Below are 55948 nucleotides of genomic sequence, written 5' to 3' on the forward strand. Positions count from 1 at the left end.
GCCTGCGGCTCTCCGTTGTTCTCTGTCTGGTCGGGGGTCAGCGCCTTGTTTTGGCTGTTCAAGGGGTCGCGCCTGCGGCTCTCCGTTGTTCTCTGTCTGGTCGGGGGTCAGTGTCTTGTCTTGGCTGTTTGGTGGGGTCGCGCCTGCGGCTCTCCGTTGTGGGGTGGTCTTCGTTGGTTCCTTGGGTTTGGGGACTGGCTTCGTTCTTTGTCCTGGCCCCTGGGCTTGGGTTGGTCACGGGGTGGGGCTCTTTTGGCGCCAGAGGATCGTGGTTAGGCCGCCGCCCGCGTCGAGCGCCGACCCAGGGCGAACTCCCGCTTCGACTTCGCGCTCGACGCCATGCTGGCCGGGTTCGAGGCCGTTCGGACCGCGTAGTTCGGGACATCCGGTGTGTCCGGAGCCGGTCATGGGAACGGCTCCGCTCGTCTACTGGGGGCGGTGGTCGTCGTTCGCCAGTTCTGGGGTGCCGAAGCGGGCTGTGCAGTGCCAGACGCGCTTCAGGGCTTGTTCGTCGTAGCTTCCCGTTCGGGACGCATCTCCGATGACCTTCGGGGTCAGTCCCTCCTGGCCCATCAGTGACAGGCCGAGCTCCACGTACTGGCGTCCTCGGTACTCCGGATTGCGGCGCAACTCCGCTGCCCGCAGGCGGAATCCGGGGTGGAATTCGAGTCGGCACCCCAGCCGGTTCGCCGCGCGCTCGACGTTCGTGCCGCGATAGCAGGGATCGAGGACCAGGGCTTCGACGTCTTCGGCCAGGGTCACCGGGCCGTGGATCTGGGCCTCGACGTAGTCATCCAGCGCGTCCTTGGCGTCGCCGGTCGCCATGGCGATCAACGACGACGCCTTGGCCGCCACCCCGAAGTCGGTCGGTTCGAAAACGCTGTCCGGGTAGCAGAACGTCACCCGCTCCATGGTCTCCGGCCGCAGTCGAAGGTGTGCGGAGCCGAAGCGGGGGGAGCCGCCCACCAGCCGGCGGCGGTAGTTCAACGATCCGTACTTGGGTCGTTCCTGCGGAGGCGAGTGGTCGTACGCGCCTGCGAAGATGCGGCTCTCCCACTCCCACCGATCGCCGCCCGGATGCGCCGTCAACCCGCCGTTGCTGGTGCCTGTCTCGAACTGGCTCCGGTAGATGCCATCCCGTGCCATCGCTTCCAGGATCGGCACCCCGGCCAGCAGTCGATCCGGGTGGAAGTGCAGTGTCACCCGCAGCGACGGGTCGACGGCGTCACCGCCGCTGCGCGAGGCCACCCGCTCGATCGCACGCTGCTGGGCGCGGGACAGCCGCGGTGACCGGTTCATGGTGGTCAGTTTCTCGTGAGGGGCTCCGCTGCCGCCAGGGTGTTCGGCTCAGTTCGAGGTGCTCATCGCCGAGATGGATCGCAGCGCCGATATGGCCGCCGTCAGGCGACCTCGCCGCCGACTCCCGAGCGTCCCTGGGGGACGCCGACCAGGTGGACGGTCACGTCTTCCTGGATCTGGTCGCCGAAGACCTCCGTCGCCGCCTTGGTCATCGACGTGATCAGTACCGCCGGGTCGAGGCGGGTCAGGCCCGCTTCGCGCATGTTCAGGGTGACCTGCACCGCCTCCCGCGTCGCCGGCGCTCCGCCGGAACCCCAGCGGTGGCGGGGGATTCCGAACAGTTCCACGACCACCAGCGGCCGGAAGTTCTCCCCGTAGACCTCGGTCGCCGCATTGGTCAGGGCTTCGATGAGCTTGCGCTCGGTGCTCTCGTCGAGCATCTCTTCGTGCAGTTTCACGGTGAAGTGCGGCATGGTCGGTCTCTTCGGTCGTCGTAGCATCGATGGAGGAGAAGGTTTGCTTTGAAAGCAAAGCTTCTTTGTAAGCAAAGATATTGGTTGGACGTGGTTGATGTCAACGAAGGACCGTGATCCGGGCGTCGACGATGCGATCCGGGCGCTGCTGCTGCTCATGCCGCGGCTGGTCGGGCGCGCCAAGAGGCTGCGGATCCCCGACGAGCTCCAGTCGCTCGCGCTTGCGCCGCGGCACCTCTCGCTGCTGTCCTACCTGCTCTTCGACGGGCCGATGACGGTGAACGAGCTGGCCACCAGGCTGGAAGTGGCACCGACGACGGTGAGCCTGATGGTCGGCGAGCTGAGCCGCAAAGGCGTCCTGGAGCGGCGGGAGGACGAGGCGGACCGGCGACGCCGGATCGTCAGCATCACCGACGAGATGCTGCCGGCGATCGACGGCTGGCTGGCCCGCGGCGCCGACGCGTGGCGCAACGCGCTCGCGCCGCTGACGCCCGAGCAGCGGCGGATGTTCATCGACACCCTGCACGCCTACGAACTCGGCGTCGCGGACGAGTCCTGACCCCCGCCTGGTCGAGGGTCTGTCCAGGCGGAAGCCATTGGCGGGGAGGAAGATCTGCCGGAAGGCTGACGACCGGCCGCGGCTCGGGCGACCAGGCTGAGCGGCATGAAGACGAAGATCGCGAGTTTGCTCGGTGCTGTCGCCGTGCTCGGCGGGGTGGTGGTGGGTTCGGCGTCGGCGCAGCCGCCACGTGCGAGCGGGGATTCCGTCGCCTGGCGGGACTGCTTCGACGGTCTGCGGTGCGGCGAGATCGCTGTTCCCGCGGATTGGTCGCAGCCCGGGGGAGCGCAGATCGAGATCGGGTTGGGGAAGCTTCCCGCCCGCGATCAGGCGACCAAGCTCGGCACGCTGGTGGTCAACCCCGGCGGGCCGACCCCGGTGCTCTTCGCCTTGCCTGCCGTGCAACGCCAGCTCGACGAGTTGACCAACTGGTTCGATGTGGTGCTCTTCGATCCCCGGGGCATGGGGGAGAGCAGCGGTGTGACGTGCCCGGAGCCGATGCCGTTCGCGGCGGAGTTGCCGCCCCCGGACCGCGAGGCTTACGAGGAGTACGCGCTGGCCGATCGCCGCTTCGCCGAGGCCTGCGAACCCGCGATGGGCCCGCTGCGCGACAACCTCAACTCCTGGCAGGTGGCCCACGATCTGGACGCCATCCGCGTGGCGTTGGGCGAGCCCGAGCTCGACTACTTCGGCAACTCCTACGGCACCATGTACGGCCAGGCGTATGCGGAGCTGTTCGGCGGGCACGTCGGGCGGATGTACCTGGACAGCGTGGGCGAGCACATCAGCCGCGAGCTGTACGACTGGGTCGCGCCCAAGGCTGCGACGCTGGAGAACAACCTGCAGCGGTTCGCCGATTGGTGCCAGGCGGAATCCAGCTGCGCGTTGGCGGGCCGGGATGTTCTGTCCACATGGGACAAGCTGCTCGCCGAGGCCGAGCGGGAACCGATCCCCGCTCCCGGGGCCGGCCCGGACGTCGTCGTCGGTGCCGAGCGGATCGTCGCGTCGACCGGGGAGAAGGTGCGTCGGGAGGACGACTGGTCCGCGTTGGCGACCGCCCTGGCCGCTGCGGACTCCGGCGATGCGACCGCGTTCGCTCCGCCATCGGCGCCGCCTCCGCAACCGGACGTGCCCGGAGCGGCGTTGATGGGGATCACGACGTGCGCGGATCTCGCCTACCGCACCGGCTACGACGAGATGAAGCTCGCCGAGGCCAGGCTTCGCGCCGAGGTGGCACCGCGGTTGGGCTGGGGCATGCTCTGGACAACTGTCGGCAGGTGCGCCGGGCTGCCGCGCACCGGGAGCTTCCCGCCGCACCCGCTTCAGCCGGCACCGGGCTTGCCACCGGTCCTGATCGCCAACGGCAGCAACGATGGTGGCGCCCCGCCAGAACACGGCCGGCTCGTGGCATCGCAGCTGCCTGGTGCCCGGTACCTCCCTGCGGAAGGGAACCACGCGCTCTACCTGAGCGGGAACCGGTGCGTACGGGACCACGTGCACCGCTACCTGACCGCTGGTGAGCTGCCGCCTCCAGACGCGCACTGCCCGGCCGCTTGATCGGCTACAAACGTCCGATGAGCGTGCGCATGTCGGGGGCGGGGCTGCCGGCCTCGCCCCCAGGGCGTTTGTGGCGTCGCCTCGGCCCGACGACGCGGGACACCGTGCTGGCCGGCGTAGCTGCCGTGGTCGTGGCCGCTGCGGCGATGTGGCAGGGCACGGCCCCGGTGTTCGCGGTTGCTGGTTTCAGCCTCGCTGCGGCGGCACCGCTGGCATTGCGCCGCAGGCTGCCGCTGTCCGTCGCCGTCGTCGCAGCTGTAGTCGTGCTGGCCGGATCGTCGTTGCCGGGTTGGTCCGGGAAGCCCGTGGCGATGATCGCGTTCTGCTCGGCCGCCTACAACCGTCCGCAGCGCGTTGCGCCGGTGTTCGCGGCGTCCGTGGGCTGGCTGTTGATGTACGCGTCGGTGCTGCCCGCCGGGCGGTTCGGCACTGAGCTGTTCGCCGAGGCAGTGATCACCGGGATCGCTCCGGTGGCGGCCGGCTACGCGATGCGGTTGCACGGGGAACGCGCCGAGCAGGCGGCCCGGCTGCATCGAGCGGAAGCGAGCCGGGCGTTGGCCGAGGAGCGCGGCCGGATCGCCCGCGAGGTGCACGACGCGGTGGGGCACCACCTGACGGCCATCCGGATGCAGGTCGGTTCCGCGGTCTACGCACTGCGCGACCTCCCGCCCGCTGCGGGGACCGCTTTCGACACGGTCGATTCCCTCGCCGCAGCGGCTTTGGGGGAGGTTCGCGAGCTGTTGGAGACGCTGCATGACGACAACAACCCCGGTGGCTCCGCCCTGGACGACGTCGAGGCGTTGGCCGATCGGTTGTCCACATCGGAGTGCCCGATCACCGTCGTCCGGCACGGCAAGGTCACCGCGCTGCCGCCGCTGGTCGAGCACGGTGGCTACCGGCTTGCCCAGGAAGCGCTGACCAACGCCGTCCGGCATGCCCGCGCCGACGGGATCAGGGTGGAGATCGGGTACGCGGCCGAGAAGGTCACGATCGCGGTCGAGGACGATGGCCCGTCGCGCGACCTCGCAGCCGAGGGACACGGCATTCGCGGCATGCGGGAACGCGCGCACCTGCTCGGTGGCAGCCTGCTGATCACGCTCCGGAAGCCGCACGGTTGGCTGGTTCGGGCGACCCTGCCGACGGAGAGGGCGACGCGGTGACGATTCGGGTGCTGATCGCCGATGACCAGGCGGCGGTGCGGTCCGCGCTGCGGCTCGTCCTCGACACAACGCCGGGTGTGCGGGTGGTCGCCGAGGCCGCCGATGGCGCCGAGGCGATCCGGCAGGCGCGATCCCGCCGACCTGACGTCGCCGTTGTCGACATCCGGATGCCCAGGCTGGACGGGATCGCCGTCACCCGGACGCTCACCGCGCCGGATGCCGCGCACGTTCCGGCGGTCATCGCGCTGACGACCTTCGACCTGGACGAGTACCTCTTCGAGGCGTTGCGGGTCGGCGCCACCGGATTCCTGCTCAAGGACAACAACCCGCAGCTACTCGTCGACGCCGTGCGCGCTGCCGCCCGCGGCCAGGGCCTGATCGATCCGCAGGTCACCGGGCGGCTGGTGCGCCGCTTCGCGCGGCTTTCACCGCAGCCCGCCGGCTCGGATCTCGCCCGGCTGACCGCACGGGAACGCGAAGTCCTGCTGCAGGTCGCGCGCGGGTTGAGCAACGGCGAGATCGCCCGAGCGTTGTGGATCGAGGAGGGCACGGTCAAAACGCACGTCGCGCGGATCCTCGCCAAGCTCGGTCTGCGGACCCGGGTGCACGCGGTCATCTACGCGCATGAGCACGGGTTGACGCTGTCGGTCGACCCGTGAGTCTTTCGGGTCGGCATCGAGCTTGTTCCAAACTCGAGTCATCGGGCGTCGGTGGGCGTTGGCTGGTGTGGGGTGAACGGCCTGTTCGTCTCGGTAGGTGGGGTGAATGGTCCGTTCGCTGCATTCATCGGGCGTCGGCGGGTATCGGCTGGTGTGGAGTGAACGGTCCGTTCGTGCCGATAGGTGAGGTGGACAGGCCGTTCGCTTCACCGGCCTCGAAGCCATCAGCCGACCTGGCACGACCCCGCGGCACCGCATCCCAAACAGCGTCTCTAGCAGCCCAAAGGACACCGCTACGTCGGGAGGGCCGCCCAGGGGTCCACCGGGACGACCCTGGTGCTCCGGCCCTCGTCGTCGAGGATCCGGCCGTGGACCTTGGTCGTGCGCAGGACCAGCTTCCGGTCCACCACCTTGGCGTCGGGGTGCTCGTGGGCGATCCGGATCAGCAGGTCGTCCAGGTGGTTCAGCGAGCGCAGGCCCACGATCAGGCCCAGGTTCGCCGGGCTCGCGACCGCCGCGCAGTGCCGGGTTTCCGGCCAGCCGCCGAGGGATTTGCCGATCCGCTGCACTTCCGTGTCCGGAACCGCCAGCCACAGCAGCGCCATCGCGTGCCAGCCCGCCAGCGGCCGGGCCACGTCGCAGCGGAACGCGATGTCGCCGTGGCGGCGGAGCCGGTCGAGGCGGCGCTTCACCGCCTGCGGCGAGGTGTTCAGCTCTGCCGCCAGGCTCGCGTAGCTGCGCCTGCCGTCGTGGCCGAGCGCCAGGAACAGGGCCCGGTCGGCGGCGCCGAACGGCCGGATCTCGCGCGGCCTCGGCCCGACCGCTTCGCGGACCTGCTCGGCCTGGCTCCGGTTCATCACGCCGAGCCGCCAGATGATGCCGCCGAAGGTGCTGCCGAAGACGTGGCTGCGGATCTTGGTGACCTCCGCCGGCACCGGCAGGGTCCGCAGCAGCACGTTGGAGATCGCGCCCAGCGTCGGCGCCATGACGAGTGCGAAGACCTGGTACTCGCCGGTGGTCACGCCGACGGTGATCGCGTGCGGCAGTTCGGCGAGCTGCTCGGCGACCCGCAGCTCGGTGCCGGGCGCGCAGGCGAACTCGATGGTCGCGCCCTTCGCCGAGCTGTTGCCCAGCGCCACGGTGATCCAGGCGGCGCCGGCGTCGGTGAGCCGCTGCCAGCGGCGCGCCAGCGTGATCGGCGCCAGCTCCAGCACCTCCGCCAGCGCGGTCCAGCTCGCTCGCGGGTTGATCTGCAGGGCGTCCACCAGCGCGAGATCCACTTCGTCCAGCACCGGGCGACCTCCTCGCGTGTGACGGCCGGATGACGGCTGCGTCGTTTTCCGACATTCAAACCGCACCTCGCGGAGATATCCATCGTTCTGCGGTTGTTGTGACGAGGTTTCCCCACGCTGCATCGCATGGTGAGCGGCGAGCAGCGGTTCGAACTGGTCCTGGCGGGTGCGCGGGTGATCGACCCGGAGACCGGCCTGGACGAGGTGCGCGACGTCGGCATCAGCGGCGGCCGGATCGCGGCCGTCTCGGCGTCCCGGCTGACCGGCGAAGCGGTCGTCGACGTCTCCGACCGCGTGCTCGCGCCGGGCTTCATCGACATGCACAGCCACGCGCAGACGGTGACCGGGCTGCGGTTGCAGGCCCTCGACGGCGTGACCACGGCGCTGGAGCTGGAAGCCGGTGCGCTGCCGGTCCGGACCGCCTACGCCGAGGCGACCGCCGAAGGGCGGCCGATCAACTTCGGCTACTCCGCGGGCTGGGCGCTGGCCCGGATGCGACTGCTCGACGACGCTGCGCTGGGCACGTCGTTCGGCATGTTCTCGAAGCACCAGGGCGCGCCGAACTGGCGTCGGCCCGCCGGTGCCCGCGATGTGGCGCGGGTGCTGGACCTGCTGGAGGAGCAGATCCACGACGGCGCCCTCGGCATCGGGGTGCTCGTCGGTTACGCGCCCGACTCGGGCCGCGACGAGTACTTCGCGGTGGCTTCGCTGGCCGCGCGGCTCGGCGTGCCGACGTTCACCCACACCCGGTTCATCTCCACCGAGGAGCCCGGGACCTCGCTGGAAGGGGCGCTGGAGGTGATCGCGGCGGCGGCCGGGACCGGCGCGCACATGCACATGTGCCACATCAACAGCACGTCGAACCGGATGATCGACGACATCGCGGGCGCGGTGGACCGCGCCAGGCGGTACGGCCTGCAGGTCACCACCGAGGCATATCCGTACGGCTCGGCGTCGACGGTGATCGGTGCGGCGTTCCTGGCGCCCGAGCTGCTGCACCGGCTCGGGATGGTGCCCAAGAACATCCTCTGCCTGGCCACGGGGGAGCGCGTCGCGGACGCCGCGCGGCTGGCGGAGCTGCGGGAATCCGATCCCGGCGCGCTGATCCTCTTCGACTGGCTCGACGAAACCGATCCGGCGGACCTGGCGACGCTGCAGCGCTCGTTGCTGTTCGCCGACACCGCGATCGCTTCGGACGCGGTGCCGCTGGCGGGGCAGGCCGGTGACACCTGGCCGGTCGCCGACGACGTCCTCACGCATCCGCGCAGCGTCGGCTGCTACGCGCGGACCTTCGGCTGGCTGGTCCGCGAGCTCGGCGTGCTGTCGCTGGTCGAAGCCGTCCGGCGCTGCACCCTGCTGCCGGCGCAGATCCTCGAAAGCGCGGCGCCCTCGATGAGGCGCAAGGGCCGGATCCAGGTCGGCGCCGACGCCGACATCGTGGTGTTCGACCCCGGCGCGATCGCCAGCGGCGCCACCGCAACCCAGGTCCGGCCCTCCACCGGGATCGACCACGTGCTCGTGGGCGGCACCTTCGTGGTCCGCGACGAGCAGATCCAACTCGACCGCCTGCCCGGCGAACCGGTTTTCGGTCGCCACCGCAACCGCACGGAGCAACCATGACCAACACCGCAGTGGCACCCGACGCCCTGTACCGGCGGGTGAGCTGGCGGATCCTGCCGCTGCTCATCCTCTGCTACACCTTCGCGTACCTGGACCGCGTCAACATCGGGTTCGCCAAGCTGCAGATGCAGGAGGACGTCGGGATCAGCGAGTCGGTCTACGGGCTGGCCGCCGGGATCTTCTTCCTCGGCTACGTGATCTTCGAGGTGCCCAGCAACCTGCTGCTGGCGAAGATCGGCACCCGCAAGACGATCTTCCGCATCATGGTCCTCTGGGGGCTCACCTCGGCGGCGATGATGTTCGTCAGCGACGCGACGTCGTTCTACGTCCTGCGCTTCCTGCTCGGCGTGTTCGAGGCCGGCTTCGCGCCCGGCATCATCTTCTACCTCACCTACTGGTACCCGCCGGCGCGGATGGCGGCGGCGATGGGGCTGCTGATGCTGCCCGGCCCGATCGGCTCGATGCTCGGCGGTCCGGTCTCCTCGTGGCTGATCACCCACTTCGAGGGCGTCGCCGGATTGCACGGCTGGCAGTGGATGTTCCTGCTGGAAGGCCTGCCGTGCGTGGTGCTCGCGGTGATCGTCTGGCTGACGCTGGTCGACACCCCGGACCAGGCGAAGTGGCTCAGCGCCGAGGAGAAGGAACTGCTGCGCCGCGACCTCGCGGTGGACCGGGACAAGGGGACGCACAGCTTCCGGCAGGTGCTGCGCGACCCGCGCGTCTACGCCCTGGCGATCGGCTACTTCTGCCTGATCAGCGGCCTGTACGCGGTGAGCTTCTGGCTGCCGACGATCCTCAAGGAGAACGGGCTCACCGACACCGTCACGATCGGCCTCTACTCGGCGCTGCCGTACGCGTTCGCGATCGTGCTGATGATCGTGCTGGGGCGGCGTTCGGATCGCACCGGCGAGCGCCGGCTGCACAGCTCGATCACCGCGCTGATCAGCGCGATCGCGCTCGCTGTCGCAGCCTTCACGGCCAGCAGCTTCGCCGTCTCGCTGATCGCCATCATCGTCGCCACCGCGTGCATGTGGGCGTCGTACACGGTGTTCTGGGCGATGCCGTCGACCTACCTGAAGGGCACGGCGGCGGCAGGCGGGATCGCGCTGATCAACAGCATCGGCCTGCTCGGCGGGTTCATCAGCCCGACGCTGATCGGCTTCGTCAAGGACGCCACCGGGAGCACGGTGGTGGGCCTGCTCTCGATGGTCGCCCTGCTGCTGATCGGCAGCGTCGCGATCTACGCCAACCGGCTCCCGGCGAGCTGAGGCCGGAGCTGCCGGCGCCGGGCGACCAGGCGGGCGGCCAGGACGACGAGCTGGCACAGCGGGGAGGGGAAGCCGAGGGCCAGGCCGATCGCGATGTCGATCAGCGGCGCGGCCACCGTCGCGGCGAAGACGCGGTTCGAGGCGGTCGGCGGCTTCTCCTTCGCCGCCCAACCGGTGCGGCGCCAGGGCTTGGCGACGGACAGCCAGGCCTGGAAGGCGATCGCCGAGGCCATCAGTGCGGTGCCGACCAGTAGAGCCGGCGGCGGGGTCAGGCCCGCCCGGGCGGCTTCGACCGAGCCTTCCAGCGCGTCGGAGAGGAGGAAGATCCCGGCGTAGAGCTGGACGATGGTGATCGCGAACTTCGCCAGGACCCACCAGTTCCGGAAGAAGCCCCAGGGCGTGGACGCCGCAAGCATGAAGCCGGTGAACGCCGCGGCGTTGGCGAACGGCGCGAGCAGCTGCGTGTCCACGACGTGCGCCATCGAGGTCGCGCCGATCCGGACCGCGGGGTCGTCGCTGGTGGCGCTCGTCGCCAGCAGGGTGAAGAGGACCAGCGCCTGGGCCATCCAGCCAACGGAGGTGATCACGTGCAGCCAGACGACGGCCTGCCGCCACCGCTGCGAGTTTCGCTTCGACACCGCACCAGACTGCGGATCGCCTCACCCGCGGACATCCGGCGGCGCCCCGGGAATCTCCCGGATCCGGCCCCTAGGGCTCGCTACTTGGTGGCCCAGGCGCCGTAGAGGCACGGGCCCACGACGGTCGCGTTGTGCTGTTCGGCGTCCGGGAGCAGGCGTTTCTCCTCGAATTCGCGGTCGTCCACGACGTACTCGAGAGGCTCCGGCATGGCTGCATCCCCGGTGAGCGGCACGGTCGGCTGAGCACTATCCGCTCCGGTCGCCGGGCATCGAGCCTCAGCCCGGAAGATCCTCCGGTCAGTGCTCGGCCCGCAGCGCGGCGAGCAGGCCGATGGCGGCCACCACCGCGACGGCGATCGCGTAGGCGTTGGCGGTCACGCCCAGGCCGACCCACGTCACGGCGATGCCCGCCGCCACCGCCGGGAGGCTGAAGGCCGAGTAGTTGACCGTGTACACCGTCGCGAACAGGGCCGCGCGGCTGTCCGGCGCAGCCAGCCGGGACACGCTGCCGAACGCGCCGAGGAACGCGGCCCCGAAGCCGAATCCGGTGATCACCGTGCTGCCGAAGAACAACGGCGCCGAGGTCGTGGCCAGCGCGGCGAGGGTGCCGGCCAGGCCCACCAGCAGCGTCGGCACGCCGGCGATGATCGCGGTGCGCGGCGCGACGCTGCGGAAGGCGACCGATCCGATCGCGCTCGTGCCCATCAGGCAGCAGACCACGAAGCCGCCCACCAGGTGGTTGGTGATGCCCAGCAGCTCGATGGCCAGGGACGGGCCCAGCGACATGTAGAAGCCGGTCATCGACCAGGTGGTGATCAGGATCGGCACCACGGTGAGGAACCGGCCGCGGGCGTCGGCGGGCACGCCGATCCTGGGCCGCAGCGAAGCCAGCGCACCGGGCCGTCGCGGCGACGTCTCGGGCATCAGCGCGATGCCGACGGCAGCCACCGCGCACGCCGCGAGGAGCAGCACGTAGACCAGCGTGGTCGGGGCGGGCGCGTACTCGACGAGCAGGCCCGAACCGATCGCGCCGGCGCCGAGGCCGATGCCCGGGGTGGCGGTGTTGATCAGCGGGGCCAGCTTCGGGCGGAGGTCGACCAGGCACGCGCTGGTCGCACCGGTCGCCAAACCCGTTGCGAGGCCCTGCAAGATGCGTGCCGCGAGCAGCCAGCCGCTGCTTTCGGCGGTGATGAACGCGAGCATGGCGACGGCCTGCGTGGCGAGCGCGGCGAGCAGCGCCGGGCGGCGACCGATGTGGTCGGACAGGGCGCCGACGGTGACGAGCGCAGCGAGGAGCGCGATCGCGTAGACCGCGAAGACCACCGTGAGCGTGATCGCGGAGAAGTGCCATTCGGCCTGGTAGACGGGGTAGAGCGGGGACGGGGCCGCGGCGGCGCACATGAAGGCGAGCAGCGTGGCGGCGAGGGTCCAGAACGCGGCGTTGCGTGACAGACGCCCGGGCTGGGGCTTGTCGGTCGCCTGGGCCTGCGGGGCCGGTGGGGCAGAGGTCACCAGTTCTCCTAAGCGAAGATCGACGTTCTGGGAGACGTCGCCCGGCGCCGGACAATTCCTGCTGCGGCCCGCGATCCCACCCAGTGGGCGCGAAAATGCCCAAATTTAGGCAAAATCGGACATCTCTGCCGGTCTGGGGCTGCTCGGTGGTTTCCGATTTCGCCTAGAACTGGGAGGAATCCGAGCGCGGCGGCTCAGCTGCCAGGGCAGTGAGGAAGGCCCGGACCGCCGGACGCGTGTCTTCGGCGCGCCAGGCGATGGCGAGCTCCGCCGGGGACAACCCGGCGACCGGCCGCGTGGTGATGCCGGGGCGGGCGTAGAGCTCAGCGTTGCCCTCCGCGAGGAGCACCACGCCCAGTCCCGCCGCGATGGCCTCGAACACCTCGTCCGCCGCCTCCGCGACCGCGCCGATCACCGGCGCGCGGCCCTGCCGGGCATCGGTGGCCAGCCAGAAGTCGCGGAGCCCGGCCGCTTCCGGCGGGAGCGCGATGAACGGTTCGTCGAGCAGGTCGGCGAACGGGATTTCCTCCTTGCCCGCCAGCGCATGGTCGTCCGGCAGGGCGATCACCCGCCGCTCGCTGAACAACGTCCGGGTGCTGATGTCGCGCGGTTGCACCGGCCGCCAGACGAACGCGACGTCGGAGCTGCCGTCCGTGAGTCCCGCGGTCGGGTCCGTCCAGTCCACGAGCCGCAGCACCACGCGGCAGTTCGGCATCTGCTCGCCGAACCGGCGCATCGCCCGGCGCTGCAGGCCGCGGCCGACGGCGGTCTGCATGCCGACGACCAGTTCGCGCTGCTCCGCAGCTTCTCGTGCGGCTTGCTGCGCGCGTTCCCACTCGGCGACCGTCGCGATGGCTCCGGGCAGCAGCGCTTCGCCTTGCGGGGTGAGCACCACGTCGCGCGATCGGCGCTCGAAGAGGTCGAAGCCGAGCTCGCGTTCGAGCACCCGGATCTGCTTCGACAGCGCGGGCTGCGAGACGAAGAGCCGTTGCGCGGCCCGGGTGAAGTGCAGCTCCTCGGCCACCGCGAGGAAGTACCGCAGGTGGCGCAGGTGGACGTCCATAACCATCGGTTATAGCAGCGGGTCTTCGACATCGTGCCGGATCGGCCGGAAGATCGTTGCCATGACTGGAGAACTTCCCGCCCGGTCCCTGGGCGGCCTCGACGTTTCGGCCATCGGATTCGGCGCGATGGTGCTGTCGCCCGGCATGTACGGCGAGATCGACGACGACCGGGCGGTCCGGGCGCTGCGCCACGCGCTCGACGCGGGCACGACGTTCATCGACACCAGCGACGGTTACGGCGCGGACGGGCACAACGAGCGCATCATCGGCGAGGCCGTGCGCGGCCGCCGCGACGACGTCGTGATCGCGACGAAGTTCGGCTTCCGGATCCCGGAGGGCGCGGAGTCGCACCAGTTCCCGGTGAACTACGCCTTCGGCGAGCTGGCGGTGAACGCCGAGCCGAAGCACGTTCGCGGCTACGCCGAGCAGAGCCTGGCCAACCTCGGCACCGACCGGATCGACCTGTACTACCCGCACTTCCCGGACCCGGTCGTGCCGATCGAGGACACCGTGGGCGCGGTCGCCGAGCTGATCCGGGACGGGCTGGTCCGGCACCTCGGTCTGTCCAATGTGGATGCGGATCAGCTGCGCCGGGCGCACGCCGTGCACCCGGTCGCCGCGGTGCAGACCCAGTGGTCGATGTGGCAGCCGATCGACGCGGACCTGCTCGCCGCCGCCCGCGAGCTGGGGGTGGGCGTGGTGGCGTGGAGCCCGTTGGGCGGCGGGTTCCTCACCGGCACGGTCCGGGAGGTCTCCGAGGGCGACTTCCGGCGCAACATCCCGCGCTTCGACGCGGCGCACCTGGCCGCGAACAACGACCGCTACGCGCCGATCCGGTCGCTGGCCGCGGAACTGGGAATCTCGCCCGGCCAGCTCGCGCTTTCCTGGCTGCTGCACCAGGATCCGGCCGTGGTGCCGATCCCCGGATCGCGGACGCCCGCGCACATCACCGAGAACCTCGAAGCGGCCCGGATCGGCCTGCACGCCGACACCCTGGCCCGGGTGGATCGGGCGCTGCGCGAGTTCTCCCCGATGGGCGCCGGAAACCTGCGCTGACGTCGTGAGCGACCACCACCGCTCACGACTGGACGGCTCAGAACGTGCCGCCGCCGGCGTTGATCACCTGGCCCGTGACCCAGCGGCTGTCGTCGGAGGCCAGGAACGCCGCGATGTCGGCGATGTCGCCGGGCTCGGCGATGCGGCCCAGCGGCGTTTCCGCCGCCATCCTCTCGATGACCGACTCGGGCTGGATCGCTGCCAGCGCATCCGTTCGGGTCGCGCCGGGGCACACGCTGTTCACGGTGATCCGGCGCGGCCCCAATTCCTTCGCCAGCACCCGGACCAGCTGGTCGCCGGCGGCCTTGGCGGCGCCGTAGAGGCCGGTGCCGGGCCGGTTCACCGCGGTGACGCCGCTGGAGATCACCACGATCCGGCCGCCGTCGCGCAGCCGGTTCGCCGCCTCCCGCAGGGCGATGAAGGTGGCGCGGGCGTTGGTGCCGAACAGCACGTCGAAGTCGTCGTCGGATGCCTCGGCGATGGGCGAGAAGCGGGCGGTGCCGACGTTGTTCACCAGGACGTCGAGGCCGCCGAAGTGCTGTTCCGCGGCGTCGAAGAGGGCGCGCAGCCGGGCCGGGTCGGTGACGTCGGCCTGCGCCGCCGTCGCCCGCCCGCCGGCGGCTTCGATCTTGGCGACGACCTCGTCGGCGGCCGTCCGGTCGGACCGGTAGTTGACGACCACGCTCATGCCGTCGGCGCCGAGCCGTTCGGCGATGGCCCGGCCGATGCCGCGCGAGCTCCCGGTGACCAGGGCGACTCCGTCCATATTCTCCTCCATCGGTAGAGGTAATCGTTAGTCGAGATCATTAACTAAATTTGTCGAGGTTGTCAACATTCGGGATAACCTGCGCGGATGGACCCGGACTTCTCGCGCGCCCTGATGGCCCTGCATCGCGAATTGCGCGGGCTCTACGCGGCCATCGCTCGCCGCTTCGGGCTGACACCGCAACAGGTGGAGCTGCTGTGCCTGCTCAAGGACCGCACGCCGTCCTTCGGTGAACTCGCGGCCCTGCTCGGCTGCGACAAGACCAACATCACCGGCATGGTCGACCGGCTGGAGCGGCGCAGCCTGCTGACGCGCGTGGCGGATCGCAGCGACCGCCGGATCAGCCGGCTGAGCCTGACCGACGAGGGCAAAGCCCTGGGCGACGAGCTCCGCGAGGCCTTCACCGTGCACGTCGCCGAGCGCTGGGGTGCCCTGCCGTCGTCGGCCGCCGCGGCGATCGTGCGCCTGGCGCAAGCCGATCGCGAGCGCTCCTGAGCGGTAATAGCCGCGCTCACGACGCGACGACGGTGCCGATCCACAGGAAGTCGCGGGCTCTCGTCAGGGCCACCAGTCGTTGCCGGTGCAGCGCCTCGCGCTCTTCCCGGTAGCCGCCGGAGAGCGACCGCTCGTCGGGCAGGAACACGCTGCGGAACTCGGTGCCCTTGGCGCGGTGCACGGTGCCGACGTGGATCGGCCCGGACTCCCTGCCGTCCCAGCGGTCCAGCGGCCGGACCGCGAAACCCGCCTTGCGCAGCACCCGTTCCCAGTGCTCGGCGGCGCCGTTGGTGCGGGTGAGCACGGCCGTGGCGGTGTCGTCGTCGAGCCGCCGGAGCGCGGCCACCAATGCCTCGTCCTGGTCGTCGCCCTGCCACTCGACGACCCGCCCGCCGCGCAGCACCGGCAGCGCCGAGCGCAGCGGGACGGTCGGGCCGCCGTCGAGGTCGTCGAACCGGTTGACCGCGTCGAGCTCCCCGGCCTGCTCGACGATCGCGGTGCGGTTGCGGTAGTTGCGCCGCAGGATCTCTCCGCGCCCCTGCAACGAGATCCCGGCCTCGGACAGCCGCCAGCCGCCGGCGTACACCTGCTGCTGGCCGTCGCCGACGAGCAGCAGCTGGTTCGGCTCGTCGCCGCTGATCGCGTGCACCAGCCGCAGCCCGATCAGGGTCAGGTCCTGGACCTCGTCGACGACCACCGCGGTGTACTGCCGGGGCAGCGGGCTGCGTTCGAGCTCCGCCAGCGCCCGCATCAGCACGTCGTTGTGGTCGGACACGCCCCGCTCGCCCAGCGCGCGCTCGTACTCGCAGTAGAACTGCCAGACGTGGGCCCGGAATTCGGCGGGCAGGTTCGCGCCGCGGCCCTTGCGCGGCACCGCCCGGTAGGCCTCCAGCGACCGGATGCCGCGGCCCTTGATCACCCGGTCGATCTCGTCCTTCCAGTAGCCGCGCGCGGCCCGGAAGTTCCGCAGCGGAGTGGACAGCTCGGCGCGCTGCCACACCGCTTCCAGGGCCTGCTCCACCTGCGGTTCGTCGACATCGGCGGCCCGGCCGCGTTCCTCCAGGAAAGCCCGCGCCCAGGCGTGCAGGTGGGTGAACTCGATGCGCGACGCGAGGTGCGGGGCCAGCGACCGGAACTGCGCCTCGGCGATCTTCGGCAGGTTGCTCAGGTGCGTGGTGAACAGCAGCGGCCCGGTGCTCCGCCGCGCCAGGTAGGCCAACCGGTGCAAGGCCAGCACGGACTTGCCGGTGCCCGCCGGGCCGGTGATCCGCGCCGGACCGGAGTAGTGCCTGCGCACCGCGCCGTGCTGGGCGTCGTCCAGGAAGATCCGCCAGTCCCGGAACGGCCGGTCCAGGGCGTGCTCGACGCGCTCGCGACGCAGGTCCCGCACGTCGAACAGGCCCGCGGAGCCCGTCTGGTCCGGCCCGCGCTGCTGCGGGATCCGCTTCGGGTTCCACATGATCGGCGTCAGGTCGAAGGTGCGGCTGTCCAGGTGCCGGGCGATCGCCAGCGCATCCGCGGCCGTGAACACCTCGTCGCCGCGCTTCAGGATCCGGTCCAGCTCGGCCTCGGTGATCGCGAGGTGCTCGCCGGTGTGCCCGCGGCGGCCCTGGTGGTCGACGGGATGCACGACCACCGTCCGGGCCGCGGACTCGGTCAGCACGCCCGGCCCGATCGACGCCCCGGCCAGCAGTTCCGCGATCCACAGGAACGCCGCCCGCGAGTCCTCCCAGCCGGGTTCGGCCTCGCGCAGCAGGATCACCAGCACCCCGGTCGGCCCGACCAGCACGGCGTCGGGGCGATTGGCCGGGGTGTGCGGCGCGAACTGGTTGAGCAGCGGGTACCAGCCGTTGTCGCGCTCCACGGCGAACCGCTGCAGCACCCGGTTCTGCCAGGTCGGCAGGAGCCTGTCGCGCAGTTCCGCCTCTGCCTCGCGGCGCAGTCTCTCCTGGCGGTGGTGGAAGGTCCCGGTCACGGCGCCTCCAAATCTCGCGGGGCACCCACGGCCGGACGGCCGGCACGAGCGCGGAAATCGAGATCGTCGCTCATGACGCCTCCGGCATCCGATGGGAAACCCGCCCCCGGTCGACGGCCGGAGCCGCCGAGGGTCGACCACGGTAAGAGCACGCTCGGTATCGACATTAATGCGTTGCGTGTCGTTTTCGGGCGCCCTCGGGCGGGATCACCTGGATGTCGCAGGAGCCGTCAGGCGAGCTCCTCGCGGACCAGAACGTCCAGCGTGGACAGCGGAAGCGCGCCGTGCCGCAGGATCGCGTCGTGGAAGCGGCGGATGTCGAAGGCGTCGCCGAGCCGGTCGCGGGCCGCGTCCCTGATCCGCTCGATCTCCAACCGCCCCACCAGGTACGACAGCGCCTGGCCCGGAATGCTGATGTAGCGGTCGACCTCGGACGCCGCTTCCAGCGGGGACAACGTGGTGTGCGAGAGCATGAAGTCGAGCGCCCGCTGCCGGCTCCAGCCGAACTCGTGCAGCCCGGTGTCGACCACCAGCCGGGCGGCCCGCAGCAGGTCCTGCACGACCATGCCCAGCCGCGCCAGGTCGCTGGAGTACAGCCCCATCTCGTCGGACAGCCGCTCGGTGTAGAGGCCCCAGCCCTCGCTGTAGGCGGTGATGCCGACCAGCCTGCGCAGCAGCGGGAGATCGGTGCGTTCCTGGGCCAGGCCGAGCTGCAGGTGGTGGCCGGGCACGACCTCGTGGAAGGCGATCACCTCGGCGGCGAAGCGCGGCCGCTGCTCGGCCCCCTGGGTGTTCGCGAAGTACACGCCCGGCCGCGACCCGTCGAGCGCGGGCGAGATGTAGAAGCCGATCGGCGTGCTGTCCGACGCGGTGCCCGGCACCGGCCGCACCTCGCACGGCTGGCTCGCCAGCAGCCCGAACCACTGCGGCGCAACGGCTTCGGCCCGGCTGATCGCCTCGCGCGCCGCGGCCAGCATCTCCTCGCCGTCGCGCCAGTACAGCTCCGGATCGGATTGCAGGCGGCGCAACACCGCGTCGAATTCGGATTCGCCCCAGATCCTCGCGCCGAGCTCGCTGACCTCGCCGCGCAGCGACGCGAGGTGGGCCCGCCCGGTCTCGTGGAGCTCCTTCGGGGTGCGATCGGTGGTGGTCTGGGCGTGCACCAGCCGCCGGTAGGTCTCGCGGCCGCCGTTGATCCAGCACAGCCCGGGCTCGTCGGCGGGGCGGGCGTGCGGGGCGATCTCCTCGGCGAGCACGTTCCGGTACTGCCGCAGCGCCGGGTGCACCGCGTCGGCGAGCAGGCGCTTGCGCTCGGCTTCGAGGGCCGGTTCGGGCAGCTCCGGGGTCAGCAGCGGATCGGCTTCGGGCGTGGCGAGGTAGCCGTCGAGGTGCTCGATCGCGTTGTCCACGAGCGGCCGCACCGGGACGCGTCCAGCGGCGATCCCGTCGCGGAGCCGTTGCGCTGCGGATGCGGTGAACTCGGGGATCCGCCGCAACCGCTGCAGGAAGTCCTCGCCCTGCCCGGCGTCGGCCACCGGCACCTGGCCCAGGTGGAACAGCAGGCCCGCGACCGGCGCGAACAGGTTCCCGATCACGGTGTACTCGGCGGGGCGGGCGTCGAACTCGTCGACCAGCGCCTGAGCCTGCTGCACGACCACCGCGATCGTCAGCCGCTGCTCCAGGTCGGCGTGCGAGGTGTCGACGGCCATCGCGCGGACGCGGATGTCCTCGGCGCGCGTTCGCAGCGCCAGCTCGGCCTCCGCGGAAATGCTCGGCAACCGGTCGTCGCGGTCCCGGATCCCGTAAAGCGTCGCGCTGACCGGGTCGGCGTCGAACATGACGGACAGCAGCTCGTCGGCGAGTTCGGTGGGCGTGCTCACAACACTCCATCCTGCCTCAACGGTCCGACTGCGCGCTGCGTCGATCGGGGCGGGGACAATGAATGCGTGGATCCGTTGCACGACCCTGACGACGAAGCTCTGCTCGACCCGCGCCAGGCCCGCGACCTCGCCGGGCTCGTCGAGACCGCGAGGCTGGCCTCGGCCATCGTGCGGTACGGCCTGCGCACACGAGTGGGCGCCGCGACCGTGGTGCTGAACCAGGACAACCCGCTGCCGACCGCGAACCACGCGTGCGCGCTGTGGGGAACGCTCGCCGAGGTCGCCGGAACCCTGCTGGAACTGGAGCAGGTCTTCGCCGAGGCGGGCCGCGACGAGGCCGTCGTCTACGCCTCGCCGACGACGGTGGCGGAGATCGAGGGCATCGCCGACGACGCCGGATGGCGTGCGGTGGAAGAACTCGTGGCGATGCTGCACCGGGTTCGCCAGTACGCCAGGGGAGAAGCGCGTCCGGCCGAAGATCGCGACCTGCCCGGGATCGTGGACCTGATCGCCGACGACGCCGAGCTCTCGGAAGCGGGTGAGCGCCGGCTGCTGCGCAACCTCGGGCACCGGATCGACGACCCGCGCTGCGTGCTGCGCGTCGTCGACGACCCCGGCGCCGACCGCATCGCCGGGTTCGCGCAGGGTTTCATCGAGCGGGGCATCGGCCTGGTCGAGCAGGTGATCGTGCGGCCCGGTCGCCGGCGCCGCGGCGTAGGCCGGGAGCTGGTCGCCGACGTCGTCGACGAGCTGCGCGAGCGGGGATCGCTGCTGGTCGCGGCGCACACCGAGGAAGGCGGCACGGCCGAGCGGTTCGCGGAGGCCTGCGGTTTCGAGGTGGTCTACGGCGTGACCGCCTACGCGCGCCGGATCGACGAACTCCTGTGATGTGCGCCGCTCGCCCGGAATAGCGGTGCGGGGCAGGCGTTAACACTGACGAAACAGTGCCTGCGGCGCGGTAACTCGATTGACCGCGCCGCAGTGCGCTGCTTCCCTTAGTTTGCCTAAACACTTGGGAGGAACGGTGTCGAGCAGCCCGGTCACGGCGGACGAGACCACCGAACCCGTCGACAGCGGCGACGCCGGCATCAGCTCCCTACCTCGCGAGATCTGGATCCTCGTCGTCGGCAGCTTCATCGTCGCCGTCGGCATGGGCATCGTCGCGCCCGCGCTGCCGACGTTCGCCACCAGCTTCGACGTCGGCGTCACCGCCGCCTCCTTCGTGATCAGCGCGTTCGCCCTGATGCGGCTGGCCTTCGCGCCGGTCAGCGGCCGCCTGGTGTCGTTCTTCGGCGAGCGCTCGATCTACGTGTGGGGCATCACCATCGTCGGCATCAGCACCGCCGCCTGCGCGTTCGCGGGTTCCTACTGGCAGCTGCTGATCTTCCGCGCGCTCGGCGGCACCGGCTCGACGATGTTCACGGTGTCGGCCGTGGCGCTGCTGGTCCGCCTCGCCCCGCCGCACCTGCGCGGCCGCGCTTCCGGCGTGTGGGCGACGAGCTTCCTGCTGGGCAACGTCTCCGGGCCGATCATCGGCGGCGTCATGGTCGGCTACTCGCTGCGCCTTCCGTTCATCACCTACGGGATCGCGTTGTTCATCGCGGCGTTCATCGGCTGGCTGCTGCTGCGGAAGTCGACGCTCGCCGCGCCGCAGCCCGACAACGGAGCGCCGTCGATGACGGTCCGCCAGGCGCTGGGCCAGCGTGCCTACCGGGCGGCCATGCTGTCGAACTTCAGCAACGGCTGGGCCGTTTACGGCGTCCGCATCGCGCTCGTGCCGCTGTTCGTGGTCGAGGCGCTGCGCTCCACCCAGTCGATGGCCGGCGTCGCGCTTTCCGTGTTCGCCGTCGGAAACGCCGCGGTGCTGCTGCTGTCGGGCCGGATGGCCGACAAGCGCGGCCGCAAACCGCTGGTGCTCGTCGGGCTCCTGGTCTCCGGCCTGGCCACCGCGTCGCTGGGCTTCACCGACTCCGTCCCGTGGTTCCTCGCCGCCTCGCTGATCGCGGGCATGGGCGCCGGAATCCTCAACCCGGCCCAGAACGCGGCGGTCGCCGACATCGTCGGCGCGAAGGGCAAGGGCGGGCCGGTGCTGGCCGCGTTCCAGATGTCCGCCGACTTCGGCGCGATCCTCGGCCCGCTGATCGCCGGCGTCCTCGCCGACACGGTGTCCTACCAGGCGGCGTTCGCCATCACCGGCTTCACCGCGGTCCTCGGCCTGGTGGCCTGGATCGGCGCCCCCGAAACCCGCCCGTCCGCCGCGCCCCGTCCCGCCCCGGCCGCCGACGCCGCGTAGCCGCTGGGTTCGAGTCGCCGAACGCTCCGCCGCGCCGCAGGCTGGGGGCACGATGGGGCAGGTGTCCGGCCGTGGATCGTTGGGTATCCCGGCACTGACGTCGATCCCGCGGCGTCGTGATCCGTGCCTGCCTGCGATGCGGGAGGACGACATGAGCACGACAACCGGAATCCCCGGCTTCGAGCTGGCCGAGGAACTGCTGCTGCAGGAGCTCCGCCACCTGCACGCGACCCGCAACGACACCTTCCTGCACGGCTCGCCGGACGCGTTGCGGGAGCACACGGCGCGCACCTTCGAGCTCGAACAGGAGTACCTGCGGCGGCACCCGGAGCGCGAGGTGGATCCCCGCCGCACCCGATCCGGTGCGAGAGGAGAGCCGCAAAATGCCTGAACCACGTGTCGTGATCGTCGGCGGCGGACACGTCGGCCTGACGCTCGCGTTGCGCCTGCAGCGGAAGATGAAGCCCGGCGAGGCCAAGGTCACGGTGATCGACACCCAGCCGCACATGACCTACCAGCCGTTCCTGCCCGAGGCCGCGGCCGGATCGCTCGAACCGCGGCACGTCGTGGTGCCGCTGCGGGAGGCGCTGCGCCGGTGCGAGGTGCTGACCGCGCAGGTCTCCGCCATCGACCACGCCACCCAGCAGCTGACCGCGACCCTCGGCGACGGCACCGTCGAGCGCCTCGGCTACGACATGCTGGTGGTGGTCCCGGGGTCGATCTCGCGGGCGCTGCCCATCCCCGGCCTGGCCGAGCAGGGCATCGGGTTCAAGACCATCGGCGAGGCGATCTTCCTCCGCAACCACGTGCTGTCCAGATTGGACATCGCCGCGAGCACGACCGACGAGCGGCTCCGCCGGCGGCTGCTGTCGTTCGTGTTCGTCGGCGGCGGCTACGCGGGCATCGAGGCGATGGCCGAGCTGGAGAGCATGGCCCGCTACGCGATCCGCAGCTACCCGCAGGTCTCGGCGGGCGACATGCGCTGGGTGCTGGTGGAGGCGATGGGCCGGATCATGCCCGAGGTCAGCCCGCCGATGAGCGAGTACACCAGGCAGCGGCTGGAGGAACGCGGCATCGAGGTGAAGCTGAACACCACCGCGAAGTCCTTCGTGGACGGACATGCGGTGCTCTCCGACGGAGACGAGTTCGACACCGACACCGTGGTGTGGACGGCGGGCGTCAGGCCGCACCCGATGCTGGAGGACAGCGACCTGCCGAGGGACGCCAAGGGCCGCCTCGAATGCACGGCCAAGCTCCAGGTCCGCGGCACCCACAACGTGTTCTCGGCCGGCGATTGCGCCGCGGTGCCGGACCTGACCAGCAGCGACCCGGACGCCCTGTGCAGCCCGTCGGCGCAGCACGCGGTCCGCCAGGCCAATGTGCTGGCGGACAACCTCCTCGCGATGCTGCGCGGCGAACCACTCGTCAACTACAAGCACAAGTACGCGGGATCGGTGGCCGGGCTCGGCCTGTTCCAGGGCGCCGCCGAGGTCTACGGGATCAAGCTCAAGGGCTTCCCGGCGTGGTTGCTGCACCGCACCTACCACCTCGCGAAGATGCCGACCGCGTCCCACAAGGCGCGCATCCTCGGCGACTGGCTGCTGGAACTGCCGTTCCGCCGCCAGGTCGTCGCGCTCGGCGAACTGCACGACCCCCGCGCCGAGTTCGTCAAGGCGGCCAACACCCGCGGCCTCCCGAAACCCCACGGCCACGCCGTCTGACTCCGTGCCCGGCGCCGAGGAGTTCGTCCCGTCCAGGGCCAGGTTGCCCGGCCTGCGGAAAGCGGTTCAGGAATGCCGGGGCTGCGGCCTCTACCGCGACGCGACCCAGGCCGTTTTCGGCGCCGGCCCGGAGACGGCGGAGGTCGTGGTGATCGGCGAGCAACCCGGCGACCAGGAAGACCGGCGGGGCGTGCCGTTCGTCGGGCCTGCGGGCGGGGTGCTGGACCGCGCGCTGGCGGAGGCCGGCATCCGGCGCGACGACGTCTACGTCACCAACACGACCAAGCACTTCAAGTTCGAGCGCACCAGCGGCAAGCGGCGAATCCACCGGAAGCCGTCCCAGACCGAGGTCAATGCGTGCCGCCCGTGGCTGGATGCCGAACTGCGGGTCGTCGCGCCTCGGCTGGTGATCTGCCTCGGGGCGACCGCCGCGCAGGCGATGCTGGGCACGTCGTTCCGCATCACGAAGGAACGCGGCACCGTGCTGGACCTCCCGGGCCGCGACGCCCACGTGCTCGCCACGATCCACCCGTCGGCGATCCTCCGCTCCGACGACAGGGAGGCGATGTACCAGGGGTTCGTCGCGGACCTGCGGGTGGCGGCGCGGACCCTGCGTTCACTCGATGCCGGGTAGCGGGCTGACCCCGTGCTCCCACCGCACCAGGCGCTGCGCCTTGCCGGTGGCGACTCGCGGCACGTGGTCGAGCACCCGGACGATGCACGAGATGTCGAGCCGGGCGAGCAGCGCGGCCGCCAGCTCGCGCGCCAGGAGCTCGGTGTCGCCGTTCGGGTCCCGCGGCTCGACCGCGACCCGCAGCTCCGGGCGCGACCGGTCCCGGCGGTCCTCGACGATCAGGTAGTGCGGCGCCACCCGCCGATCGGCCAGCAGCACGGCTTCGATCTCCGACGGGAACACGTTGACACCGCGGATGACCACCATGTCGTCGGTGCGCCCCAGCACCCGGCTCATCCGGCGCAGCGTCCGCGGCGAACCGGGAGCGGGCCCGCTCAGCGACGCCACATCGCCGGTCCGGTAGCGCAGCAGCGGGGTGCCGGACTTCGTCAATGTCGTGAACACGAGCTCGCCGACCTCGCCGTCGGGCAGCGGCTCGCCGTCCGGGCCGACGACCTCGGGGAAGAAGTGGTCCTCGGCGATGTTCAGCAAGCCCCCGGAGTCCAGCGACTCGCAAGCGACGCCCGGCCCGATCACCTCGGCGAGCCCGTAGATGTTGAGCGCCCGCAACCCCAGGAGCCCCTCGATGCCCTGCCGCATCTCCTCGGTCCAGGGCTCGGCCCCGAACAGGCCCACCCGCAGCGACAGCTGATCGGCGGTGATCCCGGTCGAAGCGAGCGCCTCGCCGAGGTAGGTCGCGTACGACGGTGTGCAGCACAACACATCAGGACGCAGATCGAGCAACAACCGCAGCTGCCGATCGGTCGCACCGCTGGACACCGGAAGCACAGTCGCGCCCAGCCGCGTCGCCCCGTGATGGACGCCGAGCCCGCCGGTGAACAGGCCGTACCCGTAGGCGCAGTGCACGACGCTGCGCCGCGTCACGCCGGCGCCGCCCAGCGCCCGGGCCATGACCTGCGTCCACACCTCGATGTCATGCGCGGTGTAGGGCACCAGGGTCGGCCGGCCCATCGTGCCGGACGTGCCGTGCACGCAGACGATGTCGGCCTCGGCCGCCGCGCGAAGCCCGAACGGGTACTGATCCCAGAAGTCCTGCTTCGAGACGAGCGGCAACCGGTGCAGGTCTTCGAGCCGCACGTCGGAGCCGGCCGAGACGCCGCGCTCCCGAAGCCGCCCGGCCTGCAGGCCCCCAGCGGCCAACAGCCGGTCGACCAACTGCCGCAACCGTCGTTCCTGCAGCTCACGGCGTTGCTCGGGGGTCACGCCCTCGGCCTCGGGAGCCACTAGCGGAGGATGCGCGCGCTGTGCTGTCGCCACGACCCACGGTGTAGCAGCTCGACCGAGTCCGTGGGTAGATCCAACAGGGGGACCCCCCTGAAAACCCCTCCGGAGCCTGTTGTACTGTTATGGCACACGAGATGAGCGGGGCGGAAACGAACCGAACACCTCGGGAAAACAGAACAAGGGGCTGTGGCGCAGCTGGTAGCGCACTTGACTGGCAGTCAAGGGGTCACGGGTTCGAATCCCGTCAGCTCCACCCAATTCAGAGGGCCGGTTACCACGGAGAAATACCAGGTAACCGGCCTTCTGTCCGTTCTGCGGGCGGCCTCGCCAGCGACTCACACGGCTCGGAGCTGTGGACCATCTGTGGACCGGCGGAGATGTTTCGACAGCAAAGTGCCGGCATCAGTGACGGACTGGTGACTGGTGTGCAGGTACCGCTGGGTCGTGGTGAGCGACGCGTGACCGGCGATCTTGCGCAGGTCGTGGACCTTCACACCAGCATCGGCTAGCCATGTCAGCCCCGTGTGGCGTAGGTCGTGCCGCCGCAGGTGCTCGTATCCGAGCTTGCTCACCACCTCATCCCAGTGCGTTGCGTCGCGCAGAACCGCGGTGGTGATTCGGCCGCCCCGTGGTCCGGTGAAAAGGCGCGCGTCGGGGCTCCCGTCCGTCTTGGCGATACGCCTGCTGACAAGCTCGTGAACCTCTTCGATGATCGGCACGGTTCGGGCACGCTTGCCTTTGGTGCCCTTGTCGATCAACCAGCCTGGTGCGGTGGTGGTCTGACGCCGGATGGTCCACTTCCATTCCGCGGTGTCGATGTCCTTCACCCGGCAGCCTGACACCTCGCCGATGCGCGCCGCCGTGCACGCCGCGAACATCACCCCGTCGCCCCAGCCCGCGTACTCATTGGACGACCGAGCGACGAGACCATCAGCCAGGCGCTGCAACGACGCCCAGCCCGGGAGCGCCAAGGAACGAGGGTCATCGAGTTCGTCTTCGGCCCGGCGGAATTCGTGCTGCCAACCCGTGACGCGTGCCGGGTTCAGGTCGATGATGCCGTCGCGCACGGCCTGTTCCATGACGCGAACGAGAACGGCAAGGGTGTTCTTAATCGTGGAAAGGCTTTGCTCGTCTGCAATCCAGCCATGAACGGCTCGATCAACCGCCCCGTTGGTAATCATCCGAACTGGAATGTGACCAAGCGTCGGAACAACGCGCTTTCGCCATCCTGCCAAGTACGGATCGGTCGTTTTTGCTTCTACGCCACGGAGAGCCGGCGTCATGTTCGCGTCGCCGTACTCAGCAAGGTTCATGTTGACCGTCAGCGGGTCGATTCCGGCAGACGCCGCGCGCTTCATGCGGTCGATCCACGTTGCGGCCTGTTCTTCTGTCTGGCAGGACTCGGACAACGAGGGTCGTTTGCCGGTTTGAGGATCGGTCCACCGGACACGTGCGCGATACGGCGAAGGCCGGTCGGGAAGGTACTCAACGTCGGCGGAGAGGGAAACGCCGATCGGCGGTCGCTTGGCCTTGTTCACAGTGGACATCCTTCTCGTCGTGACGGTCGGCGGGGGCGGTGAAGTACAGGTGCGTTCCGCCGCTGGGAGTGGTGACGGTGAAGGTGTCCAGGGGCACGGGGTGCCCGGCGTCGGCGCAGATGAGCCGGAAGACGTCCATGCCATTGGCCGCACCCCGATCGGCCCACCGGACAGGGACGTGCTTACACCGGCCAGCCGTGCCGGGCGATGGCCAGAGCGGCGTTGAGGAGGTCGTTCGAGCTGGGCACCAGGATCTCCAAGGAACACGTTGAGTAGCCGAACGCGGGCATGAGTCGAGCGACGCAGGAAGGGCATCGCCCGGTGCGCTGGCGTGGCGAGCGAATGAGTTGAGCAATGAGGTGAGCCGTTGTAAATGAGTTCGCTCATTCGCGTTCAACGACGCGGCCGAGACCATGTGGGACGACGACACCGGCTTCCGCTGCGCCGTGCTGGCCGAGGACCTGGAGAAGCTTCTCGCCAGGATGCCGTGATCGCCCTGCGGCCGCGCATCCGCGGCTGGCTTCGCCATGAACAAAGCCCCTCAGATCGGTTCTGAGGTGCTTTGTTCATGGGAATCGCTCTCGACCGCTTTGCGGAACAATCGGCCGGGAATCGGCCTCTCAAGGGGCGCTGAGATCGCCGTGGGCGGCTCGGCAGCGCTCGGTGCAGGTTCAACGTCGTCATGGCATTCCGGTAGCAGGCGTGCAGAAAGCAACGCCTAGTTGGATTAGTTCTGGTCAGAGGGTTGCCTGACTGAGGCGTGATGGCTGATCCAGTAGGTAGTGGTCAGCCCCGAACCCCCGGCCGACACCGGCGGCCGACAGTCACCCGAACACCACACCACCCTCCCCGCGCTTGCTCCGTTCGGGCGGTAGCCGGACTCCCACGGTCGGGAACCCCGCAATCCCGGGCGCCGTGCGCCTCGACTGCGAGATCATCCGCCGATGTCCCCCGACTCCGATGTCATCAAGTGGATCGTCATCGCCGCCACCCTGGTCCAGACGACCGCAGCCGTCATCCAAGTCCACCAGGGCCGCAGAACGAACCCCGACGCCCCCACGCTCACAGCGCTGGGCCCCGTGCCCAAACTGCTCCTGGCAACTGCGATCATCGGCACGCTGTGGGTCATCGGATTCCTCCGCGTGTACGAACGCCGCAGGTCCAAGTCAGGCGAGACCTCCTACACGATCCGCGACGAGTTCGCGGACCTCCCGGCGCCCCGGACCCTGCTCGGCCTCGGACTCATCGTCCTGTCCGCCCTGGCAGGTGCCACGATCGTGGTGGTGTGGAAGGCGACGGACGCGCACTTCGCCGGCCTGAGCACACTCCTGGTCGTGGTCAGCTCCGCCACTGCGGTCTCCACCGTGATCATCGCCGCCGAGTCCGCGTACCGGGTCAAAGACGAGAGCATCCTGCTGATGCTCGCCTTCGCCGGCATCGGCGCCATCGTCGGCACGACGGTGAACCCCCAGCCCGAAGGCCGCGGACCCTAGAGCACCGCGCAGGGCGACCAAGACATGGTTCGCAGTTCGTCTGACATCTCGTGCTCTGCTGCGTCACCTCGCTTCTCCAGGAGGCTGGAACAGTGGGGGAGCGTCTAGCGAGGGGGGTAACCGGGCGCGGCAGACTCCGGCCATGTCCACGTTTCCTCCCACCGGTTGGGTGGCCTGCTTCAAGGTTGACGGCGAACGCGTTATTCGCCGTGACGTCCAGCGGTTTTCGGACGACGGAGTGGCGCTGGTGGTAGATCCGGAGAGGGGCACGCTCGTGCCGGCGCCTTCACGAGCCGGCTTCCTGTTTTTGGAAGAAGAAGCCGCGGCGTTGGGTGTGGTGCAGTCGCCTCCCGGATGGCACGTCACCGGGAAGAATGCCGACGGTTCCACCTTTGCGGAACCGGTCGTGGCATGGGTTGTCGACACGAACGGCACGGGACTTCCCATCGTTGCGAACGATTCCGAAACGCTTCTGCTCAAAACTGCTGAGGGCAACTTCCAGGAGAAGCTTCGACGGCCGCACCAGCAGGATGCCTTGGAAGATGACCAGGAGAACACTGCGATCTGAGATCCTGATCCAGGCCGCAGGCCCCGAGCGGTCAGAACAGTCACCAGTCGTGGCTGTTGCAGGTTCGCGCTCTGAGTGGCTCGGAGGGCGACTTCCGTAGGTGCTGTGAAGTTGTCCCCGCTGTTTCAGCTGATGAGTCGACCTCACGCTCGTCTTACGGCGTGATCGCTTCGCAAGGTTCTTCAGCACGAGGAGGAAGTTCAGCTGTGACGACGCAGAATGGCCACGACAGCCAGCGTTTATCAACGCGACCCGCTCGGGCGGCTGCGGCGGACCGCTGGTTACTCCATCACGGTGGTGTTCGGCGACGGCCGATCGGTGATCACGGCTGCTGATCGGCTGCGCCGGGTGCATGACCGAGTCACCGGGCACGATCCGATCAGCGGCATTCGATATGCCGCCAACGAACCGGAAAATCAGCTGTGGGTGCACATGACGACGTGGCACTCGGTGCTTTACTGCTACGAACGCTATGGGCCGGGGCACCTGGCACCCGAACGGGAGCGGGAGTTCTGGCGGGGGTGCCAGATCAGCTCCGAATTGCAGGGCCTTGATCCCGCCGAGGTCCCGGGGTCGCGAACCGAGGTGCGGGAGTACTTCGCTTCCATGCGACCGCGAATGTGCGTTTCGGAGGATGCTCGCGAGATCATCGACTGGCTGCTCAAACCCACCTCATCCGAATTGAGGCTGCTCAAGCCGGTGTTCATGCTGCTCGCAAGGGCCGCCGCCGCCACGCTGCCGCCCTACATGCGTGATCTCGGCGGCTTCAACCGCTCGCGAGTTGTGGACGGCGCCGTCGCGCCCGTGGTCCGCATGGCGAGCCGCGTCATGACCCTGCCGCCGATGCGCCGCATTGGCGCGGCGGTCAGCCCCGAGGCTTACGCCGTTCGCGTTGCTGCCGCATTCGGCCCGGCCCCGAGCCGAAACACGACCGTCACCATTGCCGAAGCCCGTAGGCAACTCGCCGACGAACCTGGTGACGGCGCCACATAACAAGATCGCTTTACTGGCAACCCGAAGCGGGCGTCACCGTCTTACTGGTGTGATGGTCGTTTGGCAAAGCTGGGGGCACGTGGTCTTTGCGTCGATGCTTGCGTTGCCGGTGTTGGCGCTAGCCGTCTTCGCCCTGGCGCGGTGGCGGACGTGGGGCGGAACAGCGCCAGGCACGGCGTTGCGTCGATCTTCATCCGAGGTGGGCGCCATCGCCGGAACATTGCCCTGGCTGTGGATGGTGCTCACACCGACATCCGGTGCGCGGGGTGTGTCGCTGGTCCCGCTGCAGGACCTGGTTGCGCTGCTCGACGCACGCGTGGCAACCGTGGTCGTTCAGGTCGGAGGCAACCTGTTGGTGCTCGCCGCTTTTGGCGCATTTGCGCCTGTCCGGTTCGCCGCTATGGCTCGGCTGCACCGGGTGGCTGCTGCTTCGGCAGGAGTGTCGGCGGCGATCGAATTGCTGCAGTACGCGCTCCACCTCGGTCGGGTCAGCTCCGTGGACGACGTGCTCATGAACACCGCAGGCGCGACGATCGCCGCGCTGCTCACTCGCCGTTGGTGGGCGAAGTAGGCAACCGCCATCGGTCGGTTGCTCGACATCAACGGATCTGTGCCGTCCCAGTGCGTCGCATCCCGCAGCACGGCGGTGGTGATCCCTCCTCCGCGTGGCCCTGTGAACAGGCGTGCGTCGGGGCTACCGTCCGTCGCGCCGAAGCGGTGATGGTCCTTGTCGCACAACGCCTTCGGATCGGATGTGGGTTCGTTTTCCTTGTCCGGAAGGAAAAAGGCGATCCTCGTTGGGTGGGTCTAGGTCGGGTTGGTCGATGAGCTGGGGTTTTGCCTGTGACGGTGGCGTGTCAGGGGTGGCGTCAGGGCTGTGACCGTTCGGTGTCAGGTCTGCCGGTGATCGTGGTTGTCATGACAGCCACGACTCCTCGGGAGGCCACCGCCATGCAGACCTTCGACACCCCTCGCTCGATCTCCGCGACCGTTGACATCACCTTCGGGAACATCCGGTTCGTCGCCGGCGATCGTTCCGACACCGTCGTCGAGGTTCGGCCGGTCGACCCGGCCTGGGAGCTCGACGTCAAGGCCGCCGATCAGACCGACATCGAGTTCGCCAACGGGAAGCTGGTGGTCAAGCAGCCGAAGCTGCGCAACCTGTGGACCACCAAGTACGGCACGGTGGAGGTGCTGGTCGAGCTGCCGACCGGGTCGGACGTGCGGGGTGACACCGCGAACGGCGGGTACCTCGTCGAGGGCGCGGTCGGCTCGTGCCAGCTGAAGACCCCCACCGGGGACATCCAGGTCGAGCAGGCCACCGGCGCTCGGCTGCGGACCACCGCCGGCAAGATCAGCGTGGACCGCGTGACCGGCCAGGCCGACGTCAGCGGGAACGGGGAGATCCGGCTCCGCCAGGTCGGCGGCGGCGCGGTGGTCAAGAACATCGGCGGCGACAGCTGGGTCGGCGAGATCGCCGGCGACCTGCGGGTCAGCTCGTCCAACGGCGCCATCACCGTCGACGTGGCGCACGCCGAGGTCGACGCCAAGACCGCCTGCGGCGACATCCGCATCGGCGAGCTCGGCAGCGGCGCGGTCGACCTGTACACCGCCACCGGCGTGGTGGAGGTCGGCGTCCCCCAGAGCACCGCTGTCCGATTGGACGCGCACACCTCGGCCGGCCGGGTGCGCAACGACCTGACGGCCTCCGAGCAGTCCGACCGCACCGTCAAGGTGCGCGCCCGCAGCCACGGCGGCGACATCATCGTCCGCCGCGCCTGACGCCCTTCTTCCCCTGCCGTGATGGCACCGCCGTGGCATCGCCATGCCCGAAATCGACACCGAAAAGGACAGAACAGATGACCACCACCCAGGACTACCGGGCCGCGGAGCAACTCCTGCGCCGAATGGCCCGCCCTGGCGAGCTCGTCGTCGGCGACAAGATCAGGCCGCAGTGGATCGACGGGGGAGACCGTTTCTGGTACGGGGTGAGCAATGGGGTCGGCAAGCGGTTCGTGCTGGTCGACCCGGCGGCGGGCACCCGCGAGCCGGCCTTCGACCACGCCCGGCTCGCCGCCGCGCTGGCCGCGGCCTCCGGGCAGCAGGTCGACCCCGAGGCGTTGCCGTTCCGGGCCATCGAGCCGGTCGGGAACGCCGTGGAGTTCGACGCGTTCGGCGAGCATTGGCGTTGCCTCCTGGACAGCTACGCCTGCGAGCGGGCCGAGGGCACGCCGCCGGGCAACCCGCTGGAGGTGCCGTCACCCGACAAGAAGTTCGCGGTGTCCCAGCGGGGGCACGACCTGTGGGCGCGCTCCCTTTCCGATGGCCGCGAGTGGGCGCTGACCACCGACGGCGAGCCCGCCTACCAGTACGGCTCCGGCCCGGACTGCACGCGCAACCCCACCCTGCTGCGCAAGTTCGGCCTGCCGCACCTGCCGCCGGCCGTGGCCTGGTCGCCCGACTCAACGCGCGTGCTGGCGCATCGGACCGATGAGCGCGGCGTCCGGCAGACCCACCTGGTGGAGGCCAGGCCCGCCGACGGCGGCGCCCCGGTGCTGCGCACCCAGCGGTACGCCTACGCCGGGGACGAGAACATGCCGCGAGCCGAACTGGTCGTGCTGGACGTCGCCGAGGGCGCGGTGGTCCGCGCTCAGGCCGAGCCGCTGCTCATGGCGCAGCTGTCTCCGATCGTGATCAAGTGGGCTTGGTGGGCGGACGACGGCTCGGAGGTGTACTACCTCAGCCAGCCCCGCGACCTGCACACGCTCACCCTGCACCGGCTGGACCCGGTCACCGGTGCGGTCACCACCGTGCTCAGCGAGACCGGGACTACCCGCGTGGAGCCCAACCAGTGGATGACCGGGGAGCCGATCGTGCGGGTGCTGGCCGACGAGGTGCTGTGGTACTCGCAGCGGGACGGCTGGGGCCACCTGTACCGGTACGACCTGCACACCGGCGCTCTGCTCGGGCAGGTCACCTCCGGGCAGTGGGCGGTGCGGCAGATCCTGCACGTCGACGAGGCCGAGCGGGTGGTGTACTTCACCGCCTCCGGGCTGGTCGCGGAGGACCCGTACCGGCGCACGGTGTGCCGGGCCAACCTGGACGGCACCGGCTTCGCCAAGGTCACCGATGATGGGCTGGACCACATCGTCACGGCGCCGGACACCATGGCGTACTTCATCGACTCGGCGTCCACTGTCGACACTCCGCCGGTGTCCAGCGTCCGAGACTGGACTGGCCGGGTGCTGGTCGAGCTGGAGCGCGCCGACATCGGCAAGCTCACCGCCATCGGCTGGACGCCGTCTGAACGGTTCCGCGTCAAGGCGGCCGACGGGGTGACGGACATCTACGGCGTGCTGTACCGGCCGAGGGGGTTCGACCCCGCCCAGCGTTACCCGGTGGTGGACAGCGTGTACCCCGGCCCGCACCTCACCCGGGTCGACCCGTGCTTCGACCCCGGTGGGATGGGCGCCGACGCGGAACCCATCGCGGCGCTGGGCTTCGTGGTGGTCGCGGTGGACGGACGGGGCACCCCGGGGCGCAGCAAGGCCTTCCACGACGCCTCCTACGGCCACTTGGCCGACGCGGGCTGCCTGGCCGACCACGTCGCGGCTCTGCGGCAGCTGGCCGAAACCCGGCCGTGGATGGACCTGGACCGGGTGGGCGCGTTCGGCCACTCCGGAGGCGGGTTCGCCACCGTGCGGGCGATGCTGGACTTCCCCGAGGTCTACAAGGCCGGCGTCGCCCTCGCCGGCTCGCACGACCCCCGCTACTTCACCCTGGGCTACGCGGAGGCATACGACGGCGCGGACAACCCCGGTGCATGGGCTCGCGCGTCCAATGTGGACATCGCCGACCGGTTGGCGGGCAAGCTGTTGCTCATCCACGGCGAGATGGACGACCAAGTCCACCCGGTCCACACGTTGCGGCTGGCCGACCGGCTCATCGCCGCAGGCAAGGACTTCGAGCTGCTCATCGTGCCCGGGGCCGAGCACCTGTTCATCGACTGCCTGCAATACGTCCGCACGCGCGGCTGGGACTTCCTGGTGCGCGAGCTGCTGGGCACGCAGCCGCCCGCCTACCGCCCCGCCCCCATCGCCATCGACCCCGAATTGCTCGGCGAGCTCTTCGCCTGAGCGCCACACCGAAGACGAAAACCCGATGGCTGCGCATCTACGGCGCAGGTCTTCCGGGCCACATGCGCGGACACCGGGCCGAGCAGGCGGATCGCCTGCTCGGCCCGGCGTGCGTGGAGCTGTCGGCGGACAAGGCGGGCGCGCACGCCGTGTCAGGAGTCGTGTCAGGTCGACGGCAGGTCGGTGTCAGGTCGGCCGATGACAGTGATCGCATGACGGAATCAGCGATCACGGCTTCCGGGCTGCGGAAGTCCTACCAGGACAAGGTCGTGCTCGACGGCATCGATCTGAACGTCCGTGCGGGCACGGTCTTCTCCCTGCTCGGACCGAACGGGGCCGGCAAGACCACGACGGTGAACGTGCTGACCACGTTGGTGAAGGCCGACGGTGGGACGGTCCGCGTGGCCGGGCACGACCTCGCGACCGAGGCCGGGGCGGTGCGCGCGGCGATCGGGGTCACCGGCCAGTTCGCGGCGGTGGACGAGCTGCTGACGGGGCAGGAGAACCTGCAGCTGATGGTGGACCTGAACCGGGCCCACGCAGGCGGCGGCAAGCGGATCGTCGCAGAGCTGCTGGAACGCTTCGATCTGGTCGAGTCGGCGCAGAAGCCCGCGTCGACCTATTCGGGGGGCATGCGCCGGAAGCTCGACCTGGCGATGACGCTCGTCGGCAACCCGCGGATCATCTTCCTGGACGAGCCGACGACGGGTCTGGATCCCCGCAGCCGCCGCACGATGTGGTCGATCATCCGCGAGCTGGTGGGCGATGGCGTGACCATCTTCCTCACCACCCAGTACCTCGAGGAAGCCGACCAGCTCGCCGACCGGATCGCGGTGCTCGACCAGGGCCGCCTCGTCGCCCAGGGCACTCCCGACGACCTCAAGCGCCAGATTCCCGGCACGCACGTCCGGCTCCGGTTCACCACCGCCGCCGAACTCGACGCGGCCGCGCGGATCATCGCCGACTCCACGCGGGACGACGAGGCACTGACCCTGCGGGTTCCCAGCGACGGCGGGACGAAGTCGTTGCGGGCCCTGCTGGGCAGGCTCGACGAGCACTCGCTCAACGCCGAAGCCTTCACTGTGCACACGCCGGACCTCGATGACGTTTTCCTCGCCCTCACGGGCCACACCACGGAGGTGGTCGCGAAATGAAGTCCCACTCGATGGTGATGTTGCGCCGCAACTTCAAGCACATCGCCCGGAATCCGACCTCGGTGTTCAACGCGGTCCTGATGCCGGTCGTGGTCATGCTGATGTTCGTGTACATGTTCGGTGACGCCTTCAGCGTCGGCGTCGACTACATCGACTACGCGACGCCGGGCATGCTCCTGCTGGCCGTCTGCTACGGGCTGGGGTCCGTGGCGACGTCGGTGAACTCCGACATGACCAAGGGCATCATCAACCGATTCAAGGTCATGGACGTCCCCCGCGGTGCGGTGCTGACCGGTCACGTCGTCGCCAGCCTGCTGACCAACCTGGTCGCCATCGCGGCGATCATCGGAGTCGCCTTCCTGCTGGGATTCAGCCCGTCGGCGAGCCTCCTCGACTGGCTCGGCGTGGTCGGTGTCGTCGCGCTGCTCGGTTTCGCGACCGGCTGGCTGACGGTCGCCTTGGGATTGGCGGCGAAGTCCCCGGAAACGGCGGGTCTGGCGTCGGTGCCGCTGGTCATGCTCCCGTTCTTCAGCAGCGCGATCGTGCCGGCGGAGAAGATGGGGCCCGGACTCCGGGAATTCGCGGAGTACCAGCCCTTCACGCCGATCATCGAAACCCTGCGCGGGCTGCTCGACGGCGCACCGGCCACCGGCGACGTGATCGCCGCCCTCGCCTGGTGCGTCGGGATCGCTCTCGTCGGGTACCTGTGGGCGTCCGCCACGTTCAAGAAGCGAGCGTGACCGCGACCAACTCGCGCCAGCTCGCCTGCGCACCTTCCCGCGTCGCCTCGGTGAACCTCGCGTCACCGAGGCGACTTCGCGCGGCCTGCTCGATCCGGCCCAGATCCGGTTGGGAACGATCCGGCAGACCGCGCACGCCGGCGCTCGCCGCGAGCAGGCGCGCGGCTTGCTCGTACTCCTCCTGACGCAGCGCCAGGTCCGCGATCCCCACGATCACCTGCGCGATTCCGAGCGCGGTCCCCGCCTCGGACGCCGCCTGGACGGCTGCGGCGCGGTGTTCGCGGGCCTCGTCGAGATCCTCGGCGAGGTAACCGAGCAGGTCGTGCCTCATCACGCGGATGCTCGCCCGCTCGGCGTTGTCACCCAGCATCGCCGTCGCGACGCCGAGTTGCCGGTGTGCCTGCTCGGCGTCGCCGCTCCAGCGGGCGAACTGCGCCTTCGACAGGGCCAGCTCGGTCAGCGCCCCCGGCCAGGCGACCCGTTCCGCGGACCGCTGTGCCTCTGCCATGGCAGCCGCGCTCGACTCCTCGTTCCCCGCCAGCCAGTACAACTGGGCCTGCCGCGACCGCATCGGCACCACGTCCTCGGCGGCGCCGACCTCGGCGACGACCGCGATCGCCTGCTCGTAGTACCTGCACGCAGTGGCGAACTCGCCGCGCACCGCGATTCGATCCGCCAGCTCGGTCAGGGCGAACGAAATCCCCCACCGTTCGCCCAGCGCGCGGAACTCGGTGAGCGCCGTCTCGAGATGAGCATCCGCATCCCGGTCGCCGTGGCCGAGCATGATCCGCATCTTGCCCAGCTGCAGCCGGGCGAGAGCGCGCGCCCACGGATCCTCGTCGGTGAGCAGCGGTTCCCACGCGGGAAGGTATGCGTCCGGCGTTTGCACCAGGCGTTCCAGCGCGGCGACGAGCCCTACCGCCGGGTGATGGATCTGGACGCGTCGGCTGATCTCGTACACCTCGTGGATCCAGTCCGCCGCCTGGAACTGGTCGCTCTCCCGCCCGGAGGTCATGAACCCCGTGGCAAGCGCGTACACGATGCCCCGGACCTCGTCGGCCACCTCGCCGGGCATGGCGATCGCCGCCATGATCAGCTCGTTGCCCTCGACCTTGTGCCCGCCGAGCCACCAGTACCAGCCGGCGGTAGCGGCGAGCCGCATCGCCCCGTCCGCCTCGCCGGCGGCGAGCGCACCGCGCATCGCGGCGCCGATGTTGTCGTGCTCGGCCTCGAGCGCGGCGAGCCATTCCAATTGCTCGGCGCGGCGAAGGTGCGGCTCCGCGATTCCGGTGAATTCGGTGAAGTACGCGAGATGCGCACGGCGCGTCAGATCCGATTCCCCCGCCTCCGCGAGGCGCTGCTCGGCATATTCCTTGATCGTGCCGAGCATCCGGTAGCGCGGCGCCCGGTCGCCCTCGGTCACCACCAGCGACTTCTCGGTCAGCGCGGTCAGCAGGTCGAGCACCTCACCAGGCTCGACCGCATTGCCGGCGCAGACCTGTTCGGCCGCTTCCAGGCTCGCGCCACCGGCGAACACCGAGAGCCTGCACAGGACCAATCGTTCGGCGTCGGTGAGCAGCTCCCAGCTCCAGTCGATCACCGCGCGCAGCGTCCGGTGCCGGGGCAGCGCGGTCCGGCTGCCGCCGGTCAGCAGGCGGAACCGGTCGTCGAGCCGATTGGCGAGCTGATCGAGGGACATGGTGCGCAACCTGGCCGCGGCGAGCTCGATCGCCAGCGGCATCCCGTCCAGCGCCTGGCAAATGCGCGCCATGGTCGACATCGTGCGGGCGTCGATCGCGAGGTCCTTGCGCACCGCGCCGGCTCGGTCCTGCAGCAGCCGGATGGCCGGAGCGGACTCGATCTCGCCGGGGTCGGCGTCTTCCGCGGGGAGGACCAACGGCGCGACTTGCCACAGCGCCTCACCGGTGATGCCGAGGGATTCCCTGCTCGTCGCGAGGATCCGCAGCCGTCGGCACTCGCCGAGCACTCGATGGGCGAATGCCGCGGCGGACTCGATCACGTGCTCGCAGTTGTCCAGGACCAGCAACATCTCCCGCTCGCGGAGCGCGGCGATGACCCGATCGGTCGGCTCCGCGTCCGGTGCATCGCCGAGCAGCGCATCCCGCAGTTTGAGCGCGGCGAGCGTCGCTTGCGCCACGTCACCGTCGGCGCCGATGGCCGCGAGTTCGACCAGCCAGGCCCCGTCCGGCAGGTCGCCGAGCAGCGTGCGCGCGGTTTCCGCGGCCAGCCTGGTCTTCCCCGAGCCGCCCGGCCCGATCAGGGTGGTGAGCCGGTGTTCGGTGATGAGTTCGCGGACCGCGGCGACATCGGCGTCCTTGCCGACGTAGCTGGTCAGCTCGGCACGCAGATTGGTCTTCCGGTTCTCCTCCGGCCGTCCCAACTCGCCCCGCAGCAGCGCGACGTGCAATCCGGAGAGCTCCGGTGAGGGGTCGACGCCCAGCTCGTCGGCCAGGGTTTCCCTCGTGCGTTCGTACACGAGCAGCGCCTCGGTGTCGCGACCGGTCGCGACGAGGGCGCGCATCAACGCGGCGACGAGCCGTTCCCGCACCGGATGCGCGGCCACCAGGTCGGTCAGTTCCGTGACCAGCTCCGCGCCGTGGCCGAGGCTGATCTCCGCATCGAACCGATCCTCCATGGCTGCCAGGCGCAGCCCTTCGAGCCGGGTGACCGCCGCGTCGAAGGCCGCGCTATCGGCCAGACCGACGTCCTGCATGGCCGAACCGCGCCACAGCGCGAGGGCCTCGCGCAGCCGCCGCACCCCGCGTGGATCCGCGTCGTCGCGGGCGTGGGAGACGAGGCGTTCGAACCGCACGGCGTCGACGGCGTCGGGTTCCACCCTCAACCGGTAGCCGCTCGTCTGCCCCTCGACCGACCCTTCCGGCAGCGCCTTCCGCAGCCGGGAAACCAAGCGCTGCAAGGCATTCGTCGCGTCGGCGGGCGGGTTCTCGCCCCAGATCCAGTCGACGAGCGTCGACTTCGGGACCACGCGACCCGGTTCGAGCGCGAGCGCGATCAACAGCCCGCGCAACCGGACGCCCGGCACGTCGGCTAGGACGCCGTCATCCGTGCGAACCTCGAATGATCCAAGCATCCCGATCTGCACCTGGCTGATTTTGCCATGGGCGACGGGCGGGTCTCCGGCTGTTGACGCGACGCAGGAGACGTTTCCGGCGTGGTCGGTGTCAGAGCCGTGTCAGGCGCATGTCAGGTCCGGCGGTGATCGTGGCTGCAACGACCGCCACGAAAGGAACACCGATGACTCAAGCGGTTCCCATCCCGCAGGGCCTCCCCATGGAGCGGAATGCGGGCCCCTTCGACCCGCCCCGCGAAATCTCCCGGCTGCGCGACGCCCGCCCGGTCAGCCCCATGCTCTTCCCCGACGGTCACGAGGGCTGGCTCGTCACCGGCTACGAGGCGGTCCGCCAGCTCCTGGCCGACACCCGGTTCAGCTCCCGCCAGGACATCGGCGTGATCCACGTGCCGTACGAGACCCCCGGCATGCCCGTCGCCACCGAACCTTCCCCGCAGATACCGGGCCTGTTCGTCGCCATGGACCCGCCGGACCACACCCGGATGCGGCGCAAGCTCACCGGCGCCTTCACCGTCAAGCGCATGAAGATGCTCGAAGAGCAGATCATCGCCATCACCGAGCGGCAGCTGGACGAGCTGGCGCGCCTCGCCCCGCCGGTCGACCTGGTCAAGGAGTTCGCGCTGCCGGTGCCCTCGCTGGTGATCTGCGAACTGCTCGGCGTCCCCTACGCGGACCGGGAGACCTTCCAGGCCAACTCCTCCCAGTTCATGGTCAAGGACCAGACGCTCGAGGAGAAGATGGCCGCGATCGGCGCCATGAACGCGTACCTCGCCGAACTGGTCACGAGCAAACGCGCCGAACCCGGCGACGACATCCTGTCCGACCTGGCCCGCCACGACGACCTCACCATCGAGGAGCTGACCGGCGCAGCCTTCCTGCTGCTGCTCGCGGGCCACGAGACCACCGCCAACATGCTGGCGCTGGGCACCTTCGCGCTCCTGGAGCACCCCGAGCAGCTGGCCGAACTGCGCGCCAACCCGGATCTGCTCCCGGATGGCGTCGAGGAGCTCATGCGCTACCTGTCCGTCGCCGACGTCTTCTACCGCTACGCCGCGGAGGACATCGAACTCGGCGGTGAAACGATCCGCGAGGGATCGACCGTCGTCGTCTCGCTGCTGGCCGCCAACCGCGATCCCCAGCGCTTCGACAACCCCGACACCCTGGACATCCACCGCAAGGCCCGCGGTCACCTGTCCTTCGGCCACGGCATCCACCAATGCCTCGGCCAGCAACTGGCCCGCATCGAGATGCGCGCCGGTTTCGACGGACTGCTGCGCCGCTTCCCGACCCTCGAGCTCGCCATCCCCACCGACGAGGTGAAGCTCAAGACCGACATGAACATCTACGGAGTCCACGAACTACCGGTCACCTGGACGACCCGGTAGAACGCGCCTTCAGGGCCTGTCTTGTCCGGCCTGCGTCGGCAGGACTCTCTCGCGTTATGAAACTGGGGACGAGACCCCGAACCGCCCACGATGCGGTGGGTTCCTCTCACTGGGGGCCGAACGTGGTGAACGTCCGATGGGGGTTCGGTCAGGGCCGGTGCGGGTTCGCATCGGCCCTGACGCTTTCTTCAGGTGGTTTTCACGCCTGTTGGCGTGGAGGGTTTAGCCGATTGCTTCTTTCTCCGGTTCGGGCATCGTGATTCGCCGGGTGATCAGCCAGGCCGCCGCCAGTCCTGCGACGGCGAGTGCGCTTGCCGTGACGAAGGGGTCGATGCTCGTTGTCAGGGCTGGGGCGAAGGCGATGCCGATGTAGAGGGCGATTCCCGTTGAGCCGCCTAGTTGGTCCGCCGCTCGCTGGACTCCCGATGCCACTCCCGCATCTTCTTCGGTCACGCCCGTGACCGCCGCGTACTGCAGCCCGACCAGGCCGAAGCCCATGCCCGCCGCGATCAGCACCATCGCCGGGATGGTCGCCGCCGCGCCCGCTCCGCCGGACGACGGGATCGCGATTGCCGCCATTCCCGCTGCGGTCAAGGCGATCCCGGCTCCCGCGCACGCCCTGGCGCCCCAACGCTCCAGCAGTCGAGGCACGAACGTCGCAGCCGCGACGAGCGAGATGGCCAGCGGGACGAGCGTCAGCCCCGCCTCGAGCGGGGTGAGGAGGGCGCGTTGCTGGAGGTGGAGGGTGAACAGCATGAACGACGTCGACAGCGCCGCGCTGAGGAGCGCGGTGGCGAGGTTGGCCATGACCCGCGTCTTGTTGCGGAAGAACGTCAGCGGGATCAGCGGCGCCGCCGATCGCTTTTCCACCACGACGAAAAGCGTCCCGGACACCGCCGACGCGATCAGGGCGGCGGCCGTGATCCACGGGGCCGTGCCACCCTCGCCCGCCTCGATGACGCCGAACGCGAACAGCAGTGGCGTGAGCGTCAGCAGCAGCGAACCCGGCAGGTCGAGCGGAACGCGTGCAACGGCACTGTCCGCGGGGACGAGCGCGATGGTACCGATGATCACCAGCGCGACGAACGGAACGCTGACGAGGAAGATCCACCGCCAACCGTAGAGTTCCGTGATGATCCCCGAGAGCACGAATCCCACCACGAGACCCGTGCTCGCCACCGCCGCCCACACGCTCAGCGCGCGCGAGCGGCGAGGGCCTTCGGGGAACATCAGGACGATCGTCGCCATCGACGCCGGCAGCGCGAGCGCCTCGCCGACGCCCTGCAGAAGCCGCGCCACCACCAGCAACGGGAACGACGGTGCGAGGCCGGCGAGCAGCGAGGCGGCCCCGAAGAGCGCGGTCCCCGCGATCAGGACGCGTCGGCGGCCGAGCACGTCGCCGAGGCGGCCGCCGAGCATCAGCAGTCCGCCGCCGGTGATCGTGTACGCGACGACGACCCAGGTCAGCTCGCGGGCGCCGACGCCCAAGCTCGCCCCGATCGACGGCAGCGCCACGTTCACCACGGTCACGTCGATGGCGATGAGGAACTGCAGCGTGGCGAGGCAGCCGAGAACGGACCACGCCCGGATGTCAGCCCGGCGTGGATTGGAAATGTCTGAGGTCAAGAGGGTGCTCCGATACCCGAGAGGAATCTGAGCAGCACGAAGAGGCCGCTCCGGTCCAAGACGTGGAGCGGCGGAGCGTTAGGAGAGCACCGCCGCTAGCGGAGCGTCCTCGTGACAGCGGCAGCGGCCGCGGCAGAAGCGCCAGACATGCCGAGCAGGCTAGCACCGCTGCGAGCGCGGGCCACAACGCTTTTTGCGCCGTCGCGACCGACTCGCGAAGATGCTCTTCCGGCGGGCCGGCGTTGGTAATCTTCCGGTATGCCTGTTTCCGGGGCCGTTCGCGAGCGAATCCGCGCCTTCTTGGACGAGGGCGACGAGATCCGGTACGTCTTTCCCGCCACCATTCCGATGAGCGTTCAGTCGAGCGTTCTGGTCGTCGTGAGCCGCGAGGCCACCACCGTGCTGTCGACCGGTTTCTGGTCCACGAAGATGCCGAAGTCGGTCGTCGCGCGGCTTCCGCGCAACACCGTTCTCGGCCCGGTGAGCACGCAGACCACGCCGTACTTCACCTTGGACGGCATCGACTACGAGATCGACGACGAGTACGTCGCCGTGGTCAACGCCGCAGACGCGGAAATCGCGTCGCCGCAAGACCTTCCGCAGGATCCGCTGCCGGACCTCTGACGCCGCGGTGCCCGGCGGTCCGGCGGCGCTTCGGATCGGTGATACTCCGGTGGTTTCGTCCGGCTGGTCTTGGTTGGGGTTCTTCGTTGAGTGTTGGGTCTGCTGTGCTGGCCGGGCTCGTGCGGTGGGCGCGCGACGGTTCTCCCCGGCTCGGTCCTTCCGGCGGGGAGGGGCGGCTCGTCGTGGTCGATGGGCCCGCCGGTTCCGGCAAGACGACGCTCGCCGCTCAGCTCGCGGAGGCGCTGCCCGCTCAGGTCGTGCACATGGACGACCTGTACGAGGGGTGGAGCGGGATGGCCGGTGGCGTTGAGCGGCTCGGCGCTCAGGTGCTCGATCCGCTGGCCGTCGGTCGGGACGGTCGGTACCAGCGGTACGACTGGGACGTCGGCGCGTTCGCGGAGTGGCACGACGTTCCGCGCGCGCCGTACCTCGTCGTCGAGGGCTGCGGCGCGGGAGCGCGGCGGTTCGCCGACCTCACGACGCTCCTGGTGTGGGTCGAGGCGGAGGACGCGGAGCGCCTCGATCGCGGCATCGAGCGCGACGGCGACGACGCGCGCGGCCACTGGCACGCCTGGATGGCCGCCGAGCGCGCGGTCTACCAGGCCGAGGGCACTGCTCGGCGGGCCGACGTGCGCCTCGACGGGTGGGGTGCGGTCACCTGGCCCGCGACGGGCCTGTAGGGACGGCTAGACGTCGAGGTACCGGTGCCGGTCGTCGGCGGGTGAGATCAGGACTCGGCCTTCGCGGATCTGCCATTCGCTGGTGCCGTCGATCTCGTGGCTCGCGAGGAACAGGCCCCGGACCCGGTCGCCGTCCTCGTCGGAGGCGGGGACCCGGGCGATCTCGGTGAGCTGGTCGAGCAGCCAGCTCACCGCGAGCTCCCGGACGTCGCCGCCGTAGAAGGCGTAGCAGGTCCAGTTGAAGTGCCGCCGGGGCAGGCCCCAGCCGTGGGAGTAGTGGTCGTCGTCGTGCGCGGAGATGATCTCCCGGATGGCGGCGAGCTGCTTCTGGTCGCACTCCAGCCAGCCTCTGATCGACACGTAGACACCCACTCGTCAGCCCTCCGTCACTCACACGGGTCATCATGATCTTCGGGCATATTCGGTCCGTTTGACCAGGTCGCGCTGGGTGCGGGGCTGGCGAGTGGGGTTCATCGCCGCTGCCGGAGGTGTACCGCGCGGGTCTTTATTTGATTCGTTCCAGAAAAGCTGGTAGGTATGGGGGCATGCCGTCCATCGATGCCGTCGCCCTCCTCAAGGGGGCGTCGTTGCGGGTGACCCGTCCGCGGGTTGCCGTGCTCACGATGGTCTCGGACAATCCGCATGCGGACACCGACACCATCGCGACGGTGGTCCGTCGCGAGCTGGGTTCGGTGTCGACCCAGGCGGTCTACGACGTCCTGCGCGCGCTGACCGAGGCGGGCCTGGTCCGTCGCATCGAGCCGGCCGGTTCGCCCGCCCGGTTCGAGACGCGCGTGGGCGACAACCACCACCATCTGGTGTGCCGCAACTGCGGCGCCATCGCCGACGTCAACTGCGCGGTTGGCGAGGCGCCCTGCCTGCACACCGAGGACCCGCACGGATTCGTGCTCGACGAGGCCGAGGTGACCTTCTGGGGCATCTGCCCCGACTGCCTCTCCCGTGCCGAGTGAGCCAGCCAACATCCCACCACCGAGGAGCGAGTTTTGCCCGAGAACAACCAGAAACCGTTGACCACGGTGGCCGGTGCGCCGGTCCCTGACAACCAGAACTCCCTGACCGCCGGTCCGCGCGGCCCGATGCTGCTGCAGGACGTCTGGTTCCTGGAGAAGCTGGCGCACTTCGACCGCGAGGTCATCCCGGAGCGCCGGATGCACGCCAAGGGCTCGGGCGCTTTCGGCACCTTCACGGTGACCAACGACATCACCCAGTACACCAAGGCGAAGATCTTCTCCGAGGTCGGCAAGAAGACCGACCTGTTCGTCCGGTTCTCGACCGTCGCCGGCGAGCGCGGCGCGGCCGACGCCGAGCGCGACATCCGCGGCTTCGCGCTGAAGTTCTACACCGACGAAGGCAACTGGGACATCGTCGGCAACAACACCCCGGTGTTCTTCTTCCGCGACCCGCTGAAGTTCCCCGACCTCAACCACGCCGTGAAGCGCGACCCGCGCACCAACCTGCGCAACGCCGAGAACAACTGGGACTTCTGGACCAACCTCCCCGAGGCGCTGCACCAGGTCACGATCGTGATGTCGGAGCGCGGCATCCCGGCGTCCTACCGCCACATGCACGGCTTCGGCTCGCACACCTACAGCTTCATCAACGACGAGGGCGAGCGGTTCTGGGTCAAGTTCCACCACCGCACCCAGCAGGGCATCAAGAACCTGACCGACGCCGAGGCCGAGGAGCTCATCGGCAAGGACCGCGAGTCGCACCAGCGCGACCTCTTCGACGCGATCGAGCGCGGCGACTTCCCGAAGTGGAAGCTGTACGTGCAGATCATGCCGGAGGCCGACGCCGACACGTACAAGTACCACCCGTTCGACCTGACCAAGGTGTGGTCCAAGAAGGACTACCCGCTGATCGAGGTCGGCGAGTGGGAGCTCAACCGCAACCCCGACAACTACTTCGCCGACGTGGAGCAGGCCGCGTTCACCCCGGCGAACGTGGTGCCGGGCATCAGCTTCTCGCCCGACAAGATGCTGCAGGGCCGGTTGTTCTCCTACGGTGACGCCCAGCGGTACCGCCTGGGTGTGAACCACCACCAGATCCCGGTCAACGCGCCGAAGAACCCGGTGAACTCCTACCACCGCGACGGTGCCATGCGCATCGACGGCAACCAGGGCGCCACCCCGGGCATCGAGCCGAACTCCTACGGCCGCTGGCAGGAGCAGGCCTCCTACCGCGACCCGGTGCAGGCCGTGGGTGCCGTCGCCGACCGGTTCAACTACCGCGAGGACGACGACAACTACTTCGAGCAGCCCGGCATCCTGTTCCGCAACATGTCGCCGGAGCAGCAGCAGGTGCTCTTCGAGAACACCGCGCGGGCGATCGACGGCGCCTCGCAGGCGACCATCGAGCGGCACATCGCCAACTGCACCAAGGCCGACGCGGCCTACGGTGAGGGCGTCCGCAAGGCGATCGAGGCCCTGGCCGCGAGCAAGGGCTGACGCCGCCTAGGTCTTCGACCTGGACAGCAGGAACGGCGGCCACGGGAAGCCGTGGCCGCCGTTCCCGTTCCGGAACCGGAATTCTCAGACGTGATCAGGAAGAGCTGCTGATGAGCCACGGTGGACTGACCCCGGAGCAGACCGAGCGCGTCGTGGCGATCGCCATGGACCTGGCCCGGGAAGGCGAAACCGCGCAGCTGGCGGAGTTCGTCGACCACGGACTCCCGGTCGACGTGGCCGACCAGGGCGGCAACACCCTGCTCATGCTCGCGGCCTACCACGGGCACGCCGGAACGGTGCGCGCGCTGCTCGACCGCGGCGCGAATCCCGACCTGCGCAACGAGCGCGACCAGGCGCCGATCGCCGGTGCGCTGTTCAAGGGCGCAGATGAGGTGGTGGCCGTGCTCCGCGAGGCCGGCGCGGACCTCGACGCGGGGACGCCCAGCGCGCGGGCCGCCGCCACCATGTTCGGCCGGGAGCACCTCCTCGCCGACTGAGGTGCGACCTCCTCGCATTGATTTCACTTGCCCTGAGGTTTTTCCAGCCTCGATTTGCGTGGCGGTGCGGGTAGCGGAACCTCAGAGGCTCCCTGGACTGTGGGTGCCCCTCCTGATCCAATACACGGCGGAGGGGCCGTCCTCGCCAGGAAGCCTCTGAGAACCCGCGGCGGTGCCAGTGTCGTAGGTGGGCTATGCGCCTGCGGCGCATGCGACACCCCATCGACGTGCAGCTTTGCGACCCGCGACTGCGGGCCGACCAGGATGAAAAACGCTCCCTGCAAGGCTTCTGTCCTCATAGGATTCTGCGGGCCAATTCCGCCAAGGCCGCTTTGATCCGCTTCGCCTCCATTCCCAGGGTTTCGTGCTGGTGCCGGAAGACCTCCGGGGCCAGCGGCGCCAGCAGGGAGTCCGTCAGGGATTCCGGGTCTGCCAGGGAAGATTCCGCGAGCAGCGAGCGGACGTGCGCCCGCCAGAACCCGTAGGCGCCCGTCTCGAACCGGGATCTGCCCACTTCGGTGCCCAGGACCAGGTGGATGTGCCGCTCCAGCAGGTCGACCATGGTCTCGTAGAAGGCCGCCAGGCGCTCGGCCGGCGGCGCGCCCGGTCCCAGCGGCGGGTCGCCGCGCAGCAACTTCTCCTGCAGCGCCCGCTCGTGCTCGTCCAGCAGGGCCGTGGCGATGGAGGCGCGATCCGGGTAGCGGCGGTACAAGGTCGCGCGTCCCACGCCGGCTGCGTTCGCGATGTCCTCCATCGTCACGCTCTGGGCGCTGCGGGTCGCGAACAGCTCCTCCGCCGCGGCCAGGATGCGGGCGCGGTTGCGGGCCGCGTCCGCGCGCTCCCGCCCGCGCTGGTTCGGTCGCAGCAGGTCACCGTCCATGAGGGCAGCCTAGGGAATATCCGGACATCGCGTCCAGTTATGGTCGGTGACGCAACCGGACACGCTGTCCACTTGAAGGAGTCGACCATGCTGCTCCACCTCGACGCCAGCGCGCGAAGCCGCTCGTTCTCCCGGGCGCTCACCGAGCGGTTCGCCCTCGCCTGGCAGGCCGCCAACCCCGGTCAGGACTACGTCCACCGAGACCTCGCCGCGGAGCCGGTGCCGCCGATCGGGCAGGCGTGGACCGAGATCTGCGACGACCTCCTGCGGCACGGGATCACCGAGCCCGACCGCTACCGCGAGGCCGTCCGCACGCCGGAGCAGCGCGCCGCGTGGGCCGTGCTCGAACCGCTGCTGTCCGAGCTGCTCGCCGCCGACGTCGTGCTCATCGGCAGCCCCATGTACAACTTCTCGATCCCCGCGGCGCTGAAGCTGTGGATCGACCAGGTCACGTTCCCGCGGATGTCCCTGGCCGGCCGGTCCTTCGTGGTCGTGAACGCGCGCGGTGGGTCCTACCTCCCGGGAACGCCCCGGGAGCCGGTCGACCACCAGGAGCGGTACCTGCGGGACTTCTTCGCCGGGCACTTCTCGGTCGACGACGTCACCTTCATCAACTCCGAACTCACCAACGCGCTGGTCGATCCGCGGATCGAGCACCTCGCGGAGCAGCAGCGGGCTTCCGCGACGTCGGCGGAGCAGCGGGTGGACGCGGTCGTCGCGGAACTGTCGGCGCGACGCGCGGGAGGCACGCGGTGAACTGGCTGCTGCTGATCGCGGCGGGACTGGTCGAAGTGGCCTGGGCGCAGAGCATCAAGCCCACCGAGAACTTCACCAAGCCCCTGCCGACGCTGCTGAGCCTCGTGCTCTGCGCTGCCGCCGTCTACCTGTTGTCGCGGGCGATGAACACGGTGCCGGTCGGCACGGCGTACCTGGTCTTCACCGGGATCGGGGCGGCGGGGGCGATCGTGCTCGGCATCCTCCTCTACCGGGATCCCGTCAGCCTCGGGCGGATCCTCGCGCTCGCGCTGATCGTGGGCGGCGTCGCGCTCGCCAGGGTGAGCGAGACGGCCCAGTAGAACCGGACACGGCCGACGACGCGCGCGTCATCGGCCGTGTCCGGTAGCTATGTGGCGACCGCGTACAGGTAGTTGTCGTTGCCACCGACGTACACCACGCCATCTGCGACGGTGGGACCTGCGGCCACGTTGGCGTTGATGAAGTCCGTCGTCCACCGCGCTTCTCCGCTGGCCGCGTAGAGCGCGTGCGGGTTCTGCTCGCCACCTGCGTAGATCACTCCGTTCGGAGAAGCGGGCCTGACCGGCGGATTCGCGCATCCGGATTCCGAGTTCCCCCGAAACTCGTTGGCGCGGAAGGTTTTCCGGTGACCAATTGACGGCGACCCCGGCGAACGGCCGGGACCGAACCGGAATGGGAGCTCGCATGAAACGCCTTTCGAGACGCTCGTTCGGCGAACTGGGGATTCGCCTGGGAATCCGCATCGACCGGAACCGGGAAGTGCGCGACGAGGAGCGGATTCCGGCCGGCCGCACCGGCACCTTCCGCGCATTGGCGCGTTCGGCATTGGCCGGAGCCGCGCGAGCCGGTGCCGTATTGGCGGAATCCGCGGTGACGGCACTGATCGTCGCGCTGTTCCAGAACCTGTAGCTGGCAATGCCGACAACGGGAGCAAAAGCATCCGGCGAACGGTCTTCGCTCCCGATCTCCGGTGGGAAAACCGAGAAAACTGCGGGTGATTCGCGTTCTCCGTTCGGGGCGATCGGGTGAATTCCGGTTTGCGCGCGGTGCCCGGCGGTCGGCATCGTTGGGCGACTCGGGCCTTGTCCTAGGAGGACATCGTTTCGGCAGACGGGTTATCGGGGGAGGGGGTGAAGTCTGTGAAGAAGACGACCGTGCACAACGACCCGAAGGCGATCGGCGGGACCGGCACCTCGGGGGTGCGGGTTTCGAAGTGACGCCGGCGGGGCCGGTGGGGTGCCGCCCCACCGGCCCTCCGGCCCGCTCGGAAGGTGACCGGATCGCATGGACGTGACACTGGTGAACATGCCGTGGGCCTCGGTCGGCTACCCGTCGCTGGCCTGCGGAATCCTGAAGACCGCCGTCGAACGCGGTGGGGTGCACCGCGTTCGGGTGGTCGCGCGAACCTCGACTTCTTCGACTGGATGCACCAGAACCTGGGCACCCGGCTGCGCGAGTACGACTTCTTCTCGCTGGACTCCTACTTCGAGGGCTGCGGGGACTGGGTCTTCACCGCCGCCCTGCACGGGGTGCGCGGCTGGCGCGCCGCGGAGTTCCGGGAGGCGATGACCGGGCGCATCGACGCGGACCGGCTGGAGCTGTGCCTGCGGCTGCACGACCTGGTGCCCGACTGGATCTCGGCCTACGCCAAGGAAATCGCCGACACCGCGGGCGGCCTGATCGGGTTCACCACCACGTTCCAGCAGAACACCGCTTCACTGGCGCTGGCCCGCGAGCTCAAGCGGCTGGACCCCGCGTCGCGGATCGTGTTCGGCGGCGCCAACTGCGACGGCCCGCAGGGCGCCGCCTGGCACCGCAACTTCGAGTTCGTCGACTTCGTCGTGCGCGGGGAAGGGGAACTAGCGCTGCCCGCGCTGGTCGAACACCTCGACCGCGGCGGTGACCCGGCGCGCATTCCAGGTCTGTGCCCCGGATTTCGACGGCTACCTGGAGCGGTTCGCCGAATGCGCCGCCGCGGTCGAGACCGAACCCAAGCTCGTGGTGGAGGGCGCCGCGCGGCTGCTGGTGGGGCGAGAACTGCTCGGTCGAATGTGCCGAGAGGCGGGGAATGTGGCGGTTTGGCGGTTCGTGGGGATTGTCGGTGCCGGTCGGTACTGTTCGGCGTTGATGAGCACGGTGTTGCAGGCGTACCGGTTCGCGCTGGACCCGAATCCTGGGCAGGAGTCGGCGTTGCGGTCGCATTGTGGCGCGCAGCGGTTCGCGTTCAACTGGGCGTTGGGGTGCATCAAGGCCAAGGTTGATCAACGGAAAGCTGAAGCATCTTACGGCCTGGACGGGGATGAGTTGACGCCGTCTGTGAGCTGGTCGGCCTACAGCTTGCGGAAGGACTGGAACCAGGTCAAGGACGCGGTTGCGCCGTGGTGGCAGGAAAATTCGAAGGAGGCGTACTCGTCTGGCTTGGCCAATCTGGCGGCCGCGCTGAAGAACTGGGGCGACTCGAACAAGGGTCGACGCAAGGGCCGCAAGGTCGGGTTCCCGAGGTTCAAGGGCAGGCGGGCTGGGTTGTCGTGCCGGTTCACTACCGGCAGCTTCGGTCTCGACCGTGACCGGCGGTACGTCAAACTGCCCCGAATCGGGGTGGTGCGCACAGATGAGTCCACTCGCAAGCTCGCTCGTCATCTGGAATGCGGGAGGGCGCGGATCCGATCGGCGACGGTGTCGTATCGGGCGGGGCGTTGGTTCGTGTCGTTCTCGGTGGAGATCACCCGTGACGATCCCGCCCCTGTCCAGCCGGGTGTGACGGTGGGTGTGGATCTCGGGATCAAGTCCCTCGCCGTGCTGTCCACCGGAGAGGCGATCGCCAACCCGAAGCACCTCGAAGTGGCACAACGCGAGTTGCGACGGTTGCAGCGTCAGGCTTCGCGACGTCAAGGCCCGGACCGGCGTACCGGGCAGAAGCCGTCGAATCGTTGGCGGAAGACTCAAGCCCGCATCGTCAGGCTTCACATCATGGTGGCCAACGCGCGCCGTGACGGACTGCACAAGCTCACCACCCGGCTTGTGCGGACTTTCGGAGCGATCGTGTTGGAAGACCTCAACGTGGCGGGCATGACGAAAAACCGCCGCTTGGCGCGGCAGGTTGCGGGTGTCGGCATGGCCGAACTCCGACGACAGGTCGAGTACAAAGCCTCCTGGTCTGGTGTGTACGTGCACGTCGCGGACCGGTGGTATCCCAGCTCTAAAACGTGTTCGGATTGTGGCGTGGTGAAAGCCAAGCTGCGCCTGTCCGATCGTGTTTTCACCTGCTCTTCCTGCGGGATGAGCATGGATCGTGATCTCAACGCGGCCCACAACCTCGCCAAGCTTGCTGAGGCCACGACGTCCTCCCCGAGTTGCGGGGCGACAGTAAACGAGCCCGATGGAAACCCACACAAGACCCGCACCACGCGGGCAGCGGGTATCGCCACGGGAAGACTCGCGCCGAAGGGCACGGGCCAACGTCGGCACCGCAAGGTGTCGGCTCACGACACGCTTTCACACGTTTCGTGAACGGCGAGAAGCACCACTGCACGTTCGTTCTGCGGCCTCAACGGGTCGTTCATGCGCCTGCTGGTCCGCGCGGGCGGGCTGCGCTGGTGGGCACCGGCCCGGCTGCGGCGCTGGCCGGTGCCCGCGATGGTGGTCTGAACGGCGGGGGGAGGCGGCTTGCGGATGAGTGGTCCGGCAGCGGGGGTCCGTTCCCGGCCGTTCGGGCTCCTGCTCGGTGCTTGGGCCGTTTCGTCGGTCGGCGATGGGATCCGGGCGGCGGCGTTGCCGCTGTTCACGGCGGTGAGCACGCGCGATCCGGTGGCCGTTTCGGCGGTTGCGGCGGCGACCGTGCTGCCGTGGCTGCTGGTCGCCTTGCCCGCGGGCGCGATGGTCGACCGGTGGCGGCCCCGGCACGCGCTGATCTGCGCGCACGCCTTCCGCTGCGCCGTCACGTTCGCGCTGGCCGGCCTGATCCACACCGGCAACGCCGGGCTACCCGTGTTGCTGGTGTGCGGTTTCCTGCTCAGCAGCGCGGAAACGTTCGCCGATTCGGCGGCGCAGACGCTGCTGGTGTCGTTGGCCGGATCGACGGAGCTGGAACGCGCCAACGGCCGGTTCGTCAGCGTGGAGACCGCCGGTGTCGAGATCGCGGGCCCGTTGGCGGCGGCGGCGCTGTTCGCGTGGGATCCCGCGCTGTGCTTCGCGGCGAACGCGCTCGCGCTGGGGCTGGCGCTGCTCCTGGTGATCGCCGTGCCCGGGCAGGCGGCACCGCCGCAGGCGCGCGAAGCGACGTCGTTGCGCGCGGAAGTGCTTGCGGGGCTGCGCTTCCTGGTGCGCAGCCCGGACTTGCGTGCGGTCGTCGGCGTCGTCGGCGTGACCGCGCTGCTCACCAGTGGCGTCAACGCGGTGGCGTTCCTGTTCGCGATCGAGTCGCTGCGCTTGCCAGCGGCGTCCGTGCCGACGCTGCTGGTCTGCACCGCGATCGGCACGCTGCTGGCCGCCCCGGTCGCGTCCCGGCTGGCCGGCCGGCTGGGTGGCGGATCGGTGATGATCGGCGCCTTGTTCGTGCTGGCCGCGGGAATCGCGCTGCTCGGGGTGGTGCGGGCACCGGGCGGCGCGTGGGTCGCGTACTTCGTCATGGGGCTGGGTGCGGGCGCGTGGAACGTGCTGTCCGCGGCCAACCGCCAGCGCCTGACGCCGCGCCCGATGATGGGCCGGGTGACCAGCGCGCACCGGGTGCTCGCCTGGGGCCTGATGCCACTGGGTGCCGCGCTCGCCGGGCCGCTCGCCGAAGTCACGTCGCTGCGCGCGGTGATCCTCGGCGCGGCGTTGCTGACGGCCGCGGTGGCCATCGCCGCCACGCCGCGCCTGCGCAGCGTCGGCCAGCAGAAACGCTGATCGTTCTCGGTCGCGGACCCGGGACCGCGCCGCGTCGAGTGCCATGGATGTTTGCACTGGTGCCAAATTGGTGCCATGATGGTGCCATGGATATTGGGGTGTATGTCGACGGCATCCGGCGGGAGCTGGCCGTCGCCGCCGAAGTCGGTGGTGACGATGCGCGGGAGCTCGCCGAGCGGCTCACGACGCCATTGGAGTCCGCCCTCCGGCTGACGCTGCTGGACGCGTTGTCGTCGGCTGCCGACGAGATCACCCGCGAGCTCGCGCCGGGATCGGTGGACCTGCGGTTCCGCAGCGGGGAACCGGAATTCGTCGTGACGGCGCCACCGGTGGCCCACGGCGCGGCGGCCGACGAAGGCGAGAGCGCGCCGGCGGAGGTCCGGCCGGTCCTGGAGGCCGACGAAGGCGCCATGTCGCGGATCAACGTCCGGATGCCCGAAAGGCTCAAGGCCCGCGTAGAGGAAGCGGCCGGGCGAGAAGGGCTGTCGGTCAACGCGTGGCTCGTCCGGGCCGCCGCCGCTGCGGTGGAACCCGCCGAGCGGCCCGCGGGGCGCGGCACCGGCCGGCGCGGACAGCGCTACACCGGGTGGGCGCGCTAGCGGCGCGCTCCGACCCGTACACCCCACGTCCTACCAGCGAGGACGCTCACCGAACACGATCTGAGGGGACAGCCATGCCAACTTTCGACACTCCGGAACCGATTTCCGCCACGATCGACGTCGTCCTGGGCGACGTGCGGATCGTCGCCGCCGACCGGGCCGACACCGTCGTCGACGTGCGGCCGACCGACCCGTCCCGGAAGGCCGACGTGCGGGCGGTGGAACTGACCCGCGTCGAGTTCTCCGATGGCGAGCTGCTGGTCAAGACGGAGAAGCGGTGGCGGCACTACGGCCCGCGCGACGGCGGATCGGTCGAGGTGCTGATCGAGCTGCCGACCGGGTCGCAGGTGCGCGGCGAGTCGGCGCAGGGGGACTTCCGCGGCGAGGGACGGCTCGGCGAGTGCCGGTTCCGGACCTCGGTCGGCGCCATCCGGCTCGACGCCACCGGCCCGCTGAACGCGAAGACCGCCACCGGAGCGGTCGCCGTCGACCGCGTGGCGGGCCCGGCCGAGGCCGCCACCGGGTCCGGCGAGCTGCGGATCAGGCGGGTCGACGGTGCCGGGGTGTTCAAGAACTCCAACGGGGAGACCCGGATCGGCGAGATCGGCGGGGAAGCGCGGTTGAGCGCGGCCAACGGCAGCATCACCGTCGAGAAGGCGCGCGACTCCGTCCGGGCCAAGACCGCCAACGGCGACATCCGGATCGGCGAAGTCGCGCGCGGCGCGGTCGAGCTGGACGTGTCGGTGGGGGAGCTGGAGATCGGCATCCGCGAAGGGACCGCCGCGTACCTGGACCTGAACACCACGGTCGGTCGCGTGCACAACTCGCTGGACAGCGTCGACGCGCCGGGAGATGCGGAGGAGACCGTCGAGGTCCGCGCCAACACGGTGAGCGGTGACATCATCGTGCGCCGCTCCTCGCTCGCCGACGAATGATCGGCGAATAGGCCCCGAAAAGCACCACGCCGCCGTGCTTTCCGGCGGCGACCTTCGCCAGGACCGAGGTCCTGCGCCACGATCCCGGCCCTTGACGCGGCCGATGTTCGCGCGGATGCGCTTCCCGCTGCCCTGGCTCCGCCCGGTGCCGGTCCTGATCGGACGCACCCGTTTTTCCTTTTATCCCGACGAAAGGGAAATACCCGTGATAATCGATGCTGCCCGCATGGCGGTCGACCCGCAGCACTTCTGGCTGCGCGGCGAGAAACCGGCGAGCCCGATCGACTTCGACGAAGAACGAGGCGTGTGGAACGTCCACGGCCACCCGGAGGCGGTCGCGGTCCTCAGCGATCCGAAGACGTTCTCCTCCGACATCACGCGGGTCATGCCGATCGAGCTCGACCCGGCCTTCCTCGAGGGCGACCTGACGCAGATGGACCCGCCGCAGCACCGCAAGCTGCGGCGGTTGGTCAGCCACGCGTTCACCCCGAAGATCGTGGCCGACCTCGAACCGCGGATCGCCGCGCTGACGCACGAACTGCTCGACGCGGTGGCCAGCCGGGGCCGGCTCGAACTGGTCGCGGATCTCGCCTACCCGCTGCCGGTGATCGTCATCGCCGAACTGCTGGGCGTGCCCAGCAGCGATCGAGATCTCTTCCGGAAATGGGTGGAGGAGCAGCTCAGCGGCGGCCAGCAGCTCTCGGTCTCCGCCCAGGGCGAGGAGCAGCTGCGCGAGATGAACGCATCGCTGGAAAGCATGCGGCAGATCTACGACTACCTCCTCGAACACGCCGCGGAGCGGCGGCGGAACCCCCGCGAGGACCTGCTGACCCAGCTGGTGCAGGCGGAGATCGACGGCGAACGGCTCACCGACAACGAGGTTGCGAACTTCGCCAACCTCCTGCTGGGCGCCGGGCACATCACCACCACGATGTTGCTGGGCAACACGGTGATGTGCCTGGACGCGCACCCGGAGCAGGCGGCGCGGGTGCGCGCGGACCGCGCGCTGGTGCCGGGCGCCATCGAGGAATCGCTGCGCCTGCTGACCCCGTTCGCGCTCACCTACCGGGCGACGATGACCGAGACCGAGGTCGGCAGCCGACGGGTGCCCGCGGACCAGGTGCTTTCGGTGTGGCTCGGGGCGGCCAACCGCGACGGCCGGGCGTTCGCCGATCCGGACGCCTTCGACCCGGCCCGCGACCCCAACCCGCACATCGCGTTCGGGCGCGGCATCCACTTCTGCCTGGGCGCGCCGCTGGCCCGGCTGGAGGGCCGGATCGCGATGAACATCCTGCTGGACCGCTTCCCGGTGCTGCGCACGGATCCGGCGAACCCGCCGGTCCTCATGCCGGGCACGGACATGATCGGCGCGACTTCGCTGCCCTTGCTCACCGAATAACGCGTTCGGCTGCTCCCGGCCGGAAAAAGGGTCGGCGCGATGGGACGGCGTGGCAAGATCGCCGTCGAAATCCATGCCGGTTCGCGGCCGATTGCTGGGAGGAATCGTGGCGACCTGGGAAGACCTTCTCGAATTCGTCCGGACCGAATACCGGGTCGTCCCCGGTGAGGCGGAGGAAGGCGAGCCCGAGTACCGGATCATCGAGGACAGCGAGGACGAGATCCGGCTCCTCGTCGAGTACGAGGACGACCGGAGCCAGATCGTCATCGTCTG

56 protein-coding genes and 1 tRNA gene (1 of these 57 only partly in view) are annotated in these 55948 nt (G+C 69.7%); 39 read left to right on the top strand and 18 right to left on the bottom strand.

What is annotated here, in order from left to right:
* Positions 1–426: 426 nt before the first annotated feature.
* Both AB0H93_RS30535 and AB0H93_RS30540 read right to left on the bottom strand, forming a co-directional pair.
* Positions 427–1299 (bottom strand): DUF3626 domain-containing protein, encoded by an 873-nt coding sequence (locus AB0H93_RS30535; RefSeq protein WP_358577023.1) that lies wholly within the window; start codon positions 1297–1299, stop codon positions 427–429.
* A 101-nt stretch (positions 1300–1400) separates the two neighbouring features.
* A complete protein-coding gene (locus AB0H93_RS30540) occupies positions 1401–1757 on the bottom strand; it encodes a hypothetical protein (protein WP_358577025.1) in 357 nt (118 codons plus the stop codon).
* A 112-nt stretch (positions 1758–1869) separates the two neighbouring features.
* On the opposite strand from AB0H93_RS30540, the gene AB0H93_RS30545 reads away from it, so the two are divergent.
* From AB0H93_RS30545 to AB0H93_RS30560, 4 genes are all read left to right on the top strand, one after another.
* Positions 1870–2331, top strand: a complete 462-nt coding sequence (locus tag AB0H93_RS30545; RefSeq protein WP_358496848.1) for a MarR family winged helix-turn-helix transcriptional regulator — start codon at positions 1870–1872, stop codon at positions 2329–2331.
* A gap of 105 nt (positions 2332–2436) precedes the next feature.
* The gene (locus tag AB0H93_RS30550) at positions 2437–3888 is read left to right on the top strand and encodes an alpha/beta fold hydrolase (protein WP_358577027.1); all 1452 of its coding nucleotides are present in this window, start codon (positions 2437–2439) and stop codon (positions 3886–3888) included.
* Positions 3889–3905: 17 nt separating this feature from the next.
* A complete protein-coding gene (locus AB0H93_RS30555; RefSeq protein ID WP_358577029.1) occupies positions 3906–5048 on the top strand; it encodes a sensor histidine kinase in 1143 nt (380 codons plus the stop codon).
* A complete protein-coding gene (locus AB0H93_RS30560; RefSeq protein WP_358577031.1) occupies positions 5045–5707 on the top strand; it encodes a response regulator transcription factor in 663 nt (220 codons plus the stop codon). The genes AB0H93_RS30555 and AB0H93_RS30560 overlap by 4 nt, the downstream gene beginning before the upstream one ends.
* A gap of 293 nt (positions 5708–6000) precedes the next feature.
* Here AB0H93_RS30560 and AB0H93_RS30565 read toward each other — a convergent pair whose 3' ends face one another.
* Positions 6001–6999 (bottom strand): Lrp/AsnC family transcriptional regulator, encoded by a 999-nt coding sequence (locus AB0H93_RS30565; RefSeq protein WP_358577034.1) that lies wholly within the window; start codon positions 6997–6999, stop codon positions 6001–6003.
* 126 nt (positions 7000–7125) lie between these two features.
* Here AB0H93_RS30565 and AB0H93_RS30570 point away from each other — a divergent pair, with 126 nt between their 5' ends.
* Positions 7126–8619 carry an amidohydrolase family protein gene (locus tag AB0H93_RS30570; RefSeq protein WP_358577037.1) on the top strand — a complete coding sequence of 498 codons (1494 nt, stop codon included), beginning with the start codon at positions 7126–7128 and terminating at the stop codon, positions 8617–8619.
* The gene (locus AB0H93_RS30575) at positions 8616–9887 is read left to right on the top strand and encodes an MFS transporter (RefSeq protein WP_358577039.1); all 1272 of its coding nucleotides are present in this window, start codon (positions 8616–8618) and stop codon (positions 9885–9887) included. Before AB0H93_RS30570 ends, AB0H93_RS30575 begins: the two co-directional genes overlap by 4 nt.
* On the opposite strand, the gene AB0H93_RS30580 is transcribed toward AB0H93_RS30575, so the two are convergent.
* The 4 genes from AB0H93_RS30580 to AB0H93_RS30595 form a co-directional block, all read right to left on the bottom strand.
* Positions 9860–10453 carry a hypothetical protein gene (locus tag AB0H93_RS30580; RefSeq protein ID WP_358577158.1) on the bottom strand — a complete coding sequence of 198 codons (594 nt, stop codon included), beginning with the start codon at positions 10451–10453 and terminating at the stop codon, positions 9860–9862. The two genes, AB0H93_RS30575 and AB0H93_RS30580, sit on opposite strands and share 28 nt — an antisense overlap.
* Before the next feature lie 152 nt (positions 10454–10605).
* On the bottom strand, positions 10606–10734 hold the full coding sequence (locus tag AB0H93_RS30585) for a hypothetical protein (protein WP_358577041.1): 129 nt from the start codon (positions 10732–10734) through the stop codon (positions 10606–10608).
* An 88-nt stretch (positions 10735–10822) separates the two neighbouring features.
* On the bottom strand, positions 10823–12037 hold the full coding sequence (locus tag AB0H93_RS30590) for an MFS transporter (protein ID WP_358577043.1): 1215 nt from the start codon (positions 12035–12037) through the stop codon (positions 10823–10825).
* Positions 12038–12200: 163 nt separating this feature from the next.
* A complete protein-coding gene (locus AB0H93_RS30595) occupies positions 12201–13100 on the bottom strand; it encodes a LysR substrate-binding domain-containing protein (protein WP_358577045.1) in 900 nt (299 codons plus the stop codon).
* Between the two features lie 61 nt (positions 13101–13161).
* On the opposite strand from AB0H93_RS30595, the gene AB0H93_RS30600 reads away from it, so the two are divergent.
* The gene (locus AB0H93_RS30600) at positions 13162–14157 is read left to right on the top strand and encodes an aldo/keto reductase (RefSeq protein WP_358577047.1); all 996 of its coding nucleotides are present in this window, start codon (positions 13162–13164) and stop codon (positions 14155–14157) included.
* A 37-nt stretch (positions 14158–14194) separates the two neighbouring features.
* On the opposite strand, the gene AB0H93_RS30605 is transcribed toward AB0H93_RS30600, so the two are convergent.
* Positions 14195–14923 carry an SDR family oxidoreductase gene (locus tag AB0H93_RS30605; RefSeq protein ID WP_358577050.1) on the bottom strand — a complete coding sequence of 243 codons (729 nt, stop codon included), beginning with the start codon at positions 14921–14923 and terminating at the stop codon, positions 14195–14197.
* Between the two features lie 87 nt (positions 14924–15010).
* On the opposite strand from AB0H93_RS30605, the gene AB0H93_RS30610 reads away from it, so the two are divergent.
* Positions 15011–15418, top strand: coding sequence for a MarR family transcriptional regulator (locus AB0H93_RS30610; protein WP_358577053.1), 408 nt, complete (start codon positions 15011–15013; stop codon positions 15416–15418).
* A gap of 16 nt (positions 15419–15434) precedes the next feature.
* On the opposite strand, the gene AB0H93_RS30615 is transcribed toward AB0H93_RS30610, so the two are convergent.
* Together AB0H93_RS30615 and AB0H93_RS30620 are read right to left on the bottom strand one after the other, a co-directional pair.
* Positions 15435–17393 (bottom strand): UvrD-helicase domain-containing protein, encoded by a 1959-nt coding sequence (locus AB0H93_RS30615; protein ID WP_358577055.1) that lies wholly within the window; start codon positions 17391–17393, stop codon positions 15435–15437.
* 230 nt (positions 17394–17623) lie between these two features.
* Positions 17624–19273: a DUF885 domain-containing protein gene (locus tag AB0H93_RS30620; RefSeq protein WP_358577058.1), complete on the bottom strand. Its 1650-nt coding sequence runs from the start codon at positions 19271–19273 to the stop codon at positions 17624–17626.
* A 66-nt stretch (positions 19274–19339) separates the two neighbouring features.
* Here AB0H93_RS30620 and AB0H93_RS30625 point away from each other — a divergent pair, with 66 nt between their 5' ends.
* The 5 genes from AB0H93_RS30625 to AB0H93_RS30645 all read left to right on the top strand — a co-directional run bounded on the left by AB0H93_RS30625 (position 19340) and on the right by AB0H93_RS30645 (position 23921).
* Complete coding sequence (locus AB0H93_RS30625) at positions 19340–20161, top strand: GNAT family N-acetyltransferase (RefSeq protein WP_358577061.1); 822 nt, start codon at positions 19340–19342, stop codon at positions 20159–20161.
* A gap of 136 nt (positions 20162–20297) precedes the next feature.
* The gene (locus AB0H93_RS30630) at positions 20298–21566 is read left to right on the top strand and encodes an MFS transporter (RefSeq protein WP_358577064.1); all 1269 of its coding nucleotides are present in this window, start codon (positions 20298–20300) and stop codon (positions 21564–21566) included.
* 151 nt (positions 21567–21717) lie between these two features.
* Positions 21718–21957, top strand: coding sequence for a DUF6158 family protein (locus AB0H93_RS30635; protein ID WP_132482330.1), 240 nt, complete (start codon positions 21718–21720; stop codon positions 21955–21957).
* Positions 21950–23287, top strand: coding sequence for an FAD-dependent oxidoreductase (locus AB0H93_RS30640; protein ID WP_358577066.1), 1338 nt, complete (start codon positions 21950–21952; stop codon positions 23285–23287). Before AB0H93_RS30635 ends, AB0H93_RS30640 begins: the two co-directional genes overlap by 8 nt.
* A gap of 4 nt (positions 23288–23291) precedes the next feature.
* A complete protein-coding gene (locus tag AB0H93_RS30645) occupies positions 23292–23921 on the top strand; it encodes a UdgX family uracil-DNA binding protein (protein WP_358577068.1) in 630 nt (209 codons plus the stop codon).
* Here the strand turns inward: AB0H93_RS30645 and AB0H93_RS30650 are convergent.
* Entirely contained in the window at positions 23904–25205 is a 1302-nt protein-coding gene (locus AB0H93_RS30650; RefSeq protein ID WP_358577070.1) for an AMP-binding protein, read from the bottom strand. The two genes, AB0H93_RS30645 and AB0H93_RS30650, sit on opposite strands and share 18 nt — an antisense overlap.
* 180 nt (positions 25206–25385) lie before the next feature.
* Between AB0H93_RS30650 and AB0H93_RS30655 the strand changes: the two genes are divergently transcribed.
* Positions 25386–25458 (top strand) — tRNA-Ala (locus AB0H93_RS30655).
* A gap of 82 nt (positions 25459–25540) precedes the next feature.
* Here AB0H93_RS30655 and AB0H93_RS30660 read toward each other — a convergent pair.
* Both AB0H93_RS30660 and AB0H93_RS30665 read right to left on the bottom strand, forming a co-directional pair.
* Positions 25541–26743, bottom strand: coding sequence for a site-specific integrase (locus AB0H93_RS30660; RefSeq protein ID WP_358577072.1), 1203 nt, complete (start codon positions 26741–26743; stop codon positions 25541–25543).
* Positions 26691–27272 carry a bifunctional DNA primase/polymerase gene (locus AB0H93_RS30665; protein WP_358577075.1) on the bottom strand — a complete coding sequence of 194 codons (582 nt, stop codon included), beginning with the start codon at positions 27270–27272 and terminating at the stop codon, positions 26691–26693. Before AB0H93_RS30665 ends, AB0H93_RS30660 begins: the two co-directional genes overlap by 53 nt.
* A 415-nt stretch (positions 27273–27687) precedes the next feature.
* Between AB0H93_RS30665 and AB0H93_RS30670 the strand changes: the two genes are divergently transcribed.
* The 8 genes from AB0H93_RS30670 to AB0H93_RS30705 all read left to right on the top strand — a co-directional run bounded on the left by AB0H93_RS30670 (position 27688) and on the right by AB0H93_RS30705 (position 35827).
* Positions 27688–28236, top strand: coding sequence for a hypothetical protein (locus AB0H93_RS30670; protein WP_358577077.1), 549 nt, complete (start codon positions 27688–27690; stop codon positions 28234–28236).
* Between the two features lie 142 nt (positions 28237–28378).
* Positions 28379–28804, top strand: coding sequence for a hypothetical protein (locus tag AB0H93_RS30675; protein WP_358577079.1), 426 nt, complete (start codon positions 28379–28381; stop codon positions 28802–28804).
* A gap of 219 nt (positions 28805–29023) precedes the next feature.
* Positions 29024–29797 carry an oxygenase MpaB family protein gene (locus AB0H93_RS30680; protein WP_358577081.1) on the top strand — a complete coding sequence of 258 codons (774 nt, stop codon included), beginning with the start codon at positions 29024–29026 and terminating at the stop codon, positions 29795–29797.
* Between the two features lie 199 nt (positions 29798–29996).
* Positions 29997–30368 (top strand): VanZ family protein, encoded by a 372-nt coding sequence (locus AB0H93_RS30685; RefSeq protein ID WP_358577083.1) that lies wholly within the window; start codon positions 29997–29999, stop codon positions 30366–30368.
* Between the two features lie 347 nt (positions 30369–30715).
* Positions 30716–31579, top strand: a complete 864-nt coding sequence (locus tag AB0H93_RS30690) for a DUF4097 family beta strand repeat-containing protein (protein WP_358577085.1) — start codon at positions 30716–30718, stop codon at positions 31577–31579.
* Between the two features lie 77 nt (positions 31580–31656).
* A complete protein-coding gene (locus AB0H93_RS30695; protein WP_358577087.1) occupies positions 31657–33933 on the top strand; it encodes a DPP IV N-terminal domain-containing protein in 2277 nt (758 codons plus the stop codon).
* 212 nt (positions 33934–34145) lie between these two features.
* Positions 34146–35087 carry an ATP-binding cassette domain-containing protein gene (locus AB0H93_RS30700; protein ID WP_358577089.1) on the top strand — a complete coding sequence of 314 codons (942 nt, stop codon included), beginning with the start codon at positions 34146–34148 and terminating at the stop codon, positions 35085–35087.
* Positions 35084–35827, top strand: a complete 744-nt coding sequence (locus AB0H93_RS30705; RefSeq protein WP_358577091.1) for an ABC transporter permease — start codon at positions 35084–35086, stop codon at positions 35825–35827. The genes AB0H93_RS30700 and AB0H93_RS30705 overlap by 4 nt, the downstream gene beginning before the upstream one ends.
* On the opposite strand, the gene AB0H93_RS30710 is transcribed toward AB0H93_RS30705, so the two are convergent.
* Complete coding sequence (locus AB0H93_RS30710; RefSeq protein WP_358577093.1) at positions 35811–38951, bottom strand: BTAD domain-containing putative transcriptional regulator; 3141 nt, start codon at positions 38949–38951, stop codon at positions 35811–35813. The two genes, AB0H93_RS30705 and AB0H93_RS30710, sit on opposite strands and share 17 nt — an antisense overlap.
* 152 nt (positions 38952–39103) lie before the next feature.
* Between AB0H93_RS30710 and AB0H93_RS30715 the strand changes: the two genes are divergently transcribed.
* Positions 39104–40324: a cytochrome P450 gene (locus AB0H93_RS30715; RefSeq protein WP_358577095.1), complete on the top strand. Its 1221-nt coding sequence runs from the start codon at positions 39104–39106 to the stop codon at positions 40322–40324.
* A gap of 222 nt (positions 40325–40546) precedes the next feature.
* Here AB0H93_RS30715 and AB0H93_RS30720 read toward each other — a convergent pair whose 3' ends face one another.
* On the bottom strand, positions 40547–41950 hold the full coding sequence (locus tag AB0H93_RS30720; protein ID WP_358577097.1) for an MFS transporter: 1404 nt from the start codon (positions 41948–41950) through the stop codon (positions 40547–40549).
* 258 nt (positions 41951–42208) lie between these two features.
* Here AB0H93_RS30720 and AB0H93_RS30725 point away from each other — a divergent pair, with 258 nt between their 5' ends.
* Positions 42209–42574, top strand: coding sequence for a hypothetical protein (locus AB0H93_RS30725; protein WP_358577099.1), 366 nt, complete (start codon positions 42209–42211; stop codon positions 42572–42574).
* An 86-nt stretch (positions 42575–42660) separates the two neighbouring features.
* Positions 42661–43254 (top strand): AAA family ATPase, encoded by a 594-nt coding sequence (locus tag AB0H93_RS30730; protein WP_358577101.1) that lies wholly within the window; start codon positions 42661–42663, stop codon positions 43252–43254.
* Between the two features lie 6 nt (positions 43255–43260).
* On the opposite strand, the gene AB0H93_RS30735 is transcribed toward AB0H93_RS30730, so the two are convergent.
* Entirely contained in the window at positions 43261–43614 is a 354-nt protein-coding gene (locus AB0H93_RS30735) for a hypothetical protein (protein WP_358577103.1), read from the bottom strand.
* A 185-nt stretch (positions 43615–43799) separates the two neighbouring features.
* Here AB0H93_RS30735 and AB0H93_RS30740 point away from each other — a divergent pair, with 185 nt between their 5' ends.
* The 3 genes from AB0H93_RS30740 (at position 43800) to AB0H93_RS30750 (ending at position 46219) form a co-directional block, all read left to right on the top strand.
* On the top strand, positions 43800–44225 hold the full coding sequence (locus AB0H93_RS30740; RefSeq protein WP_358577106.1) for a Fur family transcriptional regulator: 426 nt from the start codon (positions 43800–43802) through the stop codon (positions 44223–44225).
* A gap of 33 nt (positions 44226–44258) precedes the next feature.
* A complete protein-coding gene (locus AB0H93_RS30745) occupies positions 44259–45722 on the top strand; it encodes a catalase (RefSeq protein ID WP_358577109.1) in 1464 nt (487 codons plus the stop codon).
* 110 nt (positions 45723–45832) lie between these two features.
* Positions 45833–46219, top strand: coding sequence for an ankyrin repeat domain-containing protein (locus AB0H93_RS30750; protein ID WP_358577111.1), 387 nt, complete (start codon positions 45833–45835; stop codon positions 46217–46219).
* 295 nt (positions 46220–46514) lie between these two features.
* Here AB0H93_RS30750 and AB0H93_RS30755 read toward each other — a convergent pair whose 3' ends face one another.
* Positions 46515–47099 (bottom strand): helix-turn-helix domain-containing protein, encoded by a 585-nt coding sequence (locus AB0H93_RS30755; RefSeq protein ID WP_358577114.1) that lies wholly within the window; start codon positions 47097–47099, stop codon positions 46515–46517.
* Between the two features lie 87 nt (positions 47100–47186).
* Here AB0H93_RS30755 and AB0H93_RS30760 point away from each other — a divergent pair, with 87 nt between their 5' ends.
* Positions 47187–47855, top strand: a complete 669-nt coding sequence (locus AB0H93_RS30760; RefSeq protein WP_358577117.1) for an NAD(P)H-dependent oxidoreductase — start codon at positions 47187–47189, stop codon at positions 47853–47855.
* On the top strand, positions 47852–48175 hold the full coding sequence (locus AB0H93_RS30765) for a multidrug efflux SMR transporter (protein WP_358577120.1): 324 nt from the start codon (positions 47852–47854) through the stop codon (positions 48173–48175). Before AB0H93_RS30760 ends, AB0H93_RS30765 begins: the two co-directional genes overlap by 4 nt.
* A gap of 47 nt (positions 48176–48222) precedes the next feature.
* Here the strand turns inward: AB0H93_RS30765 and AB0H93_RS30770 are convergent, their stop codons facing one another.
* Positions 48223–48489, bottom strand: a complete 267-nt coding sequence (locus AB0H93_RS30770) for a PQQ-binding-like beta-propeller repeat protein (RefSeq protein WP_358577159.1) — start codon at positions 48487–48489, stop codon at positions 48223–48225.
* A 50-nt stretch (positions 48490–48539) separates the two neighbouring features.
* Between AB0H93_RS30770 and AB0H93_RS30775 the strand changes: the two genes are divergently transcribed.
* From AB0H93_RS30775 to AB0H93_RS30815, 9 genes are all read left to right on the top strand, one after another.
* Positions 48540–48764: a hypothetical protein gene (locus tag AB0H93_RS30775; RefSeq protein ID WP_358577169.1), complete on the top strand. Its 225-nt coding sequence runs from the start codon at positions 48540–48542 to the stop codon at positions 48762–48764.
* 515 nt (positions 48765–49279) lie between these two features.
* Positions 49280–50116 carry a hypothetical protein gene (locus AB0H93_RS30780; protein ID WP_358577122.1) on the top strand — a complete coding sequence of 279 codons (837 nt, stop codon included), beginning with the start codon at positions 49280–49282 and terminating at the stop codon, positions 50114–50116.
* Entirely contained in the window at positions 50016–51365 is a 1350-nt protein-coding gene (gene tnpB / locus AB0H93_RS30785) for an IS607 family element RNA-guided endonuclease TnpB (RefSeq protein ID WP_358577162.1), read from the top strand. The genes AB0H93_RS30780 and tnpB overlap by 101 nt, the downstream gene beginning before the upstream one ends.
* Before the next feature lie 51 nt (positions 51366–51416).
* The gene (locus tag AB0H93_RS30790) at positions 51417–51503 is read left to right on the top strand and encodes a DUF5825 family protein (RefSeq protein ID WP_358577164.1); all 87 of its coding nucleotides are present in this window, start codon (positions 51417–51419) and stop codon (positions 51501–51503) included.
* 24 nt (positions 51504–51527) lie between these two features.
* Positions 51528–52742, top strand: coding sequence for an MFS transporter (locus AB0H93_RS30795; RefSeq protein ID WP_358577125.1), 1215 nt, complete (start codon positions 51528–51530; stop codon positions 52740–52742).
* A gap of 86 nt (positions 52743–52828) precedes the next feature.
* On the top strand, positions 52829–53341 hold the full coding sequence (locus AB0H93_RS30800; protein ID WP_358577127.1) for a toxin-antitoxin system HicB family antitoxin: 513 nt from the start codon (positions 52829–52831) through the stop codon (positions 53339–53341).
* 74 nt (positions 53342–53415) lie between these two features.
* Positions 53416–54276 (top strand): DUF4097 family beta strand repeat-containing protein, encoded by an 861-nt coding sequence (locus AB0H93_RS30805; protein ID WP_358577129.1) that lies wholly within the window; start codon positions 53416–53418, stop codon positions 54274–54276.
* A 226-nt stretch (positions 54277–54502) separates the two neighbouring features.
* Entirely contained in the window at positions 54503–55675 is a 1173-nt protein-coding gene (locus tag AB0H93_RS30810) for a cytochrome P450 (RefSeq protein ID WP_358577167.1), read from the top strand.
* Positions 55676–55781: 106 nt separating this feature from the next.
* On the top strand, positions 55782–55948 hold the beginning of the coding sequence (locus AB0H93_RS30815; RefSeq protein ID WP_132482379.1) for a hypothetical protein. Its footprint extends 268 nt past the window's final position; only the first 167 of its 435 coding nucleotides appear in the window; its start codon is at positions 55782–55784; the stop codon falls past the right edge of the window.

It is taken from the genome of Saccharopolyspora sp. NPDC050642 (genome assembly GCF_040654735.1).
Classification (GTDB): Bacteria; Actinomycetota; Actinomycetes; order Mycobacteriales; family Pseudonocardiaceae; genus Saccharopolyspora; species Saccharopolyspora elongata.

Bases quoted from the DNA above. Each gene is read 5' to 3' on its own strand.
- AB0H93_RS30535 (WP_358577023.1), bottom strand. From the start codon at position 1,299: ATGAACCGGTCACCGCGGCTGTCCCGCGCCCAGCAGCGTGCGATCGAG.
- AB0H93_RS30545 (WP_358496848.1), top strand. From the start codon at position 1,870: ATGTCAACGAAGGACCGTGATCCGGGCGTCGACGATGCGATCCGGGCG.
- AB0H93_RS30550 (WP_358577027.1), top strand. From the start codon at position 2,437: ATGAAGACGAAGATCGCGAGTTTGCTCGGTGCTGTCGCCGTGCTCGGC.
- AB0H93_RS30555 (WP_358577029.1), top strand. From the start codon at position 3,906: ATGAGCGTGCGCATGTCGGGGGCGGGGCTGCCGGCCTCGCCCCCAGGG.
- AB0H93_RS30570 (WP_358577037.1), top strand. From the start codon at position 7,126: ATGGTGAGCGGCGAGCAGCGGTTCGAACTGGTCCTGGCGGGTGCGCGG.
- AB0H93_RS30575 (WP_358577039.1), top strand. From the start codon at position 8,616: ATGACCAACACCGCAGTGGCACCCGACGCCCTGTACCGGCGGGTGAGC.
- AB0H93_RS30580 (WP_358577158.1), bottom strand. From the start codon at position 10,453: ATGGCCCAGGCGCTGGTCCTCTTCACCCTGCTGGCGACGAGCGCCACC.
- AB0H93_RS30585 (WP_358577041.1), bottom strand. From the start codon at position 10,734: ATGCCGGAGCCTCTCGAGTACGTCGTGGACGACCGCGAATTCGAGGAG.
- AB0H93_RS30595 (WP_358577045.1), bottom strand. From the start codon at position 13,100: ATGGACGTCCACCTGCGCCACCTGCGGTACTTCCTCGCGGTGGCCGAG.
- AB0H93_RS30600 (WP_358577047.1), top strand. From the start codon at position 13,162: ATGACTGGAGAACTTCCCGCCCGGTCCCTGGGCGGCCTCGACGTTTCG.
- AB0H93_RS30605 (WP_358577050.1), bottom strand. From the start codon at position 14,923: ATGGACGGAGTCGCCCTGGTCACCGGGAGCTCGCGCGGCATCGGCCGG.
- AB0H93_RS30610 (WP_358577053.1), top strand. From the start codon at position 15,011: ATGGACCCGGACTTCTCGCGCGCCCTGATGGCCCTGCATCGCGAATTG.
- AB0H93_RS30635 (WP_132482330.1), top strand. From the start codon at position 21,718: ATGAGCACGACAACCGGAATCCCCGGCTTCGAGCTGGCCGAGGAACTG.
- AB0H93_RS30640 (WP_358577066.1), top strand. From the start codon at position 21,950: ATGCCTGAACCACGTGTCGTGATCGTCGGCGGCGGACACGTCGGCCTG.
- AB0H93_RS30665 (WP_358577075.1), bottom strand. From the start codon at position 27,272: ATGGCGAAGCCAGCCGCGGATGCGCGGCCGCAGGGCGATCACGGCATC.
- AB0H93_RS30670 (WP_358577077.1), top strand. From the start codon at position 27,688: ATGTCCCCCGACTCCGATGTCATCAAGTGGATCGTCATCGCCGCCACC.
- AB0H93_RS30675 (WP_358577079.1), top strand. From the start codon at position 28,379: ATGTCCACGTTTCCTCCCACCGGTTGGGTGGCCTGCTTCAAGGTTGAC.
- AB0H93_RS30680 (WP_358577081.1), top strand. From the start codon at position 29,024: ATGGCCACGACAGCCAGCGTTTATCAACGCGACCCGCTCGGGCGGCTG.
- AB0H93_RS30690 (WP_358577085.1), top strand. From the start codon at position 30,716: ATGACAGCCACGACTCCTCGGGAGGCCACCGCCATGCAGACCTTCGAC.
- AB0H93_RS30695 (WP_358577087.1), top strand. From the start codon at position 31,657: ATGACCACCACCCAGGACTACCGGGCCGCGGAGCAACTCCTGCGCCGA.
- AB0H93_RS30700 (WP_358577089.1), top strand. From the start codon at position 34,146: ATGACGGAATCAGCGATCACGGCTTCCGGGCTGCGGAAGTCCTACCAG.
- AB0H93_RS30705 (WP_358577091.1), top strand. From the start codon at position 35,084: ATGAAGTCCCACTCGATGGTGATGTTGCGCCGCAACTTCAAGCACATC.
- AB0H93_RS30715 (WP_358577095.1), top strand. From the start codon at position 39,104: ATGACTCAAGCGGTTCCCATCCCGCAGGGCCTCCCCATGGAGCGGAAT.
- AB0H93_RS30725 (WP_358577099.1), top strand. From the start codon at position 42,209: ATGCCTGTTTCCGGGGCCGTTCGCGAGCGAATCCGCGCCTTCTTGGAC.
- AB0H93_RS30740 (WP_358577106.1), top strand. From the start codon at position 43,800: ATGCCGTCCATCGATGCCGTCGCCCTCCTCAAGGGGGCGTCGTTGCGG.
- AB0H93_RS30750 (WP_358577111.1), top strand. From the start codon at position 45,833: ATGAGCCACGGTGGACTGACCCCGGAGCAGACCGAGCGCGTCGTGGCG.
- AB0H93_RS30755 (WP_358577114.1), bottom strand. From the start codon at position 47,099: ATGGACGGTGACCTGCTGCGACCGAACCAGCGCGGGCGGGAGCGCGCG.
- AB0H93_RS30760 (WP_358577117.1), top strand. From the start codon at position 47,187: ATGCTGCTCCACCTCGACGCCAGCGCGCGAAGCCGCTCGTTCTCCCGG.
- AB0H93_RS30775 (WP_358577169.1), top strand. From the start codon at position 48,540: ATGAAACGCCTTTCGAGACGCTCGTTCGGCGAACTGGGGATTCGCCTG.
- AB0H93_RS30780 (WP_358577122.1), top strand. From the start codon at position 49,280: ATGCACCAGAACCTGGGCACCCGGCTGCGCGAGTACGACTTCTTCTCG.
- AB0H93_RS30790 (WP_358577164.1), top strand. From the start codon at position 51,417: ATGCGCCTGCTGGTCCGCGCGGGCGGGCTGCGCTGGTGGGCACCGGCC.
- AB0H93_RS30795 (WP_358577125.1), top strand. From the start codon at position 51,528: ATGAGTGGTCCGGCAGCGGGGGTCCGTTCCCGGCCGTTCGGGCTCCTG.
- AB0H93_RS30800 (WP_358577127.1), top strand. From the start codon at position 52,829: ATGGATATTGGGGTGTATGTCGACGGCATCCGGCGGGAGCTGGCCGTC.
- AB0H93_RS30805 (WP_358577129.1), top strand. From the start codon at position 53,416: ATGCCAACTTTCGACACTCCGGAACCGATTTCCGCCACGATCGACGTC.
- AB0H93_RS30810 (WP_358577167.1), top strand. From the start codon at position 54,503: ATGGCGGTCGACCCGCAGCACTTCTGGCTGCGCGGCGAGAAACCGGCG.